The organism is Microcoleus sp. B4-D4 (genome assembly GCF_036705185.1).
Taxonomy (GTDB): Bacteria; Cyanobacteriota; Cyanobacteriia; order Cyanobacteriales; family Microcoleaceae; genus Microcoleus.
The window spans coordinates 32,552-74,131 of sequence record NZ_JAUBTX010000034.1 but is presented as its reverse complement, the minus strand read 5'-3'; the positions used below and the strand labels follow the sequence as shown (position 1 = coordinate 74,131).

Genomic DNA, 41,580 nt, shown 5'->3' with positions numbered 1-41,580 from the left:
GTCTTACACGTTGTCTACGCCGAACGCGAGTCAAAGTCTTTTGAGGTAAGGGTTTTAGGCTTATTCAGCAAGCCCTACGTAATTCTTCTTTTTGGCATAATCTGCAAAACCGTTATTTAAACGGCCGCCGGGAGGACGAAACAACAAACTTTTTGCCCCACTCGATCGATAAATGTGCACCCCAGTATTATCAATTTCATCCGATGCTGTTTTCTCAGTCACATTGTGATACAAGTGATGCCATGTATGATTGCCGATCGCATTTCCCGCTTTTACAACTTGCTTCGCAATTTCTGGATTTTCTCGCAAATTTGCACCCAAACAAAAAAATGTAGCTACCACATTATGTTTCTGCAAAACTGCTAATATTTTCAAAGTTTCCGCAGTTGGCCCATCGTCAAATGTCAGGGCAATAACTTTTGAGTTACTGATACTTGCTTTATAAACAATCTGGCTGCGAAATTGAGTTGGCGGTGCGAATACCAAAGGTTGTTCGGCGGGTTTCGGAGTCGGACTTGTGGCGGGAGAAGGCTGTATTTGGGGTTTTGGCGGTTTCAGGAGGTTGGGCGGGAAATTGTCAAAAGGGGGGATTTGGGCGAGGGAATTGGAATTACCAGTTTGTGGGTTTTTAGGGAATAGGGAAAAAAGGGCGATCGATCCGATTAAGATCAAGGTTTGAATTGCCAATTTTTTAATAAATTTGGGAGTCATGTACTGTACAATTTGCTGTCAACGATATAATTATTATCTAAATCTTTACCAGACTGATATTGAAATTATGTAGGATAATTTACACTGGGAAGATGAGTACCAACATAACCGATAATCACCTTTCGTATACCTACTTCTGATACTTCTAAAAAAAAGTAAATTCGCCAATTATGTTGTCTGATTTTGGCGTGTTGCTCAAATAGACGTTCCTTGCCATCAGGACAAACAAAAGTTCGTTCTTTACGATACTTGTCGAGAGTTGGTTTACTTTCTCCAGAAACCTCTATAGAAGTACCATCAAGGCTAAAATAACCCATTTTCCAATTTTTAGCACAATCTTCAATCTGATACAAAATTTCCAAAACAAGTTGTAATCTTTCTTCTCCTGCACGAAGTCTCCGCAACTGTTTATTACCAGCCTCACAAAATTGTAGGCTAGGAAACAACTCATCTCTACGATTCCATAGTTCCATGCCGTTAATCCGTTCTGATTGAAGACGCTTTTTAATCCAATCAGCGTGTTCGAGAACGTGGTTTTTCTGGCTGGCGTGAATAAGCTCTACACTTTCTTCTATCAGCTCTTCATTATCATCAATTTGTATGAGTTCTAACTTAATGCGACTGCTATTCCACAGCGATTCAGAATTCAGACTAATTGCTAATGTTTCAAGATAGTGAGCAACTTTAAAACCCTCTGTTTGGCTGCCCTGTAAACTCAACTCACAATCTGGATCTTCAACTTTTATTTTAATTTCTATATCTGGGATATCAACGGATAAAGGAGTTTTAGTTGCCAGAGTTCTCAGAAAAGTCCGCTCTTCTCTATTAACTTCATTATCGTTGCGCCAACGAGAAAGAGGATAGTTTTCCGCCAGTATGATAGCCGAAAAATCTTCTTTAGTACGCATTGCCTTCAATCCACAGCCTTTAGCTGCAACCATCGTCCTAATCAATTCTGACATCCATTGACGTGCTGTAGAAATATCGGGAGCAAGAGTTCGCGCAGACAGTTCATTAAACACCATCTCCAAATCCATCGCCTATTCTCCCTCCACCGCAGGTTCCAATAAAATCTCCAAACTGTTGTCCCACTCATCAAAAAAACCATCCGGCCATCGATCAATTCGTCCGTTGCGATCGATTTTTGGCGATATTACCTCAGTCACAGCTTGTCCTTCTTGATTTTGACGGTGGAAGTAGTGCAACTGAACATCTTTCGGGTCAAGTTTGCCCCCGTGAACCGCAATGCGAATCCCATTTAAAACATGATCGCTGTGAGTTTCTATCACAACTTGAACGCCACCGCTAGCCGCCAAAGCTAACAATTCACCCATTTTAACTTGTCCTTTCGGATGGAGATGCGCTTCAGGATTTTCAATTAAAATGATTGTACCAGGTGTTGATGCAAGTGCCGCTACAATAATCGGTAAAGTGTAGCTAATTCCAAATCCCACATTAGTTGCACGGTAAGGATTGCTATCTCCATAGGAATATTGAAAACTCATTAAATCGACATCTGATTTGGCCTCAATTTTGAGTCGCGTACCCGGACTAATTTCTCCCATCCACGCCTCAACTTGGTCGATTAAATCCATTGATTTTGCAGTAGATTACTCTTCGTTTCTTAGAGTCTTTAATTTTACCTCTGGATGACTGAGACTGCTATTGGGAATAACTTTCCGTCCATTAATAGCCAGAAAATGAGCCGCATATTCACCTTTGATACCCAATTGACCGAGCTGTCGTACTTGGTAATCCGACATTTCATTAAATGGGCGCGGTCCGAGCCGTTCGGCCTGAAGGTAATGAAAATTATTGCCAAAAAGATTCGATTTATACACTTCCGAAGTAACTGGTTCCGAGACAATGTTCAACACATCTACCTCTTGGTCATATTTGAAACGCCATAGCCCTTCGCTGTTGTTTTCCCAAACAATGTCAAAACCAATTAAGTCCTCTTTTGCTCCCTCAAAAAGTGCGTCTCTAGCAGTACCCACATTCACGAAATCGCCATTAAGCGCCAACCCTTTTTCTGGCAGTAAACCCTGTTGGTAAGATTGGCGCAGCAACAGGAGCGATTGCATAACAGAAGATTTACCAGTGCTGTTTAAGCCGGAAAATAACGTGAGCTTTTTAAATTCCAATAACAGATTTGCAAAAGGTTTAAAATTGAGCAAGTGCAGCGAAGTAATCATGCCAGAACCTCCTGAATTATTTTTTCAATTATCTTAAATCTGTACTCGATTTTTTCCGCTGCCTGAGAGATAGAAGTCAGAAACTCTCGATCGCTATCTACATAATTTCTAAATTTTTCAATCAATTGCTCCTTGTGCTGCTTCAATATATCAAGTTGATCGTCGCTAAGTAAACTGAGATTAACAGACCAAACTTCAAACAATGCTTTATTAATTGGAAACTTTTTTTTCTGGTTTTGAGAGACTTTACGGAAGGCATTTATTTCAAATATTTCCCATGCTGCGACCATAGCCTTTTTGAAATTATTTTCAATGGCTCCTAATTCGGATTCGGACATATTATTAATCTTGGATAATGCTTTAGTCAAAAACAAATCTCTTGTTTCAGATTGATATTTTTTATAAGATGTAAGCATAAAGGCTACAGAACCGAGTATAAATTCCCGATCTTCCATCCGCATTTTCCGCGAATCACTAAGATTAGTAACTTGCTCGAATTCATTAGATGTAGCAAGTTTAGCTAAGAATTTTGTTGCCTTACCAGGGTTGAGAGCATGGCGGATTTCTTGAGGAGACATCGGCAGGCCACCTGTATTAATCCGTTTAAAAATGTTATATTTAACTTCAGGAGGCGTACCTTTTTCAATCAAATAAACTGTCACCTGAGTCTCCTGTATTCGACGCTGGTATCTGCGCCCGATTTCATCATATTTTTTGCCTTCTAAATTGATCAAGTATTCTAGTCCACTTAACTCCAGTTTTTTCTCGCTCATAAATTGTTTGAGAGCAGATAGCCGCTGCAATCCATCCACCACTAACCATTTATCCTCATCAGTTGCATCTATATAAAAAGCTGGTAATGGAATCCGAATCAGGATCGACTCAATTAGTCTGCTTTTCGCGCCATCTTTCCAGATGTTTGCATGGCGCTGAAAGTCCGGTGCTAAATCAAGAGCTTCCTCGTCGATTCTTCTTAGAAGTTGCTCGATAGTTGGTTCTCTGGTGAAAATATTAATTTCATCAGGATCGTAGATCAATTTGTCTTTTTCATATGGTTCATCACCGTTATCTTCTTCTTGACTCACATTTAAGTCATCAATCGAATCTTGGTTGGATACTTGCTGATATGGTTTTGGCTGACTTACCATAGGGAATACTCCTTTGTGTTAACTTTTATTCTGTATTCTTTTTAGTAAAACTTGATCTTACTATTTTAGCAAATGAGAGCCGAAAATTAGATAAAATTCAAGATAGCAACGCATCATCACAGGAGAAAACCCATGATTGCTCCGGCAAATCTCAGCCGCATCACGATTCCCCCTCTGGAAAATGGCGAACTTGCTAAATTTTTGCAGAATTCGAGCGGCGCTATACAGCCATGCCCGCACTCAAAAAAGCAGAATTGATTGAAGGAATTGTTTATATGGCTTCACCCTTACGCTTTGAACCCCACGCCGAACCCCATGCTCGCCTAATTACTTGTCTTGGCTTCTATGTTGCTTTTACCGCGCATACTCGGATCGGCGATAATCCCACCGTGCGTCTCGATGTGGATAACGAACCTCAACCCGATGCTGTACTGCTAATTGATGCCCAATGTGGCGGCCAAACTTGCCTTAGCGATGATGGCTATATTGAAGGTGCACCCGAATTTGTTGCCGAAATTTCTGCAAGTACCGCTACGATCGATCTGCGGGACAAAAAACGAGTTTACCGCCGCAATGGAGTCAAAGAATATCTCGTTTGGCAAGTCATGAATCGCCGGATAGATTGGTTTTCCTTACAGGAAGAAGAATATATTTCTCTACTCCCCGATGCTGAAGGAATTATCCGCCGCCGAGTTTTTCCGGGGTTGTGGCTGGCAGTTTCAGCACTTATAGAGGGTGATATGCCAAGTGCGTTAGCGAAGCCCTCGAAGAGGATCGGCACTCTTCAAGCCGGATTAAACAGTGACGCACATCAAGAATTTGTCCAACAGTTAGCCAGCTTTCCAAATCCCGCTTAAATATCCCCTCAATCTCTTAGTCTGCGGAGGCAGACTTCGTTTGTATAGTCGCGGTTTCAACCGCCGAGCGAGCAATCGGGTAATCAACCCAGATTTGATATCATCCCCCTAAAAGCGACAAGTCTGCCGTGCCCTTTCATCCTCCGGTTCTTGCCAACCCCAAGAAAAATGACTCACCGCATTAATTTGCGGCGTTGCTGAACGAATTGCCTGCATTTGAATCTCCAAAGACGGCCGATTTTTCACAGATTTTCCCCAATCTCCGGCAATGGCAGGAATAATTTTTGCTCCCGGAGGCGCTAAACTCACTACCCGCTCCACCTGCGGCACAATACAGCTTACATTCCCGCAATTTCCGTAAGACATCGCGTGGAATTCTACAGCAGCCGGAAAGCTGTCCCAAGGTTGCAATCTTGAATCATATCCCCCTTGATTTATCTTTTTATTTGCATCAGGAAAAAATACCGCTCCTACAGGAATTCCCAGGCTTTGAGCAGGCCGAGTTGCCACCCCAAAAAAATCTAAAATTCCTTGGACTGCGTGAGCAACGCTCAGTTGCCAGAGGTCTTTTTGTAGAATGCCCGTGTCGGGAAGCGGCGGTTTTGGTGTCGGTTTTGGTGTAGGATTTGCAGTATTTGGCGATTTTGTGGCGGGAGTTTGTGAAGCTACTTTTGATGCGTCATTCTGTCTTCGAGAAGCGGGAGTTGCTACTGGTACAGCTTGCGGAATTCGCCCCTGCCACAGAGGTTCTCGCTCATTCGGATATTGTTTGACTACTGCTTGAACATCATTAGTATTGATAAATCCTTTAGTCAAATATCGCTGAATTAAATCTCGCCCTTGCTGATTGTTAGCCCGCTGTAAAAGCATTTGCTGCGATGCTGGGCCGTAAATCCACAAGTCTTGAACTTTGGTAGCAACTGAAGCCGGCCCGAAGCCCCGTAGATAGCGAATGTAGTCGAATAACATTCCTTGCGGTCGGCGCTTGACTATTTGATTTACTAATAAAGTATAGTCTTGCCTCGCTTGCGGACTGTAGGGGTCGATAAATGCTTGATTGCCCGGAACTTCTCCGAAGTCGTCGTTAATTGTTGCGTCTTTAATTATTGTTAAACTTGTCTGGTTTTGGCCGTTTAATGCGAGGTTTTGCTGTCTGTCTGGACGCTGAGAATAGGTATAGCCAAAGTTCATGGTAAACAACCAGGTGTATACTTTTAAACCTCGCTGTTTGCCTTTGGCGATCGCCTTTTCCAGCAAATCGTATTTTTCGTAGCCGGGATTTCTCAAAACCGAAGGCCAAACAGTCGGATTATCTGCTACTGGAAGCAGCACTTGACCGTCGTAAAATGCTTCGATATAGACTTCATTGTAGCCTTTATTGACAATGTTGTCTAATACTCGATCGACTTCTCCTGGCCTGACATCGCAGGGATACAAACGCAGCCAAACTGCTTGGGTTTGAGGCCAAGTTTTTTGGCGGCATTGTGCTATTTCCCGCGCGTGTTTGTTCAAAACGGCAAAATATGCTTGCTGGGATTCTGATTTTCCTGACAGGGCGGCGCGGCGCAAGTCTTCTTTTTGATTTACGTCTTCTTTGGATAATTGACAATAGGCTGATGTTTCGGCAAAGGCTGCTTTATTTTCGATAAATGGCCAGACAAGTTGGCTGATGAAGCTACTTGTTAAAACAGCAGTTACCGCACTTAAAAAGCGTCGCTGGTGTTGAAAGTTCGCGATGCGAGTTGGTGCAATTTTCATGGGATAGTTGAATCGGGTTTTCTAGTTTAAATTGGCTGGCGATCGCTGGATTTGCGATCGCCCAGACGCACATCTACAAATTTTCTACTTTTTTTCTCGTTAACTCCGCCCAAAAACGGGTACAAGCACCCTACTTATAGCATTTCTCAAAAATCGACTGACTTCAACCCTGCAAGCACAGGTACAAATTTGTGAGATTGTCGATCCTTATTTATGGGTTGTCTATCGCGACGCATCCTACGGCTAAATCCAGCAAAAAAAACGCCTGGGTAAAGTCGGCGCTAAAAACAGTTGATATTTTTACTAAAAATTGTTAACACTCAAATGTTAAGGATGAAAGATGAATTATTAAAATCGATCTTTTATCCTTAAATCTTGAAATTAAGCCCCTCTATTGAGAGCAGATTCTACTTGCTGAAATTCAATCTCTAGACGATTTTTCAACTTTTCAGGAACTGGACGATTTGGATAGGAACTATAATGTCCTGCTAAAGAGTTTAAGGCCGTCCGCATTGTCGTGAAAGATGTCAGCTTGGCAAGAGCGGGATCGCGGCGGTATGCAGCAGAAAAATCGTTGATACTTGTGCGAGCACCAGCTTGAGCGGCTGCTTTTTCCGGTGTGCCCTCTGGTAAAGTGAGCGCTGTTCTCAAGCTGCTGACTAATGCTAATGTGTCTTTGCTGTAGTCTCCACTCAGAGTGGCGGGAACATTGGTACAGCCAGCTACACCGATGACAACAACTAATACGAGGGCTAACAGACGGGAAATGTAATGCTTCATAAGGGTTAGAAAAAAGGAAGTGAAAGCGGCAATCAAATTTAACCTTTATCGTATCTCGAATTGAGCTAATAATGTCAAATAATGTCAAATTTTTATTATTTATTGCAGTAATACCATAAAAAGTACAATTTGTCAATCTCACAGGGATTGATTTATGAATCTCCAATTTAAAATCAATCCGTCAATCAATCTCAAATCTAAAATCTATTGATTTGTCCAGAAGCAACGGAGAGAATTTGGGTTTGTCGCAGCCACTGACTGTCGAAAGCGCCTAAGTGAGTCGTGGTAATTAGAGTTTGAAATCGTTCTTGAATTGTTTCTAAAAGTTGATTTTGGCGGTTTAGATCGAGTTCGGCAAGTACGTCGTCTAGCAATAGTAAAGGTGCTTCGCCTACGACTTCTTCAATAAGCTGCAATTCGGCTAATTTTAATGCTAATACGAGAGTTCGCTGCTGGCCTTGGGATGCGTATTGACGAGCTGGGGTATTGTTAATTGTAAATATAATGTCGTCGCGGTGGGGGCCGACTAATGTGGTTCCTTGAAACTGTTCTGCGATCGCCCTTCTTTGAATTTTATCTAAAAATGCTTGCCGAACTCCTTCGAGATTGTCTTTACCAATTAATTCTGAGCTTACTTCAATATTAGCATCGTATTTCACATCTAAAACTTCTGCTGAACCGCTAATTGAACGGTGCCAATTGCGAGCTAATGGCATCAAACGCTCCAAAATTCGATCGCGCCTGCGGATCACGCGAGCGCCCGCTGTCGCCAACTGCGCGTCCCACAAGGCTAATTCTGAAGTGGGAATGGGGGATTGGGAGTTGGGAATTGGCGAGTATTGAATATTTTCCGGTTCGGGATTTTCGAGTTGCAGAAATCGGGTTTTGTCAAAATTTTCGGAAAATTCGGCTTGTCTGATTGCTTTAGAACGTTTTAACAGAGCGTTGCGCTGGCGCAAAATTTGGTTGTACTGCTGCAAAATGTGAGCGTAAATCGGCTCTAATTGGATGACTAGCCGATCGATCCAATTGCGCCTTCCTTCTGGCCCGCCGCGCACTAAGTCCAAATCCAAACAGGAAAATTGTACTACATTTAAGACGCTCAAAAAGTCTAAATGGCGGCGCAGCGGTTCGCCGTTTAGCTTCAGGCTGCGGCGCGCTCCCGAGCGCAGTGTTAAAGATAGGTCGATCGCTCCGGTTTGACGTTCTAGCGTAGCATCAATTTGGGCGATCGGCTTGGAGTCGAGGATTAAATCGCGATCGCGCGATACTCTGTGGCTTTTTAAGGTGGAAAGCAACTCTACAGCTTCTAACAAGTTAGATTTTCCTTGAGCGTTATTTCCTACTAAAATGGTTTTGGGAGCGTCAAACGCTACCTTTTGATCGAAGTAGTTCCGAAACTGCCGTAGGTGCAGCGTTTTCAAATACATAATATTAGTTATTAGTTATTGGTTATTGGTTATTGGTTATTGGTTATTGGTTATTGGTTATTGGTTATTAGTTATTGGTTATTGGTTATTGGTAATACAGTCATCGTAGGGTGCGCCGAAGAGCACCTTACCTATTCAAGGGCGAATTTCTGCAATTGCTTTTTTGCGGAGCGTTGTGTTCGCAATGTATAGTGTTTAGACTCGCGCCAAATGTGAAGGGTCTAACGAATAATGAAACATCGCTCATTATCCGTCAGCCGTTAACACTATTTACGAGCTTTGTTGTACAAGCGCACAAACAGTTTTTCCATTTCAATCCAGACAAACATTAGGGCGCTGAAACCGAAGCAAACCATCAATTCAAAGGGCGACAAATAGTGAGTGCCGAAAAATGCTCTCAGGGGCGGAACGTAAATCAGCATTAATTGCAAAGCAGTAGTAACAATTACAGCTCCCCAAACAAAAAGATTAGTGAAGGGATTTAACTCGATAGTTAGCCTAGTGTTAGAGCGAATGGCGATCGCGTGACCCATTTGCGCCAAACAAAGAGTTGTAAATACCATTGTTTTCCAAGCCTCTGGATTGCCGTGTCCGGGAGCGTGAGTATAGTCATAAGCCCATTTCATCATGGCGATCGTCAAAATTGCAAAAATAATCCCGATCCGAATTATGTAAGAACCCAAACCCCGCGCAAAAATACTTTCTCGCGGGCTGAAAGGAGGCTTGTTCATCACGTTCGGTTCGGCCGGTTCCACGGCCAAAGCTAAAGCGGGAACGCCGTCTGTGACTAAGTTCATCCACAAAATTTGCAGCGGGGTCAGCGGCACTCCTCCCAAACCAATTAATGGTGCGGCCGCAATTGTCAAAACTTCGCCGATGTTGCTACCCAAAATGTACTTGATAAAGCGGCGAATGTTGGTATAAACTACTCGCCCTTCTTCAGCGGCGGCGACAATAGTGGCGAAGTTGTCGTCTAGCAGCACCATATCGCTAGCTTCTTTGCTGACATCGGTGCCGGTAATTCCCATTGCGATGCCGATATCGGCTTGTTTCAATGCGGGTGCGTCGTTAACGCCGTCGCCTGTCATGGCGACAAATTTGCCCCAACTTTGCAAAGCTTGGACTATTCGCAATTTGTGTTCGGGGGAAACGCGGGCGTAAACGCTAACCTGTTCGACTTGCTGTTTGAGTTCTTCTCGGCTGAGTTTTTCTAATTCTTGACCGGTGAGAACTCGATCGCCCTTTTGTGCAATACCTAAATCACTAGCAATTGCCTTTGCTGTCAACTGGTGGTCTCCTGTAATCATCACCACCCGAATCCCTGCATCGCGGCACTTCACCACGGCTTCGCGCACTTCCGGGCGCGGGGCGTCTAGCATACTGACGAGTCCCAGCCAAATCATGTCTTGTTCGCTGGTTTCGTCAGAACCTTCGGGCGGCAGGTTTTCCCAAATTTTGTAGGCAAATCCGAGGACTCGCAAACCCTCGCTTGCCATGTTGTTGTTTTCGGCGAGGATGCGATCGCGCATTTCCTGATTTAAAGGTTGTACTCGATCGCCGATTATGATGCCTTTACAGCGCTCCAAAGTCAACTCTGGAGAGCCTTTGGTAAACATCAAATAATTCGCCTGCTGTCCATTTTCTGCTGGAAATCCTGAATGTCCCGATCGGCCCGGCACTTGGCAAATCACGCTCATCCGCTTGCGTTCGGAAGAAAAAGGAAATTCCGCCGTGCGCTGCAGCAATTGACACTGTTTTTCCTTATATATGCCTGCTTTTCCCGCTAAAGACAGCAGAGCTCCTTCTGTGGGGTCGCCTAAAATCTTCCATTCTTGCTCTTCGTGCTGCAATACTGCGTCGTTGCAAACGGCACAGGCAATTAATAAAGATTCGAGTTCTGGATATTCTTCTAAATTATTAATTTGGGTCGAGGTATGGCGATCGGTAAAATCTCCGATCGGGGCATAGCCGTCGCCTCCGATGCCGATCGTACAGTCGCCCGTAGACACTCGCTGAACGACCATTTTATTTTGAGTCAGAGTACCTGTTTTGTCGGAACAAATGGTAGTCACTGAACCCAAAGTTTCTACAGCAGGAAGTTTGCGAATCAGGGCGTTTCGCTTCACCATCCGCCTAGTTCCGAGTGCCAAAGTAACTGTCACGACTGCTGCGAGTCCTTCGGGAACTACAGCCACAGCCATGCTGAGAGAAACTTCTAACAATTCTTCAAACCTGCTGGTATCTAACCCGATGCCGCCGTTGTTGAAGGTAATCATGCCGCCGATGACGACAACTGCGACTAAGCCGAGGGCACCGGAGACTAGAACATTTCCCAACTGTCCCATCCGCTGTTGCAGGGGAGTTGGTTCGCTTTCTACTGACTGAAGCATGGCGGCAATTTTGCCCAGTTCAGTCTGCATTCCGGTGTTGGTGACGATCGCCTTGGCGCGCCCTTGAACAACTTCTGTGCCCTGAAAAATTAGGTTTAGCCGATCGCCCAAGGAAGCATCTTCGGGAAGTTCTAGCTCAGCTTGCTTGGTAACTGCCATTGCTTCTCCCGTCAAAGCAGATTCTCTGACTTGCAGATTTGATGCTTCGATCAACCTGCCATCTGCTGCTATTTTTACCCCAGCCTCTAACAGCATCACGTCTCCGGGTACGAGTTCTTTGGCTGCTATTTCTGAAGTTTTGCCGTCTCGCAGGACTCTGACTAGGGGCGAAGCGAGGTTTTTGAGGGCTGCGAGGGCTTTTTCGGCACTTTGTTCTTGGAAATAGCCGAGAATGCCGTTGAGTATGACGATCGCAAAAATGGCGATCGCATCTTTGGGAAAAGTATTTGACCTGATATCTAAGAATCCAGAAACCACGGCCACACCTATCAGCATCAACAACATGATGTTGGTGAACTGATCGACAAAAATCGACCACGGACTGCGGCCTCCTGTTTCTTCGAGTTCGTTGGGGCCGTATTGCTGCAAGCGTTCTGACACCTGTTGGCTGCTCAAGCCAGCGTCTTTGTTGCTGTTTAGCTGCTGGAGGGTTTTGTCAATTGCTACGGTGTGCCAAGAAGAGGGAGAATTTAAAGAAGACATAAATTACGATCGAGCGTGGGGCATAAAGGTGGTTGCGGCCGGACAGTTACAGTCGATCGATACTGCATAGGTATTGCGAAGAGGTAAGAAGCAGGAAGCTAGACACTTCTCTATCTCTGGTCTATCTCTGGCTCTCTCGATCTGTTGGTATATTTACCCAAAAATTGGGTTTAAAGCCCCGTCGTTCTACGACGGCTTTCCCAAAACTTGTGCTCTAATAACTTCAACAATCAAATTATTTGATTGTAGTCGCCATCGGGCATGGGGAGACTTGAAACGGACGGGGAGCGACAGTAAGACGATAATGGTCGCTCAGGTTGCGATGAACCGTCAAGAATCCCCCTCCTTTCTACGGCGGGGAGTATGTCAACGCTGATAGCACTCATCTACCTTACCAAAAAATTGGGTTTAAAGCCCTGTCGTTCTACGGCTTTCCCAAAACTTGCGATCTAAATAACTGCAACAATCAAATTCTTTGCATTGTTGTAGTCGCCATCGGGCCTAGGGAGACTTGAAACGGACGGGGAGCGACAGTAAGACGACAACAGTCGCTCAGGTTGCGATGAACCGTCAAGAATCTCCGTCCTTTCTATGGCGGGGAGTATGTCAACCACCCAATTCTGAGTGGATCTTGGATTGGGCACTTTTTTGGCTTTTTTCCCTATTCCCCCGCCTTGTTTTCGCAAAACTTTAATTCTCTTAACTTTTCTTAATAATAGGCTTTTTCGGGGCAAAGCGCACAATCGCGATCGGGATGCGGGACAATTTTGTGCGGCCCCACGGTAAAAATCAGGGCAATTGAACCAAACCCAAGAGCTATGTATGTAAAATCGCATCTATCTTAGGAGGGAGATTAGCCCGGAGTTGCTCAACATCAATTTACCTTCTCAGAGGGATAAGCTGCTGTAATAATTTGTAATAAACAAATGCCATAGGGCATTGTATAAATGTCATAAGAAGGTTGAAACGACAGACGCAAGTTAACAAAAACACTGATTAACAAGGTTTGTCGCATCTCATAAAAGGTGTAAAATTTTCTAAGGTTTCTTAAACGTCCGTTGCAATGTCACAATAGTGCAGGTAGCGGAAAGGGAGAAATCGATCGGAGCAGCAGATTAGCTGGCATCAAATTTCAACCCTTACAGGCACTCGTAGCCTGAACAAATTTAACTTAACGGTTTTATACCGCAACCAAACTCAATTAACTCAAGTAGGAGAGTTCTTTCATGTTTGACGCATTTACAAAAGTGGTTTCCCAATCTGACGCTCGCGGCGAATTCCTCGCCCAGGGCCAACTAGATGCTCTCAGCAGCATGGTTTCCGACGCTAACAAGCGGATTGACGCAGTAAACCGCATCACCGGTAACGCATCCAGCATCGTAGCCAATGCAGCTCGCACCCTGTTCGCCGAACAGCCTCAACTGATCGCTCCTGGTGGCAATGCGTACACCAACCGCCGCATGGCAGCTTGCTTGCGCGATATGGAAATCATCTTGCGCTACGTGACCTATGCAACTTTTGCAGGCGACGCCAGCGTTTTGGATGACCGCTGTTTGAACGGTCTGCGTGAAACCTACCAAGCTCTGGGAGTTCCCGGTGGTTCGGTTGCAGCCGGCGTGCAAAAAATGAAGGAAGCAGCGATCGCACTTGCTAACGACCCCAACGGCATTACCCGTGGTGATTGCAGCTCGCTGATGTCCGAAATCGGCAGCTACTTCGACCGCGCAGCTAATGCAGTCGGCTAAAAATAGCCAAGCGAACATTTCTTGTAAAGAAGCGAGCATCGCATTTTTGCAAACAATCATTTTTGTACAAAAACAACACAACATTAGGGAGAAACCAGAACAATGAAAACCCCTTTGACTGAAGCAGTAACAGCAGCCGATTCTCAAGGCCGTTTCCTGAGCAGCACTGAACTGCAAGTCGCATTCGGACGTTTCCGCCAAGCAGCAGCAGGTTTGGAAGCAGCCAAGGCTTTGACCGCCAAGTCTCAGCAATTGATTGACGGTGCAGCTCAAGCTGTGTACAACAAATTTCCGTACACCCAACAAATGCAAGGCCCGAACTACGCTTCTACCCCAACCGGTAAAGCCAAGTGCTCTCGCGACATCGGCTACTACCTCCGCATGGTCACCTACTGCTTAGTTGCAGGCGGTACAGGCCCAATGGACGAGTACCTGATTGCAGGTGTTGACGAAATCAACCGGACATTTGAATTGTCTCCTAGCTGGTACGTTGAAGCTCTCAAGTACATCAAAGGCAACCACGGTCTGAGTGGCGATGCTGCAACTGAAGCGAATTCCTACCTCGACTACGCAATCAACGCTCTGAGCTAGATTTGCGTGATGCCCGGAAATGTAAGCTGCTGCTAGCTTGAGTGTTAGCGGTTGTATACAATTCCGGGCATCTGCGATCTTAGCCGAGTTTTCCAAATACTTTTTTAAGCAGTTGTTAGTTTTTAAAGCAAAAAAGGGAGAAGCAAAGATGGCGGGATTAGGTGCAGCAGAACGGTTGGGAATCAAAGCATTTGAAGAAGCTGGACGGGTAGAACTACGCCCCCACTGGACGCAAGACGATGCGAAAGCAGTAATTCGCGCTGCTTACAGCCAAGTTTTCGGCAATGAGTATTTAATGTCGAGCGAACGAGTCACCAGTGCCGAATCTTTACTGGTGCAAGGACAGATTTCAGTTAAAGATTTTGTGCGGGCAATTGCACATTCCGAAACTTATCGGAAAAAGTTTTTTTACCCCAACTCGCAAACGCGGTTAATCGAGCTTAATTACAAGCATCTGTTAGGCCGCGCTCCTTACGACGAGTCGGAAATTGCTTTCCACGTTGATTTGTACAATGCCGAAGGTTACGAAGCTGAAATCAATTCTTACATTGACTCAGTTGAGTATGAAGAAAATTTTGGCGAAAGTGTAGTGCCTTACTATCGCGGTTTCGCGACTCAAAGAGGTCAAAAAACCGTCGGTTTTAACAGGATGTTTCAATTGTACCGGGGCTATGCCAACAGCGATCGCGCCCAAAACCAAAAGCAAGCGCGGCTAACCTGGGAAGTTGCCAGAAATACGGCTTCGCCAATCTCCACTCCGTCCACTGGAAAATCCCTTGGCGGCGTTTCCGGCGGTTCTCGCGGCCAACTCTACCGAGTTACGGCAATGCAAGGTGCGGCTAAGTTTTCGCCCCAAGTGCGGCGGACTACTACCGAATATCTTGTACCTTACGATCAACTTTCGAGCCGCTTGCAGCAAATCAACAAACGGGGCGGCAAAGTGGTAAGTATTACCACAGCTTAAAGTTTATAAAGACGTTTTTTCAAGCGTCCGAAAACAAATTAGGATTAAGTAGATAGGCAGGAAAAACCATACTTGTAGTGGCGGGTTTAGCCGAGATATATGCTAGTAAGCAATTTATTGTGGCAAAACCCACCCGACCCATCCGAGGTCTATTGGCACTTACCTATTTAATTGATGTATACAGGTAAGGTGCTTACTATGCATCCTACCCATACACATATTAGCCTTAGTCCTAAAAATCTCAAGTGCAACAAAGCTTTAAACTTTTGTTATTAATTTAGGAGAAAATCTGGTGGCTATTACCACAGCAGCGTCCAGACTGGGAACATCCGCATTGAGCGATGCGCCGAAGGTCGAGTTACGCCCGAACTACACCAAAGATGACGTAGAAACTGTGATTCGTGCCGTTTACCGTCAGGTGCTGGGCAACGACTATTTGATGAAATCCGATCGCCTGACAAGTTCTGAATCTCTCCTGCGAGACGGCAGCTTAACAGTACGAGAATTTGTACGCGCTGTAGCAAAATCGGAACTGTACAAAACCAAGTTTTTCTACAACAGCTTCCAAACTCGGACGATCGAACTAAACTACAAACACTTGCTCGGTCGGGCTATTTACGACGAATCTGAAGTAATTCATCACTTAGATTTGTACCAAAACGAAGGATACGATGCTGATATTGATTCCTACATCGATTCAGTAGAATATCAAGAAAGCTTTGGAGATAATATCGTACCTTACTACCGGGCTTTTGAATTTCAACGGGGACAAAGATCCGTTGGCTTTACCCGGATGTTCCGCTTGTATCGGGGCTACGCAAATAGCGATACATCTCAAATAGAAGGCAATAACTCTCGCTTAGCAGCCGAAGTTGGTGCCAACAACGCTACGGCAGTAGTTGGTCCCTCCGGTGGTAACGAAGGTTGGGCATATCGCCCTTCGGCACAAAACGTAACTCCCAGCAGCGGTTTCGGCGGCGCGGCAGCTTACGGCAAGGAAGGACGACTGTTGCGCGTGGAAGTTTCGGGGATTCGCACAGGTGGCTATCCTAGCGTGCGTCGCAGCAGCAAGGCTTTCATCGTACCTGTTGAGGATTGGCTGCCGCAAATGCAGAAAATTCATCGTTTGGGCGGAAAAATCGCCAGCATTACTCAAATTTAGTTATTGGTTATTGGTTAGTTGTTATTAGTTATTGGTTATTAGAACCAACAAGTAACAAATAACAAATAACAACTAACAACTAACAACTAACCAATAACAAGTAACAAATAACCAATTACCAAGAAGCTTATGTTAGGTCAAATTGTAGCTGGAAAAAGTGGCAATACAGCTTCCGCAGGTCGCTGTTTTCGGTACGAAGTTGTGGGCTTGCGCCAAAGCGATGATACGGAAAATATTGATTATTCGATTCGATCGAGCGGCAGTACATTTATCACCGTGCCGTACAATCGGATGAATCAAGAAATGCAGCGGATTACTCGCATGGGCGGGAAGATTGTAAGCATTCAGCCGCTAAGTGCGATCGCAGAATCGTCCCATGAATCATCGTCTGCAGAATCGTCCCATGAATCATCCTCAGATGATAATTAAGAGCGATTGAAAAGGACGATTAAAAGAGACTGCTGGCGCATCTCAAAAGATTTTTACCTCTCACCACTATTTTTAGTGGTGAGGGACTAAATGTCTAATCGATCGCATACCTAGTTAACTGCCAATAACCAACGGAAATCCTGCCCTCCAGAAGTGAGAGGGAAAACCCCCGCGAATTCGCCAACAGTCTCTTTCAATCGCCGACTTTGATCGAGGGGTTTTTAACGCCGATTTAATATATAGCAGTTCTCAAGCGTGCTGAGGTATACCCGATGCCCGATGCCCTGTTTGGCGGATGCCCGATGCCGCATAGTACCTCATCTTTCTGAGAAAGGCTTAATATATGTCAATCACCAGAACTGATTCGGTAAATCTGCAAGAATCAGTTTGAGTTCCGGTTCATTCACCCGCTTAATTGCTTTCGGAATACTTACCCACTGCCGCTTTCTCTTGCTAGCTTCCGGCCAATTTTCCAGAATAGTTTGCACTGGTAGCAAGAATACTTCTACATGACAAGTATGGCCGGACTTTTGATATTTGTAAGTTCCCAACAAATCCGGCAACACTTTACCCAACAAACCTGCTTCTTCCCAAGCTTCCTTCGCTGCAGAATCTTGCGGAGTCATATCAGGTTCAATTAACCCTTTGGGAATTACCCAGCGCTTACTGGTTGAAGAAGTAATCAGCATGACTTCAATTTTTCCGTCTTGAATGCGGTAGGGAATTACTCCCGATTGCTCTACCAATAAAGCGGTTATACTCATAATTTTGGCAATAGTTGTGGGTGCAAAAGCTGCTGCAACTAGATTAATATAGGACTGAGGCATAGGACTAAAGAAACCGCGTGTTTTACCGAATATCCGGGATACAGCGCGTCTTTTCGTAAAAAAACCCAGTTTCTGACCGCCCGTGCATAAGTCCGCTCTGCTAGCTATCAGGAAGAGTGTGGCAGATATTTAAGTTATTAACTTTTCGTTCCTAAACAATAAAAACTGCACGCCTGATTCTAGATCATTCACCATTTTAGACAACCGCACAGTAGAGAACAGACATATTTTGCTTTCCCTCTGTTAAAACTAGCAAATGTAGATGCACTCCAGCTAGAAAATAATATTGTAATACTCGCGCGCAGATAAAAGCCGATCGCCCAAATCGGCCTCTATCCGCGCCGGTGTGCGGTTTTCCCTCTAATCTTTCTTCGCCTTAGCCTCCAGATTTTCCATCCGACTCCTCAAATCTTGATTCTCCTTCTTCACCTGGTCTAACTCCTCCCGCAACTGCTTCACGGCTGCATCAGAACCAGCATTTTTCTGCACTCTTTGCACAGCTTCATCAGCCATCATACGGACGCGGCCGTCGGGAGTTTGGTCAGCTAAAGAACGCAAAATCCGAATGGCTTTGCGAGTTTCCATCTGTCCTAAAGCCACTACCACAGATACTTGAGTCAAGAAAAACGTCTCCTTAGATAATTCTGCCAATCGGTGCAAAATTCGTTCTAAATTAAGCTTAGTTTGACCTGTAGAAATTGTCCCCAAAGAGCGAATTGCAGCCAAGCGCAAAGCTTGCGGAGTACCGATGGCTGTATATTTCAAAATTAGATTCAGCGCATCTTCAGAAGTTTTCATTTGCGCCAAACCGGCAATAGCACCCGATCGCACAACCTCATTCCAGCCCTGACGCTCTTTCAAAACCAATTTTAACTCTTTGAGTACCTGTTCGTCCGTCGGTTTTTCGTCGGGATTCGCCCCTGCGATCGAGCCCATAGCACTAGCTGCGGCCGCTTCTACATAATAGCTGTCGTCGCCTTTTTCGACGATCGACCTCAGCGCCTTATAAGTTTCGTGAGTCTTGATTTGGCCCAGCGCATTCACCACAGCGCGGCGAACCCTAGCATCTTTATCTTTCAAACCACTTGCTAAACCTTCAAAAGCTTGGTCGAGTTTAATTTCAACTAACTGAGTAGCTACTTCAGCCCGCACACCCCAAAACCGATCTTTTTTGAGAACTTCTGACAGCGCTTTCACAGCTTCCAGTCCTCCCTTTTTCGCCAAAGCTTTGGCTGCATAAATCCGGGAAACCGGGTCAGGGTCGAACTTCAACTGAGCTTTTAATTCGGCAACTCCATACTCTAAAACAACGGTTTTTAAGTATTTATTTCCGACATCAAAACTGATAAAAGCGGGCTTCTCTTCTAGGGGGAAATAGAAACTTTGCTCGCGTTCGTGCACTCGAACAGTGAAAGTTTTTATATTAGCAGCACTTCGCTCGTCTGCATCTTTTTCCGGCTTATAACCGAAGCCGATCGGAATTTTTAGGTCGAAGACATCTTTGCTATTACCGTTGTCCTTTTTGCTATCTTTGATCTGAGTTTGTGTGACAGTCACTTTGGCTAATTTGCTGTCGCCGTCCCAAGAATAAGCAACTTTGTAATCTGGATGACCGCCGCGATAAACGTACTGGTCGAACAAAAACATCAGATTGCGGCCTGTCGCCTTTTCGATCGCCCTTAGCAAATCGATCGTTTCTACAGTTTTGTGAGCGTTATCCCGCACAAAAGTTTGAATTGCTTTGTAAAATAGTTCGTCGCCTAACTCGGCGCGAATCATGTGATACACGCAAGCGCCTTTTTCGTACAAATGGCGATCGTATAATTCGATCGCTTCGCGGTAAACGTGAGTGACAATCGGGCGGCGGTAACGAAAACTGTCTTCAGCTAAATAATTGCGGGCTTCACCTAACATATAATAAGCCGCATCTTCTTTGCCGTATTCTTTGTCAGTCCACAGCACCTCACAATAGGAAGCCATACCTTCCTTGATCCAAGCATGAGACCAGTGTTTAATTACTACTAAATCGCCGAACCATTGGTGAGCTAATTCGTGAGCAACTAAGCTTTCTGTACCGCGATTATCGAGGCTAGCGCGTTCGTCTAGCAAGCACCTATCTGTTAGCAAAGTTGTCGAAGTATTTTCCATACCGCCGAAGATGAAATCATCGACGCAGACTTGAGCATATTTAGGAAAAGGGTAAGGATAGCCAAATGCTTTAGAGAAAAACTCAATCATTTGGGGCGTTTTGCCCATGCTACGCTTACCGTCGGCTTCGCGGCCTTTTTCGACGTAATAATTAACTGGTTTGCCGTTCCATTCGTCTTTAATTTCGGCAAAATCTCCGACAGCTAAGGTCATTAAATAAGTTGGGTGGATCTGGGTTTGCGACCAGTGATAAATCTTATCGTCGCCCTCATTTTTTGTGCTAATTAATTCGCCGTTAGATATTGCAAAAAGTTGTTTTGGAACTTGTACTCTAATTTCGGAAGTTGCGAGTTGTCCGGGATAGTCGAAACAGGGAAACCAGAAGCGGGAATCTTCGTCTTCGCCTTGAGTCCAAACTTGTGTTGGCTTGTCGGGATAGTGTTTATCTGGCCCGACAAAATAGAGACCGCGCTGGGGTTTTTCGACCGAGTATTCGATCGCGATTGTAATTGGTTCGTATGCTTTTGTTGGTTCGTGCAGTTGAATTTGCAGCACTTCGCCGTCGCTGTCAAAATTTTGCTCGGTTTCGCCGATTTTTACTGATTTAATGTTCAGGTTTACAGCATCTAAGGTTAATTTGTCAATACCGCTGCGGACTGGATTGATGCGGATGCTGCAAGTGCCGCGAAAACTTTGTTTGGGAATATCCAGCACTAAATCGAGGAAAATATGCTCTACTTGTCCGGGGCGATCGGGGTTGTAGTGGGGTCTGGCACCGGGCATCTCGAAGGACTTGTTACCGTTTTCAGAATCAAAGTAAGTGTGTGACATTATGATGGCAGAGTTGTGTGTCGATAGGCGATCGCAGGCAGCAGCGAGGAAAGCTAAACTGCCAGCTTATTCTAGGGTAGCGCGTCCTAGTTGCTGTTGTCGCTAATCTTGTTGAAAATTCGGGCGATCTTTGCCGGGATGAAAAATATGATTTTTTCGCTACAATATCAACAAGGCTAATGTCTGCAATCATCAGCCTGAAATTGAAATTGAGAGGGCAATCAGCATGACAGCTACAGTATCAGTTCCCAGTGCGATCGCATCTTTGCTGGGCGACGAAGCCGAAGACTTGCTCACCCATCAAGCAAAAGTTTCTAAAGATTTGTTGCACCTGCCAGGCCCGGATTGGGTCGATCGCATTTTCGCTCAAACCGATCGATCTCCCCAAGTCTTGCGATCGCTCCAGCAACTTTATTCTAGCGGACGCTTGGCGAATACCGGCTATTTATCCATCCTACCAGTAGACCAAGGAATCGAACACTCAGCAGCCGCTTCTTTTGCACCAAATCCCATTTATTTTGACAGCGAAAACATCATCAGACTAGCAATTTCTGCAGGCTGCAACGCTGTCGCCACCACCCTAGGAGTGTTGGGCAGCGTATCTCGTAAATACGCCCACAAAATTCCTTTCATTCTTAAACTAAATCACAACGAACTACTGACTTATCCCAATCAAGCCGACCAAATAATGTTTGCTTCCGTCGAACAAGCTTGGAATTTGGGAGCAGTTGCAGTCGGAGCAACAATTTATTTTGGTTCCCCAGAATCGACGCGACAAATCCAAGAAGTCAGTCAAGCTTTTGCCCAAGCTCACGAATACGGAATGGCAACAATTCTGTGGTGCTACCTCCGCAACGATATCTTCAAACAAGACAAAGATTATCACTTAGCAGCGGATTTAACAGCTCAAGCAAATCACCTAGGAGTGACAATTCAAGCTGACATCATCAAGCAAAAATTGCCCGAATGCAACAACGGCTACGCAGCAGTTGCTAAAGCCAGCGGCCACAGTTACGGCAAAACCGACAAGCGCGTTTATTCCGATTTGACAACGGATCACCCGATCGATCTAACACGCTATCAAGTGCTCAACTGTTATGCCGGAAGAATGGGTTTAATCAACTCCGGCGGTGCTTCGGGAAAAAACGATTTTGCCGAAGCCATTCGCACCGCAGTAATCAACAAACGCGCTGGCGGCTGCGGCTTAATTTCCGGCCGCAAAACTTTTCAGCGTCCCTTTGAAGAAGGCGTAAAATTGTTCCACGCCATTCAAGACGTTTATTTGTCGTCCGAAATTGCGATCGCCTAAACATTCACCGAAGAACGAGACGGAAGCCCCTGGCTGGAGACATGGGGAGGAAGTCGGCAGCGGTTTCAACCGCCTTCAGCATTTTTTTAGTATTGCTCGTTACCAGGCTCTGCCTGGTAATGCAGATAAGCGAGGCTCTGCCTCTCTTTACGCCATCGCTTCTGAAAACAGAGGAGTGTGGCAGATATTTAAGTTATTAAATTTTCGTTCATTAGCATTTTCATCGCCACCATTGATTTTATGTTGAGTCGGCGTAATTCTTGGCAATATTTTTCCATCGAATATTTTATGCTATAAATATCAAAATATCGAGGGTAATTTTTATGTAAAAAAACCCGCACTAATGCCCGCTTGCTGACTCGAAAAACTATCAATTTAAATACCCCACAGCCTTGTTTAAAACCAAATCATATCTTCATCAAGCCCCTACAATGCACCGATTTTGTTAAAATAACTTATACTAAATTTACCCAAAAAAATCTAAACTTTGCAATTACTAAGTTGTAAATTGTCAATTTTTATTAAATTGCTCCGATCTTAGAGATTTTGTAAGTATAAAATAGAAGGCATAAATTTTTATTTATGATTCCCTCTACCTTCTAATTCGCTACCAAAATAATAGCATATCTAAAAAACAATGCAACTCTAGGTCAACTCTCAACCACAAGCTTAATCATTAATTCTCAATTCTTCAAACTAAAATCCTATAACCCTAACTGTATCTCTTAAAAAATGAATTTTTATAATAAATAATGAACTATACCCCCTTTAGCCTCACATTTGTCGATCGCGCCCCCTTATGAGTAATAATCCCGGCAAATTCGGCCTCCGTGCCACCCTCGTCGTTCCTTTCGTAATACAAATTTTTGTAGCGGTTGGGCTAGTGGGCTATCTATCCTTCCGCAACGGACAAAAAGCGGTCAACAATGTTGCCAGCCAGTTGCGGCGTGAAGTGGTAGCCCGCGTCCAACTTCACCTGACAAGCTACTTAGCTAAACCTCATTTAATTGAGCAAATTCACATCAATACAATTCGCCAAAAGTTACTCGATCCCACCAATTTTAAGCAAATGGAAGGCTATTTTTGGCAGCAAAGCCAATCCCTTAATCCTAATATTGGAACCATCGCCTTTGCCAACCCAAAAGGAGAATTTGTAGGCGCTAATAAACCAGAAGGCTACACAGTAATAGCGAACGAAACAACTGGTAACGCCATCCGCAGATATGCAGTTGACAATCAAGGCAATCGCATCAAATTAATTCGAGAAAAACCCAATTATGATGCTCGAACTCGCGATTGGTATAAAGCTGCTGTCCGGGCCGGCGGCCCAACTTGGAGCGCCATAGATACTTCCGCTTTAGGTGACAGGCTAGACCTTTCAGCAGTCTACCCCTTCTACAACAGTACAGGAACACTTCAGGGCGTTTTTCTGACCGATATTTCCCTCGGACAAATTAGCGACTTCCTGCACAGTTTCACTGTTGGCAAATCAGGGAAAATTTTCATCGTCGAACGCAGCGGACTTTTAGTTGCTAGCTCCACAATCAACAAACCTTTTACAGTTGCTGCCAGCGGTAAAACCGAGCGTCTTCACGCCGAAAAAATTAGCGACCATTTAACCCGAAAAACAACTCAATATTTATTCGAGCAATTTGGAAATTTAAATAAAATAAATACCCCTCAGCAGATGGAATTTCTGCTCGACGGTGAGAAACATTTTCTGCAAGCTGCCCCTTTTCGAGATGAATTAGGTATTTTAGATTGGTTAGTTATCGTAGTTGTCCCCGAATCAGACTTTACAGCAGAAATTGATGCCAATAACCAAACTACGATCCTGCTATGTATTGTAACTTTAATTGTGGCAATTATTATCGGTATTTTCACCGCTGCCTGGATTGCGAAACCACTGCTTAAACTTTCTCAAGCATCCGCAGAAATTGCCACGGGAAACTTAGAGCAGCACGTCCCGCTCAGCAGGATAGTTGAAATCGGACAACTAGCAAATTCATTCAACAGCATGGCAAGACAACTTCAAGAATCTTTTGCCGCCCTAGCAAAGCAAAATGAAGACTTAAAAGACCTTGATCAACTCAAAAATGAATTCCTTGCCAACACATCTCACGAACTCCGCACACCCCTCAACGGCATCATTGGCATCGCTGAATCCCTGATTGACGGAGCAACCGGAGAACTTCCCCAAAAAACTCAAGCTAACCTCACTTTGATTGTCTCCAGCGGTAGGCGTTTGTCTAATTTAGTCAACGATATTCTTGACTTCTCTAAATTGAGGCACAAAAATTTGGAACTGCAACTGAAACCCGTAGACTTACGAGCAGTTACCAATGTAATTTTGACCATGAGTAAACCCCTAGCTGCCCCTAAAAAATTGCAATTAATCAACTCGATTTCTGCGGAATTTCCCTCCGCCTTAGCCGATGAAGAGCGCCTGCAACAGATTTTGCACAACCTTGTGGGCAATGCGATTAAATTCACTTTTTTAGGAACGGTAACAGTGTCAGCAAAAGTGGTTGTCGAGCCTCAGCTATCGGCAGTAAATTTCCCAAAATCACCAACTACAAACTCTCTCTTGGCTGTAACGATTTCTGATACCGGAATTGGCATTGCCGAAAATCAATTTGAGAGAATATTTGAATCTTTTGAACAAGCAGAAGGAGCTAGCACCAGAGAATATGGCGGTACAGGATTGGGTTTAGCTGTCACCAAAAAATTGGTTGAATTGCATGGCGGTAAAATTCTGGTTGAGTCTCAACTAGGGAAAGGTTCGCAATTTACATTTACCTTGCCTATTTCCACTGTCAAAACTGAACCCAAGCCGTCAGCAGAGCTTCAAACAACTAAGATTTACGAGTTAGCCATCCCAATAGTGGTCGAAGAGTTACCGCTGACAATAAATCATGAAAAACAGTTCAAAGTTTTGATTGTTGATGACGAACCCATTAACCGTCAGGTACTCATCAATAACCTTTCCCTGTACAATTACGCCATTACAGAAGCTAGTAACGGACAAGAGGCCTTGGCCGTAATGGAAGGCGGTTTTATTCCTGACTTGATTTTGCTAGACTTGATGATGCCGCACATGAACGGTTATGAAGTTTGTCAAAAAATCCGCGAGCAGTTTCCAGCTTATGAACTTCCAATTGTGATGCTGACTGCAAAAAATCAAGTGGCAGATATTGTGGAGGGATTTGAATCGGGAGCTAATGATTATTTATCGAAGCCGATTCAGAAACAAGAAATGCTTTCCCGCATCAGAACGCATATTTCTCTGGCAAAAATAACTTCAGCTTACGGGCGTTTTGTGCCGCGCAATTTTCTCAAATTTTTAGGAAAGGAAAGTATTATTGATGTTCAAATTGGCGACCAAGTACAGCAAGAAATGACGGTAATGTTTTCTGACATTCGCTCATTTACAACTCTGTCAGAAGCGATGACACCTCAAGAAAATTTTCAATTTATTAATTCTTATCTCAGTCAAGTCAGCCCAGTTATTCGGCAGTACCGAGGCTTTATTGATAAATATATTGGCGATGCGATTATGGCGCTGTTTCCTGAGTCAGCTAATGATGCTGTGCAAGCTGCAATTGCGATGCAGAAACAAGTAGCGCTGTACAACGAACAGCGGCAACTGGGAGGTGAGGTTCCGATTTCTATAGGTATTGGCTTGCATACGGGTAATTTAATGCTGGGAACCGTTGGCGAATCCGAACGCATGGATACGACGGTGATTGCTGATGCTGTTAATTTGACCTCTCGTTTGGAAGGCTTAACGAAGCTGTACGGAGTGGGAATTTTGATTAGCGAACATACTCTATCTCGGCTGGAAGGTTTACCAAATTTTAAGTCCCGTTTTCTCGATAGAGTGAGGGTAAAAGGGAAAACTGAATCGGTTGCTGTTTATGAAGTTTATGATGAAGAACTGGGATTATCCAACCAGTTAAAGACTCAGACTCAGGCAATTTTTGAGGAAGGAATCAGGGCTTACGGTTGTCAAGATTTTGCCCTAGCTCAATCAAGATTTGAAGAGGTATTAGTTATAAATTCTGAGGATAGGGCTGCTCTACTTTATGTAAAACGCTGTCAGCAATATCAACAATATGAAGTGCCGGAAGGATGGGAAGGTGTGGCAGATTTAGATTTTAAGTAATTGCAAATTCAAAGATGTAATGCAAATGTGAATAAGTCTTGCTACAATGATTAATGTTAGACAAATTTCATAAAGTAGCGCTAGATATTAGCCCCCGCGAGTTCGGGAGGGCTAAGACTTCATCAATAGCACATCTTTACAAAAATGGTATTAGACAAATAATTTTTTATTTGCATAGCTCCCCGCCGGATGCGGTCGGCCCGTTTTCCTACATAAGATCGACTCTAATTTCTATATAGCCTTTCTGTGCTCTCATATGAGGTACTATGCGGCATAGGGCATAGGGCATAGGGCCTACCTCACAATGCTTGATAACCGCTATATTGATCCGGTTAATATCAAGCAAATTAATAATTTAGCAGATTTTGGACTTGACAGCGGAGTAGGGCGAAAAATGCAGATGAAAATGGGAATGACGCGCCGGTTGCCTAATTTTTAATCATGCACTTTTCGGCTTAATTTCACTAACTATTTCGTAAATATCTGTGTCGGGAATTTTGGCGAACAAAGGAGTCATCTGCTTCAATATTTCCTGATATGCTTCGCTTTGATTTGCTGCCATCTCTTCTACACTTTCCCAAAAAATGATTGCAATACCTTTGTCTGTATTGGGCAATTGCAGCAGGTACGCTCCCTTAAAACCAGTAGCATAAGTTGCAACGGCTTTTTCAAAAAGTTCTTCTGCTTCTTTGAATTTTCCTGGTTTAAATTCGCCAAGGGCAACGTAGGCAAACTGATGTCGGAGAAAGTCTAAAAATTCTGACATATCCTGTTCCTGAATAAATCGCTATACACCAGGTTATATTTTACCCGATCGCCGTAATTTTGTGAACTGCACAGTTTTTAGTCTCGCTTAACCAAAGCGGCGGATTTATGAGACCTTATTCTAAGTAGCCGCCCGACTCAAATAGAAACTTTTTGAGTCAGGCGGCTGGAATCTCTATTAAATAAACTGTATCAATCTTCTTTTGGGGCAACCAACTCTTTTTGTTCAGACGTTATAGCTACAGGTTGAGCGGATTTTTCAATCGCAGGAGTGATGGAAAAAATTGCTTCCGTCGTCGTTTCAAAACAATTTGACAACCCAATTTTTGCCAAGATTCCCGATCGCTCTAGGAGTTGTTGAACTTCCGGCTGCAAACCCGTGAGAATTAAGCGGCAATCGTGGCGTTTCAGATCCTGGTAGATGTCTTCGAGGGCGACTAACCCAGTGGTGTCCATATTCGGTACAAACCGCAGCCGCAAAATCAGAAACTTCACTTCTGGTTCATCCCGCAGGAAGGTTACAAACCGTTCGGCGGCACCAAAAAATACAGGCCCATCTACCCGATAAACAGCAATTTGTTTGCTTAACTCCAGGGGAACACCAGGAGGAAAAACTTCGGTTTCGGGAATTTTGGCCAGGCTCAACTCGCTCATCCGCTTGATGAACAAAGCACCCGCTGCAATTAATCCGACTTCTACGGCTAGAACTAAGTCAAAGCAGATGGTAACTAGCCAGGTAAGAATCATCACACCAAAGTCGGAGTATGTGGCACGCATCAGCAAGCCGATCGCTTCCCACTCAATCATCCGCAGGCTAACCACCATCAGAATGCCAGCCAAGGCCGCTAGGGGAATTTGTGCCGCGAGGGGAGCTAAAGTCAAGACAATAATCGCTAAAGCAAGACCGTGAATCACGCCAGAAAGTCGAGTTTGGCCACCAGCACGCACATTGACAGCAGTACGAGCGATCGCCCCCGTCGCCGGAATTCCTCCAAAAAACGGCACTATGATATTCGCCAACCCTTGACCGATGAGTTCCCTGTCACTATTGTGTTTCTCGCTGACTGTCATACCATCAGCCACCACCGCCGACAGCAACGACTCAATACTCCCCAATGCAGCCAGTGCCAAGGCAGGATTAATTAGCTCTCGCAGCAGACGAAAATCAGTCCAGTGGGGAATACCTTGCGGCACCGGTAACGATTGGGGAATCGAGCCGATAGTGGGGACGTGGAGGTGAAAAAAAGACGCGACAGCAGTCGCTAGGATTAACCCCACCAAAGAACCCGGTATCGTAGTATTAATCCGAGGCCAAAGCAATTTTGTGGTAATGACCACCATTGCCAACCCCACCGCTGCCCAATTTCCACCTTCTATATGGGTCGCACTTTCCCACAATCCAGGTAGAAAATGTTCGCTGCGTGGCAGTTGCAAGCCAAAGAAATTATTAAGCTGACCACAAAAAATAATCACGGCGATGCCATTAGTAAAGCCCGCCGTCACCGGATAGGGAATAAACTTCACCAGCCGTCCGAGTTTGGCAATCCCCAAGGCAACTTGGATAATCCCGGCCATTACCCCAGCAATCCAAACCTTTTCGATGCCGTACTTGGCGACAATTCCCACTAGAACGACTGCCATTGCCCCGGTAGGGCCGGTAATCTGAACGGGTGAACCACCAAAGATTGCCGCTACAATCCCCGCCACAATTGCGGTGTAGAGTCCGGCTTTCGGTTCCACTCCACTCGCCACTGCAAAAGCCAGCGCCAAAGGCAGTGCTACCACTGCCGCTGTTAGTCCACCTGTCAAATCGCCACGCCAGTTACGGAACAAGTAACCCAAGCGGAAACTTTGAACGTTATCGAGAGTATTTAAAAGTAGTGTCCGCATATTCAATTAATTTTCTACTCACAATTTATGAATTGATGCAACAAGTCGTTTTCATTCCACCTCGATCGACTCGGCAATGTAATTGATGCTTTTTTTCCCCAGCCGCAAGGCATCCAGGATTTGAATCCGCACGGGGTTAGACAAAATTTTGAAAAAGTCAGCTTTGAAGTAACTGGGCTTAAATGCCATTGGAATATCTATGTATCTTCAAAGTCTTGCAGATAGCTTAACGCTTATGCGATCGTACAGCAAGCTCTAGACAGATAAAGTGTATGAACCGAAGCCGTGATTGGCAGAGTTTGATTGCTGTATATAACTCTTTTATCAGATGCGACACTGCACTAAAAAGCGTCAGATTGTTGAGGTTTGTGATGAACACTGACTGTTGATTAATACTATTATTGTCGGTGCCTGCGATCGCACTTTCCATAAAAAGCGGCCCGAAAAAAGCGGTTTTTTGCAATAACCCTATTGAGTTTTCAAAAGTTACCTGCCAAAATTATAAGGTATAAAGACAAACAATGTAGAGACGCAGCTAAAATAAATGCCAAAAATATTAGTAATTGAAGACAATAAGTTTCTCAGAGAAACCGTTATAGAACTCCTGCAATTGCACGGTTTTGAAGCTGTAGGCGCAGAAAACGGACAAGTCGGTATCCAGTTAGCGATCGCCCAAATTCCCGATTTAATCTTGTCTGATGTGATGATGCCGGAACTCAACGGTTTGGAAGTTTTTGCGATTTTGCGATCGCACCCTGCAACCGCCAGCATTCCGTTTATTTTTATGACGGGTTCAGAAATAGAAAAAGCGATCGAACTCAAAGCCGACGGCTACCTCAAGAAACCTTGCAGCGCCACAGAAATGTTCCGGGCGATCGCAACTCAACTAGAAAAACCGAAAATTACCAACCCAAAACATCAAAAAGTACAGGACAATTCTGGTAAAGAAAATCTCAGCTTGGGCGCCCGGAATCAAAAATATCGGCTGGAGATGGCGTCGCTTTGCTCTCAATGACAGGCACTGTAACGTTCTTGATACATAAGTTGAGGGAATTTCAAATTGGTTCCAGCCAGAGGTGACTTAGACTGGGTATGTTGAATTTGGTACAAAAGTCATGAACCCACAATCTAAAGGCCGCCTAGTTTGGAATCACTCTACCCACCTTCCCGGTTTGATACCAATTTTAGAGCGCCTCACCCTAAAAATAGGCATTCAAACTGTTACGCCAGGGGTCATCAACAAAGTTAAAGGACACATCCCCCGCATGACATTAAGAGTGTCAGTACCCATCCGGGGGGGATTTAAAATCATTGCCAGACAGGGCAAAACCGTACAAGAAGTCTTTATATTAACCACTCTCAGTCAAGGGGACTTGGAAGAGATGATCGCCCAAACCCTAGCCAGGTGACAATTTTTTCTTAGCAAGCACTGCGCGAGCTCTAACTGCTAAAGTTTCATCGCTTTGGGCAATTTCCTCAAGTTGGGCCAAAACTTCCGTTAACCAATCCGGTTGAACAGTCGCAGCAACCGCCAAAGCTTGCAAAGCCCCCGCTGCTGCGTAGCGAACCACCCATTCCGGGTCTCGGGACGCTTGCAGCAGGGTTTTCACTGCGCGAATTTGAGCATCTAAAACTTGTTCTGCGGGCATAAGTTCCCAGCAAATCGTCCCCAAACCCCTAGCCGCCGCCCGCCGCACGCTCAAAGCAAAGTCATTCGCCGCAGCATCGAGCAAAATCTCTAAACCTCTGGGGTCGCCAATTCCCGCCAAAGCTCGAACAGCCCAAGCCCTCGCTCCGTAATTGTAGCCGTCAAGCTGTTCTAGAAGCGGGAGTACGGCGGGTTCTCCGAGTTGAATCAGCCCGTCAACGGCGGCAACTGCGGCGCCGGGGTTGTTGTAGCCGAGGACTGTAATTAAGGTAGGAATTGCTTCTTTGGAAGGAGCCTCCGCCAGTGCTTTGACTGCGTTTAACAAGCCTTCGGAAGAATCTGCTTGTTCGACTGCGCGAATTAGTTCTAATGCCATTGATTTGTAAGCTCTACCGTGATCATTGTAATTGTAGGTTGGGTCGATCGCGCGATCGAACTTTTTGCAGCGTCGGTGAGGCGCGGCGATCGACTTGGAAAGCTTACCATACTCGAAATATGACAATCTTGGTTAAAGAGTCGAATCCGCCAAAAACTCGACTCCATACCTGCGCTAGGAATTCTTGCGCTGTGCATCCTCACCGCCTTCGCGCTTCCTATAAGCCTTAGCCCAAGCATAGCGCTGCGGATTTTTTGTCAGCAGATATTCCACAACTTCCCGACGCTTCTCATCCTTAGCATTTTTGACAACCCGCTTGAGTTCGGAATCTATATCTTCTGATTCAGCACCGCGTTTAATTGCCTTGTTAAACCAATCATCGCCCTGTGAATATTGACCCCGCTCATAACAAATAGCTCCCATCAAAGTGTAAGGATGATGACTCTGAGGCTGATACTCAATAGCTTTTAGCGCGCACTTTTGTGCATCATCTAATTTATCAATATCTCGGAAAGCACCGCCCCTCGTTGTTAACAAAGCTGACTTGAGCTTATTTTCTTTGATTTGATCGAAGTCCAGATTTTCTGTCACCTTCAATGCACTTTCCGGTTCACCTGCCTTGCGCCAATGACTGCTGGCGTTGGGCAAGTTCCATTTATCTCCAGTGCGCTCATATTCGCGATCATAGAAAAGCGCTTCAAGCCTGTGGTAGGCCATAACAATCATTCCATGATTAGATAAAAGTTTCTGTTGTATTAACTGAACAACTAACACAGGATCTAGACGTTCTTCTCTCTCCAATTTTACCATGATTGCGTAAAACGGATCGAAGGGAAAATTATGATCTATAATCCGATACTTGACCTTGAGAGCCGCAAATTCCTTCTCTTGGGCAAAGGTAATTACATCCTCACGTCCATTCTGTTTCAGCCAATCAAAATCAGCCTCACTTAAATGATCTCCAGATTGAATTTTGGACTTGAGAGTAGCAGCATATTTGTCAAGCGCAATAGTAATTGTCTCACTCAAATTACGCTTTTTTAGAAAATTAATATCCTGCTCACCTAGCTGACTTTCTAAATCAATTTTTTTGAGAACTTTATAAAGATGGCTAGAGAGGGATGAATCCTCATAAGTAGTAGCTTTATACTTAACTTTCAGTTCGCAAAAATGTCGTTTTTGTTCAATCTCCAAAACAATGCTAAGCGTTTCGCTAAGTTGATTCTCTTCTAGCCAGTTAAGTTCTGACTCACTCAACTGCTGATCTACCTCAAGATTTTTAAGGATGGGATACAACTGACTAGAGACAGATGTTTCTGGGTGTTTAGTTGCTTGGTACTTCTCTTTTATTTTGGCAAACTCAGCTTCTCTTATAGCTTCTTTTTCTTGAAAAATTCCCAGGGTTTCAAAGAGTTCTTGTTTCTTAAGCCATTTAACCTCTGAATCATTTAACGGTTTTTCAGCTTCTAGTTCCTTCAAAATGTGATAAAGACGACTTTCAGGCAATGACTCTTGATATTTTGTGGCTTGGTACTTAGCCTTTAGTCCAGCAAATCGCGCCATATCTTCAGCGATACCAATTGTTTTAGTCAGCCCCTCTTCTTGCAGATAGTTAACTTCTAAGGGAGTTAGATGATTTTCCGAGTCAAGTTTCCAAAGGATAGGATACAAAGGACTGGATACGGGCAGCCCTTTGATTGCTTGAAACTTAGACTTGAGTTGAGAAAATTTAGCATCGAGTTTTTTTCGTCTTTCAGCCTTACGTTGTTGCTCTTGCTCGATAGCTTTTCTTGTTTCCAAAAGCTGATGCTTTCGTAACCACTTCCCCTCAAACTTACTAATTTCAAATTCTAAATCAGCTCTTTGCAGAATGAGATACAGAAGACTAGAGGGAGATGAATCTTCATATTTTGTTGCTTGATACTTGGACTTAAGCGCGGCAAAATGTTGCACCTGGACTTCCAAATCGTCGTTGCTCATGGTGAATCCCCCGATTGATACTTCTAGCCACTACACAACCATCTCCCAGCATTCCGCGAGCGCTATTGTCAAAACCAAAACTTTTTTAACTGAGGAGCGCTCCAGATGGTAAGGTGATTTTAACACGAGTTATTTTGCCAAATCAAGCTACTAATATCAGTATTATTACGGAAATTTGAGCAAAATTATTGCCGAAAGTCTCCTTCCTCATTCCATCAAACCATCAGCCGCTGATTCACCAGGCTAAAACCGCTCAAATAGTTCTCAATTGCCTGAAATACAGATATGCGCTAGGGAAACAGCAGTGATGTTTCCTGAATGTGCTGTGTCCTGAATATATGGCAGACAATTGAGAATCGCTAAAGCAATCCTATTGCAGTTGCGAACTAATTTTTGTTAAAGTAAACTATCCATTAAGTTCATAACTTGGATAGCTTCATCGGACAAAGATAGAGATTCTTGTTGATTGAGGTGATGCTCCAAAACTCCTTTCAGGGCGATCAATTTCATGCTATTTTCTGCTAAAGTTTCAGCAATAGCTGGCGCTGACGGCAAATAGCCGATCGCCCCCAAGTCCATCAAAGCCGATCGCCGCAACTGCAAATTATCCCCATTCAAAGCTGTCACCAATAGATCTCCGTAAACCGGATCGCCAGTCAACTGATACATCGCCCGCGCCGCAGCGTACTGCACCCGCTCCACAGAATGCTCTAAAAAAGGTGCAATTAGCGGTATAGCTTCTGTCGCTCGCAGCGTACCCAAAGCTTCAATTACCGAGTCGTAAGGCTGCACCAGATGCGATTTACCAGCCACTCGCACGGCTCCAGCTACGCCCCCATCTAAGAGTTTCATCAGCGACGGAATGGAATCGCGATCGCCCAGCATTTCTAGAGCTTGAGCCGCCGCTTCCCGCACGTAATAATCGGCACATTCCAAACACCGAATCAGCGCCGGTAAGGCTTGTTTGTCGCCCAATTTACCCAGCGCCCGCGCCGCATTTCGCAATAGGGAATAATCGCCTATTTTTGTTTGTTCTGATTCTTCCTGCAAAGCATCAATAAGAGCTGCGATCGCCGCCGGTTCTTTGACTCGAAATCTGCCAATCCACCAAGCAGCATAATAGCGGAGACTGTAATCTGGGGAGTGCAAATTTGCGATCGCCTGTTCTACTGTTAAAGACTCGCCGTCAGCTACACCCGCCGGTGAGTCGGATTCGTCATAATTCATAATCGTTAGTTATTAAGAAAACTAGGGAATGATTTCAAAAGACTGTTGGCTAATTCAAAAAAAGGTAAAACCCAACATTCCACAATCAGGGCAAAAGAACTATAGCAGTTCGTTCATCAGTTGTGTGATTCTTGTAGGGGAAACCCCCATGCGCGGCGATCGCGATCGCGTTCCCGAAGGGTAGCTATCCCCTAGGGAATCGTCCAACCGCTGCCGTTATAGCGGCGCAATTCTTCTTGGATAATCCATTTGTACCATCCGTAATATAGCAGTAAACTGACTGCATAAAGCAAAATTACTCGCCACAAGGAGCGGGGTTTTCCTAAAGGTTTGTCGGACATTTTTTAAGATAATATATGATATCATGTCCCATTGATGATTCTAACAAAAACGGTTCGTAGTGCGGACTTTAGTCCGCAATCCGGGAACGGACTTTAGTCCGCACTACGAACGATAGATCAATTGACCGGACAAGATATAAATGGCTTTATTGATTGTATTAACATTTGTTAATTATTGCAAAATTGCTTCTCGGATCGATCGCGCGGTTGCAGGGGCCAGCAGAACACCGTTGCGGTAGTGGCCGCTGGCGATCAGAACGTGGCTGTTACCCGGAAGCGTCTCGATAATTGGGGCCGGTCGTTTTTCCGGGCGCGGGCGCAATCCCGACCATTTTCTGAGGATTTCAGCTTCGGCTAAGGCGGGACAAAGTGCGATCGCCCTCGCCATCACTTCTTCCAACATATCAGCATTCGCCTCAATTTCCCCGCCATTTTCAGGAAACTCCACCGTCGCCCCCACCCAAAATTCTTGATTTGCCAAAGGTACAATGTGAACGTCGTCGCAAGTAATTACGGGCCGAAAATCTGGGTTTCCTAACGGATTTTTTAACCGCAAATGCAGCGCTTGTCCCAACACCGGGCGAATGTCAATTAATTGATTTAAGGATGCAGTGACTGTCGCAGAACCTAAGCCAGCGGATATAATTAGTCGATCGAACTCGCCACTAGCAGCAATCGCGGCCCCTTCAACTTCCACTCCAAACTTAAAAATTACGCCATTGCGTTCAGCAGCATCCACCAAAGCCAAAGTTAGCGCCGTCGGATCGACTTGCCGGTCTTGCGGCGAATAAATCCCAGCAATTATGTTATTGTTGACAGATAAGTGAGGATTGCGATCGCGCACTTGTTGCACATTCCAAAGTTCTAATTTCCAACCTTGAGATTCGCGAATTGCTGCTAGTTTTTCCCATTTACTTAAATCCTCTCCCTCCGCACAAAGCATCAAAATTCCCTGTTTGTTAAACGGAATTTTTCGCCCAGTAACTGCTTCTAATTCAGGAATTAAAGTTTCGTAGCGCTGAAGGCTGCTTTCCCTCAACTGCCAATTTCTACCCTTAGTTTTGTGACTGATAACTCCCATCAAAACGCCGAGGGCCGCACCTGTAGAACCCAGTGCCGGCGGTTGTTTGTCGAATACTGTGACTTTTAGTTCGGGGAATTTACTTAGTTCAAAGGCGATCGATGCCCCGATAATACCGCAACCAATAATTGCAACGCGAACCATTCAATTTTAGATTTTAGATTTTAGATTTTAGATTTTAGACTTGAGAATTTATATAATTTTTTCGTAGGGCGCGCACTGCACACCCTACAATAACTGCACGCACCATCTCGGTGTGCAGCGCGCACCTAAAAACTCAAGTAATTAGTCTTGAGGAATTAGCTGCAAGAAATTCTCGAAATGATTCACCGCTGTTTGATAACTAGCGATAACTTTCGCATTGTCATTCGCTTTAGCAGCGCTGTCAATGTTTACCAAATCAGCAAACAAACTCTTTGTCAAATCAACAGCTTGTTGTTGAGATTTGGGTAACAAAGTGGCTGAGACGGCTCTCATGGTGTTACGCAAGTCGCCTAGAGGCCCGTGAATGTAAGTTATGGTATCAATCCAATTTCTGTTTTGAATTAGGTTCCCTAGGTTATCCATGCGCGATCGGAATTCTGTCAGGGTAGGAGCATAGCGCTGAATTTGCTGGATCTGGGCTGCTGTGTAAGTCGTCGGAACTTTGGCTTCGACACTGCTGCAACTAACCAGAAATGCCATCATAAACGCCATCATCAAGGCAAAAAATGAACGGGGACGAGTCATATCGATTTTTGATTTTTGATTTGTGATTTCTCGTTGCCGGCGGGCACGGGGACACCGACCCTAGGCACCGAGAGTTAGGTACAAAATATTATTTTACCTCCTGACGTCGCAGAAAAGTTATCAGAGCTTCGCCAACTTTTTCCGACCAATGTTCTTGGGGATAGTGCCCCGCTTGTTCTAGTGTGACTAACTCGGCATTTTTCATGGAACTGACTAATTTTTGAGCGGGTTCAACACTCAACCAAGGATCGGTCAAACCCCACACAAATAAAGTTGGGCGCGTCCATCCTTGCAAGCCGGATTCAATTTCTGCCATTGACTGCGGTAATTGAATGTTGCGGACTGTATTCATTAGCGATCGCCCCGCATCCGAACTCTTCAAAAACGGGCGGCGGTAAACATCTAAATCGCTGTCTGATATGATTTTGCGACAACCGCCTTCGAGGGTTCTGTCTACCAAAAGCGGGTCTTGCGTCATCATGTCGCCAATAAAAGGCAGTCCCAACTGCTGCATTTTCCAAGGCAATTTGATATCGGCGGAAACTGGTGTATTTACGATCGCTAAACGTTCTATTTTATCTGGATTTTGCAAAGCGTATTGAATGCCCGCCGAAGCTAAAAATCCTTGGACTACGAGGGAAAATCGGTCTATTTCTAGAGTTTTAATAAAGCCAGCCAGGGCGGTTACAAAAGCATCTGGAGTGTAAGCAAAGTCGCGTTTGTCCGGTTTGGTCGATCGCCCGTAGCCCACCCAATCCGGCGCTAGCGCTCGAAATCCCCCAGCAGCTAAATCCGGCATGATTACAGTCCAGGTAAAGCTTTGGGACGGCAAACCGTGCAGCAGCAGCACCGGCGGCTTATCACTTTCGTTAACCGGATTTGTTTCCCGATAAAACCATTTTAGCGGGCCTACTTCAACTGTTTTCTCATCTATTGACATTATTTTACTGATTATTTATCAAAGAATAAGGCGGGTATTCCCCGCCCTACTTACCTAATAGTTGGGTGTGTACAAAGCACCATTAGTATCAACAATCGCCTAAAAACTTTTGGATCTCAGGTTTGTATCGAAGTTTCGATCCCCCTAAATCCCCCTTAAGAAGGGGGACTTTGAGAAGACTCTTGTTCCCCCCTTCTTAAGGGGGGCTAGGGGGGATCTAGGCCTGAATCGTCCGACAGCAGTCTGTGACTACATAAGACCTAGTTGTTGACACTAATGAGAGAGTACCTTACCCAAATAATTAAAGTCCCGCTTAGAAATTCATTTCAGCAGCTTGAACTTTTTCGACCTGTTTCTTCTTGAGAACCAGCATGATTTGAGCCAGCATGGTTATAGCCACAAAAGCCATCAATCCTTTAACTCGACCTGCACTTTGCAGCACAATTTCCACATCTTTTTGACCGAAGCCGCCCACATTAGGATTGTTCGTCAAAAGTTCGCCGGCTGCCACTGTTTGTCCTTCGGTAACAATCAGTTCTGGGCCAGCAGGAATTGTATCAACAACCGCTGCACCTTCTGCTGGTTGGATTGTCACTTCATAACCACCATCTTCAGGTGTGGTGATTTTAGAAATGCTGCCAGCTACCGAAGCATTATAAACAGTATTGTTGCTCTTAGCGCCTGTAGGATAAACCTGACCGCGACCGCGGTTGCCGCCGACATAAATTAGGTATTTGCCGTAGTGAACGGACTTGTCAGTTGCGGGATTTGGCGACAAAACTGGGAATACCAATTCTTTGTATTGTTCACCAGGCAGCGGGCCCACTAAAATAATATTTTCTTGGGTTTCGCTGTAAGGTTGGAAGTAAAGATCGCCGACTTTTTCCTTCATTTCTTCGGGAATTCTGTCAGCGGGAGCAATCTTGAAACCTTCGGGCAACATCACAACTGCGCCTACGTTCAAGCCGCCTTTGCTGCCGTCACCGACAACTTGCTGCACGTTAGCATCGTAGGGAATTTTGACAATAGCTTCAAAAACTGTGTCAGGCAAAACAGATTGTGGTACTTCAACTTCTGTCGGTTTTGCACCTAGGTGACAGTTAGCGCAAACAATGCGACCGGTGGCTTCACGGGGAGTAGCGGGTGCTGTTTCCTGGGCCCAGAAAGGGTAAGCAAATGCTGCTTGGGGAAGTGCGATGTCGCTGGTGAGAAAAAATCCGGCGGCGACGATCGCAATTAAGGCAGTTTTGGCGATCGTCTCGACACTGCGGCGAACTATCGCAGATAAATTAGTTTGTGGCATTAGAGTATTCAATCTCAAAGGTCAGACAATGCGTGAATTTTAGATTTTGAATTTTGAATTTTGGATTTGGGATTATTAGACTGTTTTAGGGATGAAATTATCTTTGATTTTCACCGCTGACCCCAATCTAAAATCTAAAATCTAAAATCCAAAATTGTTTAAGACCACCAAGGTTCTTCGCCGGTGCGGAAATCAGTTTCTTTCCAAGTGGTAAAAGCAATCTTGTCATCTGCGACAGTGGCGTGGGCCAGGGCCAGAGACAAAGGCGCGGGGCCGCGTACCACTTTGCCCTCACTGTTGTATTGAGAACCGTGGCAAGGACAGATAAACTTGTTTTCGCTAACATTCCAAGGCACGACGCAACCCAAGTGAGTGCAGACTGCATTGATGCCGTAATCGGCCAGAGATAAGTCTTCTTCCACCACCAGATAAGTGGGGTCGCCTTTGAGGCCTTGGGCCAAGGTACGATCGCCCGCTGGGTGGGAAGCCAAATATTCGCTAACGATGATGTCGTTACCCAAGGCGTCTTTAGCAGTGACTCCGCCACCTGCAGCCCCACTCGACGGAGGAACAAAATATTGGACAACGGGATAGAGTGCGCCCAGTGCCACACCTGTGACTGTACCGAACGTCAACAAATTCATAAATTGGCGACGCCCCATATCGGGGACATCGGGATTTCCAGCAGAAGATTGAGCCATGACCTGCCTTTACGGTTTTAAGTTACGTTTGTTTGTTAGGGAATTTGTACGTGCAGACAACTGGCGTAGTCGCAGCCCATCTGCTCGCACCAACTTCAGGCAGCGAAAATTCCTTTGAATAATGCGCCTTCCAGCCTTTATTAGAGTATTATTACATTTTTTGAACTTTGTCTTTTATTGTTTAAGAGATTCACTCAGGAGCAACCATGACGGGCAAGGATTTACACCAGCTACTCCTAGAAAAATGGGGAAAGTCTTACGATATCAGATTGCGGCGGACGCGGGGCAAGATTTTTGTGCAGGTGATGTGGAAATATTTGGAACAAGCGTCTTTTCCGATGACGGAGGCTGATTATTTCGAGCATTTGGACGCGGTGGCGAATTACCTCAACGGCTGGGGCAGCACGGCACAGGTGAGAGAATACATTGTGACTACTCGCGATCGCCCGCGCTTGGGCAAAGCTGTCAGCATCCCCCTGGATTTGGGCGAAAGAGCCTCGGAGTGGTTGCTTGACGAGTTTTGAATCAGTCCTTAGTCAGTTGACTGTTGTCAGTTGACTGTTGTCAGTTGTGTGTTGTCAGTCATATCAAATCCAGCTAAAGGGAGCATTTCATTTTTATTTTTGTCGCAAAGCATTTTTTGGGTAGTGCTGTCTCCGCTCCGAAATATTATACAGTTCGCTCGCGGATCCCACGGCGTTAAAGCAAAACACAGATGCTGCGAGTTAAATCAGAACCATCTTTCGGCGCGATCGCTTCTAGAGCTCGCCAGCCTCGGCTTTTTTGGCGATCGGGGTTTCTAGCCGACCAAAATCATCCGAACCATTTTCTGTCAACACTTTCACATACAATGAACCTCAGATATCTTGTGAAATTTAGGAGAATGTTGTAATGGGTGTTGCAGTTGGAATGGTTGAAGTCTTAGGATTTCCCGCCGCCGTAGAAGTTGCAGACTCAATGGTCAAAGCAGCCCGAGTTACTTTAGTTCGCTATGAAAAGATAACCCGTGCTTACTGGACAATTATAGTTAGAGGAGATATCTCTGAAGTGCAAGCAGCCGTTGCTGCTGGAATTGAATCAGTTAAAAAGGTCGATGGCGGAAAGTTGCTATCGTATCACATCATTGCTCGTCCCCACGAGAATCTCGATTATATTTTGCCGATCGGCTACACACCTGAAGTCGAACAGTTCCGAATGTAGACAAAGTTTTGACAAAACTTTGGTGTGGAGTTTTAACTTTTAGTAATTATAGAGGCGCGGGCGATCGCATCTCTATATTTTTTTAATGGCGAGTCGATCGCATTTATGAGCGAGAAATATTTTCCGTACAACCCGCCCCCAGCTCAAAAACCAGAAACTTTCCAGCCCTCACCGCCCCAAAAGCTTCACAAAACCAACACCGCCAAAATACAAAGCCAGCACCGCACCTCCCAAAAGACTTTGCGTTAAAGGATCCGTAGAAGGCGTTAACACCGCTCCCAAAATAGCCGCTCCCAACACTACATAGCGCCAGCCCGATAGCATTTGCTTGGACGAAACAATATTCAAAACGCCCAGCAATACTAAAACGATCGGGATTTGAAAAGCTAAGCCGGTGCTGAACATTAACAAGAGCACAAATTTAAAGTATTTGTCGATCGACCACAACTGCTCTACAACATCCGCCCCGTAGCTAACAAAAAAGTTGAGCGCCGCCGGAATCAGAGCAATATAAGCAAATACTAACCCGCCCAAAAATAAGAAACTCGATCCCAAAAACACGGGCCCTAGCAACCGACGTTCTTTGCGAGTCAAGCCGGGGAGTACAAACAGCGCTATCTGGTAAAAAATAAACGGACTTGCAATTAGCAAACCGCTATATCCCGCCACTTCGATAGAAACAAAGAAATACTCGCCGGGAGCTAGTTGCAAAAACTTGACGGGCCCGGCGGGTACTTCTAGCAATTGTACGATCGGTTTAACTGTTAAAAAACAACCAATAACACCGATTACTACTGCAATTAGCGAGTAAAAAATTCGCAGCCGCAATTCTTCTAAATGGTCGAACAAAGACATCTCAACTTCGTCGGGAAGTTCGTCGAGATATTCATTTTCTAGGTTACGGGAACCCATAGAACTGTCGGCGATTGGTGCAATGCTATTTTCCGGGCTAACTTCTTCGCCTTCTAATTTACTAACATCTACCGAATCATCGGCGATTGGTGCAATGCTATTTTCCGGGCTAACTTTTTCACCGTCTAATTTACTAACATCTACCGAATCATCGGCGATTGGTGCAATACTATTTTCCGGGCTAACTTTTTCACCGTCTAATTTACTAACATCTACCGAATCATCGGCGATTGGTGCAATACTATTTTCCGGGCTAACTTTTTCACCTTCTAATTTACTAACATCTACCGAATCATCGGCGATTGGTGCAATACTATTTTCCGGGCTAACTTTTTCACCTTCTAA

At 44.9% G+C, this 41,580-nt stretch carries 35 protein-coding genes and 2 pseudogenes; 13 read left to right on the top strand and 24 right to left on the bottom strand.

All coding sequences use genetic code 11. The features are described 5' to 3' along the window. Positions 1–60: 60 nt before the first annotated feature. From QUB13_RS21940 to QUB13_RS21920, 5 genes are all read right to left on the bottom strand, one after another. Positions 61–711: a polysaccharide deacetylase family protein gene (locus QUB13_RS21940; RefSeq protein WP_333384733.1), complete on the bottom strand. Its 651-nt coding sequence runs from the start codon at positions 709–711 to the stop codon at positions 61–63. Between the two features lie 65 nt (positions 712–776). Next, positions 777–1,748, bottom strand: coding sequence for a hypothetical protein (locus QUB13_RS21935; RefSeq protein ID WP_333384730.1), 972 nt, complete (start codon positions 1,746–1,748; stop codon positions 777–779). Positions 1,749–1,751: 3 nt separating this feature from the next. After that, positions 1,752–2,306: an AAA family ATPase gene (locus QUB13_RS21930; RefSeq protein WP_333384728.1), complete on the bottom strand. Its 555-nt coding sequence runs from the start codon at positions 2,304–2,306 to the stop codon at positions 1,752–1,754. Positions 2,307–2,321: 15 nt separating this feature from the next. Beyond that, on the bottom strand, positions 2,322–2,906 hold the full coding sequence (locus tag QUB13_RS21925; RefSeq protein ID WP_333384724.1) for an AAA family ATPase: 585 nt from the start codon (positions 2,904–2,906) through the stop codon (positions 2,322–2,324). Beyond that, entirely contained in the window at positions 2,903–4,054 is a 1,152-nt protein-coding gene (locus QUB13_RS21920; RefSeq protein WP_333384721.1) for a DUF262 domain-containing protein, read from the bottom strand. Before QUB13_RS21920 ends, QUB13_RS21925 begins: the two co-directional genes overlap by 4 nt. Positions 4,055–4,186: 132 nt before the next feature. On the opposite strand from QUB13_RS21920, the pseudogene QUB13_RS21915 reads away from it, so the two are divergent. Continuing rightward, positions 4,187–4,911, top strand: a pseudogene (locus tag QUB13_RS21915) (Uma2 family endonuclease). A gap of 108 nt (positions 4,912–5,019) precedes the next feature. Here QUB13_RS21915 and QUB13_RS21910 read toward each other — a convergent pair. The 4 genes from QUB13_RS21910 to QUB13_RS21895 all read right to left on the bottom strand — a co-directional run bounded on the left by QUB13_RS21910 (position 5,020) and on the right by QUB13_RS21895 (position 11,971). After that, positions 5,020–6,669: a family 10 glycosylhydrolase gene (locus QUB13_RS21910; protein WP_333384718.1), complete on the bottom strand. Its 1,650-nt coding sequence runs from the start codon at positions 6,667–6,669 to the stop codon at positions 5,020–5,022. Positions 6,670–7,050: 381 nt separating this feature from the next. Next, complete coding sequence (psb27, locus tag QUB13_RS21905) at positions 7,051–7,449, bottom strand: photosystem II protein Psb27 (RefSeq protein ID WP_333088058.1); 399 nt, start codon at positions 7,447–7,449, stop codon at positions 7,051–7,053. 197 nt (positions 7,450–7,646) lie between these two features. After that, complete coding sequence (locus tag QUB13_RS21900; RefSeq protein WP_333384713.1) at positions 7,647–8,879, bottom strand: DNA replication/repair protein RecF; 1,233 nt, start codon at positions 8,877–8,879, stop codon at positions 7,647–7,649. A gap of 266 nt (positions 8,880–9,145) precedes the next feature. Continuing rightward, positions 9,146–11,971, bottom strand: coding sequence for a cation-translocating P-type ATPase (locus QUB13_RS21895; protein WP_333384710.1), 2,826 nt, complete (start codon positions 11,969–11,971; stop codon positions 9,146–9,148). 1,226 nt (positions 11,972–13,197) lie between these two features. Here QUB13_RS21895 and QUB13_RS21890 point away from each other — a divergent pair. From QUB13_RS21890 to QUB13_RS21870, 5 genes are all read left to right on the top strand, one after another. Then, a complete protein-coding gene (locus QUB13_RS21890) occupies positions 13,198–13,716 on the top strand; it encodes a phycocyanin subunit beta (RefSeq protein ID WP_265239850.1) in 519 nt (172 codons plus the stop codon). Between the two features lie 102 nt (positions 13,717–13,818). After that, a complete protein-coding gene (cpcA, locus tag QUB13_RS21885; protein ID WP_265239849.1) occupies positions 13,819–14,307 on the top strand; it encodes a phycocyanin subunit alpha in 489 nt (162 codons plus the stop codon). 148 nt (positions 14,308–14,455) lie between these two features. Next, positions 14,456–15,271 carry a phycobilisome linker polypeptide gene (locus QUB13_RS21880; RefSeq protein ID WP_333384705.1) on the top strand — a complete coding sequence of 272 codons (816 nt, stop codon included), beginning with the start codon at positions 14,456–14,458 and terminating at the stop codon, positions 15,269–15,271. A gap of 292 nt (positions 15,272–15,563) precedes the next feature. Continuing rightward, positions 15,564–16,433, top strand: coding sequence for a phycobilisome linker polypeptide (locus QUB13_RS21875; RefSeq protein WP_333384702.1), 870 nt, complete (start codon positions 15,564–15,566; stop codon positions 16,431–16,433). A gap of 129 nt (positions 16,434–16,562) precedes the next feature. Further along, positions 16,563–16,862: a phycobilisome linker polypeptide gene (locus QUB13_RS21870; protein ID WP_333384699.1), complete on the top strand. Its 300-nt coding sequence runs from the start codon at positions 16,563–16,565 to the stop codon at positions 16,860–16,862. A gap of 350 nt (positions 16,863–17,212) precedes the next feature. Here the strand turns inward: QUB13_RS21870 and QUB13_RS21865 are convergent, their stop codons facing one another. Together QUB13_RS21865 and QUB13_RS21860 are read right to left on the bottom strand one after the other, a co-directional pair. Next, entirely contained in the window at positions 17,213–17,689 is a 477-nt protein-coding gene (locus QUB13_RS21865; RefSeq protein WP_333384696.1) for an NUDIX hydrolase, read from the bottom strand. 360 nt (positions 17,690–18,049) lie between these two features. Beyond that, a complete protein-coding gene (locus QUB13_RS21860) occupies positions 18,050–20,668 on the bottom strand; it encodes a M1 family metallopeptidase (RefSeq protein ID WP_333384693.1) in 2,619 nt (872 codons plus the stop codon). 226 nt (positions 20,669–20,894) lie between these two features. Between QUB13_RS21860 and QUB13_RS21855 the strand changes: the two genes are divergently transcribed. Next, positions 20,895–21,977 carry a class I fructose-bisphosphate aldolase gene (locus QUB13_RS21855; protein WP_194009326.1) on the top strand — a complete coding sequence of 361 codons (1,083 nt, stop codon included), beginning with the start codon at positions 20,895–20,897 and terminating at the stop codon, positions 21,975–21,977. A 799-nt stretch (positions 21,978–22,776) separates the two neighbouring features. Continuing rightward, entirely contained in the window at positions 22,777–26,142 is a 3,366-nt protein-coding gene (locus QUB13_RS21850; RefSeq protein ID WP_333384690.1) for a response regulator, read from the top strand. A 439-nt stretch (positions 26,143–26,581) separates the two neighbouring features. Here the strand turns inward: QUB13_RS21850 and QUB13_RS21845 are convergent, their stop codons facing one another. From QUB13_RS21845 to QUB13_RS21835, 3 genes are all read right to left on the bottom strand, one after another. Next, the gene (locus tag QUB13_RS21845; RefSeq protein WP_194009324.1) at positions 26,582–26,908 is read right to left on the bottom strand and encodes an antibiotic biosynthesis monooxygenase; all 327 of its coding nucleotides are present in this window, start codon (positions 26,906–26,908) and stop codon (positions 26,582–26,584) included. A 191-nt stretch (positions 26,909–27,099) separates the two neighbouring features. After that, positions 27,100–28,797 carry a SulP family inorganic anion transporter gene (locus tag QUB13_RS21840; RefSeq protein ID WP_333384686.1) on the bottom strand — a complete coding sequence of 566 codons (1,698 nt, stop codon included), beginning with the start codon at positions 28,795–28,797 and terminating at the stop codon, positions 27,100–27,102. 51 nt (positions 28,798–28,848) lie between these two features. Further along, on the bottom strand, positions 28,849–28,986 hold the full coding sequence (locus QUB13_RS21835) for a hypothetical protein (protein WP_333384683.1): 138 nt from the start codon (positions 28,984–28,986) through the stop codon (positions 28,849–28,851). A 355-nt stretch (positions 28,987–29,341) separates the two neighbouring features. Between QUB13_RS21835 and QUB13_RS21830 the strand changes: the two genes are divergently transcribed. Both QUB13_RS21830 and QUB13_RS21825 read left to right on the top strand, forming a co-directional pair. Then, positions 29,342–29,812, top strand: coding sequence for a response regulator (locus QUB13_RS21830; RefSeq protein ID WP_333384680.1), 471 nt, complete (start codon positions 29,342–29,344; stop codon positions 29,810–29,812). A gap of 100 nt (positions 29,813–29,912) precedes the next feature. Next, positions 29,913–30,206: a DUF2103 domain-containing protein gene (locus QUB13_RS21825; protein WP_333384677.1), complete on the top strand. Its 294-nt coding sequence runs from the start codon at positions 29,913–29,915 to the stop codon at positions 30,204–30,206. Here the strand turns inward: QUB13_RS21825 and QUB13_RS21820 are convergent. From QUB13_RS21820 to QUB13_RS21810, 3 genes are all read right to left on the bottom strand, one after another. Beyond that, on the bottom strand, positions 30,195–30,821 hold the full coding sequence (locus QUB13_RS21820) for a HEAT repeat domain-containing protein (RefSeq protein ID WP_333088043.1): 627 nt from the start codon (positions 30,819–30,821) through the stop codon (positions 30,195–30,197). The genes QUB13_RS21825 and QUB13_RS21820 overlap by 12 nt on opposite strands. Before the next feature lie 174 nt (positions 30,822–30,995). After that, positions 30,996–32,801 (bottom strand): hypothetical protein, encoded by a 1,806-nt coding sequence (locus QUB13_RS21815; RefSeq protein ID WP_333384674.1) that lies wholly within the window; start codon positions 32,799–32,801, stop codon positions 30,996–30,998. Positions 32,802–33,197: 396 nt separating this feature from the next. Next, complete coding sequence (locus QUB13_RS21810; RefSeq protein WP_333384672.1) at positions 33,198–34,028, bottom strand: HEAT repeat domain-containing protein; 831 nt, start codon at positions 34,026–34,028, stop codon at positions 33,198–33,200. Between the two features lie 28 nt (positions 34,029–34,056). On the opposite strand from QUB13_RS21810, the gene QUB13_RS21805 reads away from it, so the two are divergent. Further along, positions 34,057–34,212 (top strand): hypothetical protein, encoded by a 156-nt coding sequence (locus tag QUB13_RS21805; RefSeq protein WP_333384669.1) that lies wholly within the window; start codon positions 34,057–34,059, stop codon positions 34,210–34,212. A gap of 7 nt (positions 34,213–34,219) precedes the next feature. On the opposite strand, the gene QUB13_RS21800 is transcribed toward QUB13_RS21805, so the two are convergent. The 6 genes and pseudogenes from QUB13_RS21800 to petC form a co-directional block, all read right to left on the bottom strand. Continuing rightward, positions 34,220–34,369 carry a hypothetical protein gene (locus QUB13_RS21800; RefSeq protein ID WP_333384665.1) on the bottom strand — a complete coding sequence of 50 codons (150 nt, stop codon included), beginning with the start codon at positions 34,367–34,369 and terminating at the stop codon, positions 34,220–34,222. Positions 34,370–34,541: 172 nt separating this feature from the next. Then, the gene (locus QUB13_RS21795) at positions 34,542–35,594 is read right to left on the bottom strand and encodes an NAD(P)/FAD-dependent oxidoreductase (RefSeq protein WP_333384660.1); all 1,053 of its coding nucleotides are present in this window, start codon (positions 35,592–35,594) and stop codon (positions 34,542–34,544) included. Between the two features lie 141 nt (positions 35,595–35,735). Further along, a pseudogene (gene psbQ, locus QUB13_RS21790) lies at positions 35,736–36,209 on the bottom strand (photosystem II protein PsbQ); the annotation flags it as partial. A 58-nt stretch (positions 36,210–36,267) separates the two neighbouring features. Continuing rightward, positions 36,268–37,119, bottom strand: coding sequence for an alpha/beta fold hydrolase (locus QUB13_RS21785; RefSeq protein ID WP_333384657.1), 852 nt, complete (start codon positions 37,117–37,119; stop codon positions 36,268–36,270). A 313-nt stretch (positions 37,120–37,432) separates the two neighbouring features. Next, positions 37,433–38,422, bottom strand: a complete 990-nt coding sequence (gene petA, locus QUB13_RS21780) for a cytochrome f (protein WP_333384654.1) — start codon at positions 38,420–38,422, stop codon at positions 37,433–37,435. Between the two features lie 158 nt (positions 38,423–38,580). After that, positions 38,581–39,123, bottom strand: coding sequence for a cytochrome b6-f complex iron-sulfur subunit (petC, locus tag QUB13_RS21775; protein WP_333088026.1), 543 nt, complete (start codon positions 39,121–39,123; stop codon positions 38,581–38,583). 206 nt (positions 39,124–39,329) lie between these two features. Here petC and QUB13_RS21770 point away from each other — a divergent pair, with 206 nt between their 5' ends. Further along, positions 39,330–39,647: a DUF3067 family protein gene (locus QUB13_RS21770; protein ID WP_194009313.1), complete on the top strand. Its 318-nt coding sequence runs from the start codon at positions 39,330–39,332 to the stop codon at positions 39,645–39,647. Between the two features lie 367 nt (positions 39,648–40,014). Next, on the top strand, positions 40,015–40,323 hold the full coding sequence (locus QUB13_RS21765; RefSeq protein WP_106149684.1) for a carbon dioxide-concentrating mechanism protein CcmK: 309 nt from the start codon (positions 40,015–40,017) through the stop codon (positions 40,321–40,323). 168 nt (positions 40,324–40,491) lie between these two features. Here QUB13_RS21765 and tatC read toward each other — a convergent pair whose 3' ends face one another. Further along, positions 40,492–41,235, bottom strand: a complete 744-nt coding sequence (tatC, locus tag QUB13_RS21760) for a twin-arginine translocase subunit TatC (RefSeq protein WP_333384736.1) — start codon at positions 41,233–41,235, stop codon at positions 40,492–40,494. Positions 41,236–41,580 lie beyond the last annotated feature (345 nt).

Coding starts and splice junctions, on each gene's coding strand:
- QUB13_RS21940 (WP_333384733.1), bottom strand. CDS start 711: ATGACTCCCAAATTTATTAAAAAATTGGCAATTCAAACCTTGATCTTA.
- QUB13_RS21935 (WP_333384730.1), bottom strand. CDS start 1,748: ATGGATTTGGAGATGGTGTTTAATGAACTGTCTGCGCGAACTCTTGCT.
- QUB13_RS21930 (WP_333384728.1), bottom strand. CDS start 2,306: ATGGATTTAATCGACCAAGTTGAGGCGTGGATGGGAGAAATTAGTCCG.
- QUB13_RS21925 (WP_333384724.1), bottom strand. CDS start 2,906: ATGATTACTTCGCTGCACTTGCTCAATTTTAAACCTTTTGCAAATCTG.
- QUB13_RS21920 (WP_333384721.1), bottom strand. CDS start 4,054: ATGGTAAGTCAGCCAAAACCATATCAGCAAGTATCCAACCAAGATTCG.
- QUB13_RS21910 (WP_333384718.1), bottom strand. CDS start 6,669: ATGAAAATTGCACCAACTCGCATCGCGAACTTTCAACACCAGCGACGC.
- psb27 (WP_333088058.1), bottom strand. CDS start 7,449: ATGAAGCATTACATTTCCCGTCTGTTAGCCCTCGTATTAGTTGTTGTC.
- QUB13_RS21900 (WP_333384713.1), bottom strand. CDS start 8,879: ATGTATTTGAAAACGCTGCACCTACGGCAGTTTCGGAACTACTTCGAT.
- QUB13_RS21895 (WP_333384710.1), bottom strand. CDS start 11,971: ATGTCTTCTTTAAATTCTCCCTCTTCTTGGCACACCGTAGCAATTGAC.
- QUB13_RS21890 (WP_265239850.1), top strand. CDS start 13,198: ATGTTTGACGCATTTACAAAAGTGGTTTCCCAATCTGACGCTCGCGGC.
- cpcA (WP_265239849.1), top strand. CDS start 13,819: ATGAAAACCCCTTTGACTGAAGCAGTAACAGCAGCCGATTCTCAAGGC.
- QUB13_RS21880 (WP_333384705.1), top strand. CDS start 14,456: ATGGCGGGATTAGGTGCAGCAGAACGGTTGGGAATCAAAGCATTTGAA.
- QUB13_RS21870 (WP_333384699.1), top strand. CDS start 16,563: ATGTTAGGTCAAATTGTAGCTGGAAAAAGTGGCAATACAGCTTCCGCA.
- QUB13_RS21865 (WP_333384696.1), bottom strand. CDS start 17,689: ATGCCTCAGTCCTATATTAATCTAGTTGCAGCAGCTTTTGCACCCACA.
- QUB13_RS21860 (WP_333384693.1), bottom strand. CDS start 20,668: ATGTCACACACTTACTTTGATTCTGAAAACGGTAACAAGTCCTTCGAG.
- QUB13_RS21855 (WP_194009326.1), top strand. CDS start 20,895: ATGACAGCTACAGTATCAGTTCCCAGTGCGATCGCATCTTTGCTGGGC.
- QUB13_RS21850 (WP_333384690.1), top strand. CDS start 22,777: ATGAGTAATAATCCCGGCAAATTCGGCCTCCGTGCCACCCTCGTCGTT.
- QUB13_RS21845 (WP_194009324.1), bottom strand. CDS start 26,908: ATGTCAGAATTTTTAGACTTTCTCCGACATCAGTTTGCCTACGTTGCC.
- QUB13_RS21840 (WP_333384686.1), bottom strand. CDS start 28,797: ATGCGGACACTACTTTTAAATACTCTCGATAACGTTCAAAGTTTCCGC.
- QUB13_RS21835 (WP_333384683.1), bottom strand. CDS start 28,986: ATGGCATTTAAGCCCAGTTACTTCAAAGCTGACTTTTTCAAAATTTTG.
- QUB13_RS21830 (WP_333384680.1), top strand. CDS start 29,342: ATGCCAAAAATATTAGTAATTGAAGACAATAAGTTTCTCAGAGAAACC.
- QUB13_RS21825 (WP_333384677.1), top strand. CDS start 29,913: ATGAACCCACAATCTAAAGGCCGCCTAGTTTGGAATCACTCTACCCAC.
- QUB13_RS21820 (WP_333088043.1), bottom strand. CDS start 30,821: ATGGCATTAGAACTAATTCGCGCAGTCGAACAAGCAGATTCTTCCGAA.
- QUB13_RS21815 (WP_333384674.1), bottom strand. CDS start 32,801: ATGAGCAACGACGATTTGGAAGTCCAGGTGCAACATTTTGCCGCGCTT.
- QUB13_RS21810 (WP_333384672.1), bottom strand. CDS start 34,028: ATGAATTATGACGAATCCGACTCACCGGCGGGTGTAGCTGACGGCGAG.
- QUB13_RS21805 (WP_333384669.1), top strand. CDS start 34,057: ATGATTTCAAAAGACTGTTGGCTAATTCAAAAAAAGGTAAAACCCAAC.
- QUB13_RS21800 (WP_333384665.1), bottom strand. CDS start 34,369: ATGTCCGACAAACCTTTAGGAAAACCCCGCTCCTTGTGGCGAGTAATT.
- QUB13_RS21795 (WP_333384660.1), bottom strand. CDS start 35,594: ATGGTTCGCGTTGCAATTATTGGTTGCGGTATTATCGGGGCATCGATC.
- QUB13_RS21785 (WP_333384657.1), bottom strand. CDS start 37,119: ATGTCAATAGATGAGAAAACAGTTGAAGTAGGCCCGCTAAAATGGTTT.
- petA (WP_333384654.1), bottom strand. CDS start 38,422: ATGCCACAAACTAATTTATCTGCGATAGTTCGCCGCAGTGTCGAGACG.
- petC (WP_333088026.1), bottom strand. CDS start 39,123: ATGGCTCAATCTTCTGCTGGAAATCCCGATGTCCCCGATATGGGGCGT.
- QUB13_RS21770 (WP_194009313.1), top strand. CDS start 39,330: ATGACGGGCAAGGATTTACACCAGCTACTCCTAGAAAAATGGGGAAAG.
- QUB13_RS21765 (WP_106149684.1), top strand. CDS start 40,015: ATGGGTGTTGCAGTTGGAATGGTTGAAGTCTTAGGATTTCCCGCCGCC.
- tatC (WP_333384736.1), bottom strand. CDS start 41,235: ATGGGTTCCCGTAACCTAGAAAATGAATATCTCGACGAACTTCCCGAC.